A 52,500-nucleotide genomic window follows, 5' to 3' on the forward strand; every position below is an offset into this window, starting at 1 on the left:
GGGGCTTTTTTTATTGTTGAGGGAATAATTTCTGTATCTGTTTACTAACCTCAAAAGTTCTGTTACATGTCACCTGATGCGATATTCGCGTTGGGTGTTCTGTTGATGGCGTATTCTTTTACGAATGCTTTTTCAGTTTCGGGGTTGAGTTCCACACGTACCCATCCGAGGTATGATTTTCCATCTTTCACAAGTTTCACGCCGAGGTACTGGGCACGGTCACCAGACCAGGTTCCATTCCAGTTGAGGGACTCACCGTTATAAACCGATTCGATGATCTCACCGTGTGCCTCGCTCCAGCGAACATTACCGCGTGGCATATCCATGGAGATGTTTTCACCTTTTTCAGTGATGGCGGCACTTCCGGCAATATCCATTACCTGGTGATCCTGCAATGCCTGGATGATGTATTTGGTGTGTACACTTCCTTCAAGACCTACCGATACGGTTTGGAAAACGAAATCGTTTTTACCGTCACGATCGATATCGAGGTAGTAAGGACTTGCGTAACCGAAGCTGGCTTCAGTAGCAGGAACGAAATGAGCGATGGTAGAGGCTTCGGGTTCCACAGACGCGGGGCGTTCAGTGTTGACGATCAAAGCAAATGTTATCAGGGTTGAAAATAAGAGTTTCATGATTGTTGTATTTTGAGTTTTTGACCTTCTTTGTTGTTGTTGTAATTATTTTGAGTTTTTGACCTTTGTTGACCTGTCTGTTAAATGGCAAGGGTGGTGCCAATAAGTTAACATGCACTAAATCAGGCGATTAGCATTTTTCGGCCATCGGAAACTGTACGAAAATGAACAAAACAGGTGTACACTTTCGTAAAATGGACAAGGTTTTGAATGTGGGATGGGTGTATTTTCAGGCTATGAGTTTAATTCTCAGGCATCCGCAGGCTGATGGTGTCGAATCACTGAAACAAGCTCCCGGGCAACTTCAGCAATTTTCTCAAGGTTATTTTGCACTGGTTCAGAAAGATTCATCGTCATGGGTTGTATTCCCTCAATAGAAACCGTAAGCAGATAAACCTTTGGAACTTTTCCCAGAAGATAAAGGCTTCCGATCAGGTCTTTCAGCCCAACGTCATGTGCACTGAGAGAGGGAGGATAGTCAGAGGCAAAATAGGGTTCCAGAATACTGATCGCTCCGGCTGGCTGTCCGTCGATAGTTGCATCGATTATTATAACGGTAGGATAGGACTGAATGATTTCCAGCAGGTGGAACCCGCCCGTACCGCCATCAAGGACATCGATATCGGGCGGAAGATCCAATTTCTCCATATACTGAACAGCCTGAACACCTACGCCTTCATCACCCAGCAGGAGATTACCTATTCCTAAAACCAAAATTTTGTCTTTAACTTCCATGTTTACCTGTTAAAATCTGTACATTCTTTTTCATCGATACATTCGTTTTCAACAAATTTCCAGCCTCCAAACATGGAGGAAACTTCACCGCGGCCTTCCACATAGTCATGATAGAATACCAGGTAAATATGAACCATGGTGAAAACGATAAAGCCCCACATGAAGATATGATGCCAGACTCTAACCAGGGCATCTGTGCCGAATAGGGGAACCACCCAGGTGAATAATCCTGCAATGAAGGAGTCACTCATAGCCGCATACAGTCCGAACCCGGTAGTGATTTGTGCAGCCATCAAAATGAAAAGCATCAGATAAGAAACTCCCGCGAGTGAATTGTGCCCTAATGAAACAACATGCTTATTCTTTACCAGTAATACGTCAATCTTGATGACATCCCACATTTCCTGGATAAATGCTTTGCTCGTAGGCAAAAAATTTCGCCAGTTTTCAAACCTGTTCCCCTTAAACATCCAGTAAATCCGAATAATGAAATTGAACAGAAAGATATAGGCTGTTACAAAATGGATATAACGTACTGTTCCGAACCAGTATCCATCGTACGCTTCATGAGCCGCTAAAATGGCGGGCGGATTACCAATTATGTATCCCGTAATAGCAAGGATAACAATTGACAATGCGTTTATCCAATGAAAGAGCCGGGTTACTATGGTAAAGATGTAGACCCTCCTCATGGGGTGCAGAACGGAAGTAAGTCGGTAGGTAGTCATATCTAGAATGTATTAAGCTGATGAACATGCTTACCATTTTCATCGTAGAGGTGAACAGCGCAAGCCATACAGGGGTCGAAACTGTGGATGGTCCGCAAAATTTCGACTGGCTGATCAGGATCATGAACCGGAGTTCCCAGGAGCGCAGATTCATAAGCTGATCTCTGTCCGCTGGGATCGCGTGGCGAAGAATTCCAGGTGGAAGGAACAATAAGCTGGTAATTTGCCACTTTTTTGTCCTTGATGACGATCCAATGCGCCAGTGCACCGCGCGGTGCTTCTGTAGTACCAACGCCCTGAGCTGTTTCCGGCCAGGAGTTAGGTTCCCAGGAATCATTTGTAGCCATACGCTCGTCACCATTTTTAATATTCATCAAAAGCTGATCGTAGAACTCCAAAGCCCAGTTCGCCACGAGCTGCGTTTCTATCGCACGGGCAGCCGTGCGACCGAGGGTTGAGAACAGTGCTTCTGCAGGTACTCCCAGTTTATTGAGTACTCCATTCACAGCTTCGGTATATTCCTCCCTTCCAAGCGCATAACCAACCAGCATTCTTGACAGCGGACCTACTTCCATCGGATTCCCTTTCCATCGCGGTGTTTTCACCCAGCTGTATTTATCTTCAACATTCAGGTGCTCATAAGGCGGCTGGGGTCCTGTGAAATTCATTTTTGTTTCGCCATCCCAGGGAAATTTGCCTTTATCGTCACCATCACTGTAGGAGTACCAGGAGTGTTTCACAAATTCCTGAATTTGGGAAGGATCTTTCGGGTCGACTTCATGCACTTTACTGAGATCCCTGTTGAGAATAGCACCTCTCGGGAATTTGAAACTGCCAGGATCATTGTATCCGTTTGTGGGAAGGTCTCCGTAAGCCAGGTAATTAGGTAAACCGCCGCCCAATTCAGCCCAGTCAAAATAGTACGGGGCAACTGCCAGTACATCGGGTACATACACCTGGTTCACGAAATCCTTTGCCTGGTGAAGCAGCTGGCCAACCATCGCCAGACGTTCGGCATTGATTGCGTTAGCCTCATTCACGTTGATGGCGCATGCCATACCTCCAACCAGGTAATTCGGGTGCGGGTTCTTTCCGCCGAAAATAGTATGAACCTTCACAATTTCCTTTTGCCATTCCAGTGCATCCAGGTAATGGGCAACACCGATCAGGTTGATTTCGGGAGGTAATTTGTAAGCGGGATGACCCCAATAGCCGTTGGCAAAAATTCCAAGCTGACCGCTCGCAATGAAGGTGTTAAGTCTTTTCTGAAGATCTGCAAAATATTTCGGAGAGCTTTTTGGATAATTGGAAATGCTTTGTGCAATTTCTGAAGCCTTTATCGGATCAGCTTTGGTTGCGCTTACCACATCCACCCAATCCAGCGCATGCAAGTGATAAAAATGGACTACGTGGTCATGCATGTACTGGGTGCAGAACATCAGATTCCTTACCAGTTCAGCATTTGGCGGAATTACAATGCCCAGGGCATCTTCTACCGAGCGTACCGAGGCAAGTGAATGTACGGTGGTGCAAACCCCGCATACCCGGCCAACGAATGCCCAGACATCCCGGGGATCGCGGTTTTTCACGATTTCCTCGATCAGACGGACCATTGTTCCGGAACTGTAGGCATCTACTACTTTTCCGTCTTCAATTTCAACTTCTACCCGCAGGTGACCTTCGATTCGGGTGATGGGATCTATAACAATGCGATTGCTCATGATGATCAAATTTATGATGATGATTTTTTGTCAAGCCCCTCTTTGCCTTCATCTATATGCTGTGTGATCAGTTTTCGCTTCCGGATATTAGTTGCAATAGCATGTGCCGTTAGTCCGGCGGCGGTAATTCCCGCTGCAGTCAGACCGATCTTATCCGCATCCGATTCAATTCCGAAACCGGGAAATGCTGCCAGGTGCTGATAGAACGGACCGTTGTCCCAGAAATCCGCTTCACTGCATCCGATGCATCCGTGACCCGATTGGATGGGGAAGCTGGTGCCACCGTTCCATCGTGTTATGCCGCATGCATTGTAGGTTACAGGACCCCTGCAGCCTACCTTGTACAGACAATATCCCTGCTTGGCATTGGGATCATCAAAACTTTCCACAAAAAGACCTGCATCGTAATTCGGGCGGCGATAGCAGCTGTCATGAACCCGGCGTGAGTAAAATGCTTTTGGCCGGCCGATCCGGTCAAGCTCAGGTAACCGGTCGAAGGTCATCAGGTGAACAATCACTCCTGCCATCACTTCGCCAATTGGCGGACAACCAGGAACCTTGATGATCGTCTTGTTCTTTAAGATTTTATGAATCGGTGTCGCACGGGTAGGATTTGGTTTGGCGGCCTGAATACAACCGTTGGAAGCACAGCTGCCCCAGGCTACAATGGCTTTGGCGCCCTCTGCAACTTCCTGAATTATCTGTTCTGCAGACTTACCTCCAATACAACAACATGCAGCCATTTCTCCAACCGGAACCGAACCTTCCACCAGCAGAATATATTCCCCAAAATGATTTTCAAGCGTATCATGCAACGATTTCTCGGCCATATGTCCTGAAGCAGCCTGTAGCGTTTCGGTATAATTAAGCGAGAGCTTGTCCAGCAACAGGTCTGCAACCAATGGATGGGTTGAGCGGAGGAAGGACTCACTGCAACATGTGCACTCCTGAAAATGCATCCAAATGACGGCCGGGCGGCTTTTAGTTTCCATCGCCTGTGCGATTTGTGCTATACCACTTGTTTCCAGACCCATGAAGGCGGCAATAGTGGTACAGAATTTCATGAAATCACGCCGGGAGTAACCTTTTTCAACAGCCTCCTCATATAGGGTTCGTGACTCGTGCTTCTTTACTTCAATATTTAACATGGCACAGTAAGTTTAAGACGTCACTGGATGGGACTTTACCCTATGAAGATGAATAATTTATACAGTTTTTGTAATGACTACCTTCATCACACGGGTTGATAATTGTCATACTTTTCAACCCGTCAGATGCCTATCATTATGATGGTAAATTGTCAAAACAACAATAACCTCTTTGAAGTGAAATTCGGATTACCAAAAATTTAAAATCCCTACAGAATGAAAAAATTAACCCTTACCGGAGCACTTGGCTTTTACCCCATGCTCAGCATGGCTCATTCGGGCCACGGCAGCTGGAGCGGTACTGCCTTGCACTACCTGACATCATTCTGGCATATATTGCCCTTGTTGCTGTCGCTCATGCTCGTTGTTTTCATTGTGCGGAAGATCCGCACGGCAAATAAAAAGGCCTGACATTATGCATGAGCTCTCTATAGCCATGAGTATAGTGGAAATCGCCCGTGAGGAAGTAACCAAGGCGGGCGCAAACCATGTTACTCAAATTGAACTGGATATCGGCAAATTATCCGGTGTGGAGTTGAGCTCACTTGAATTTGTCTGGGATGTGGCTGTACAATCAACTGTCCTCGATGGTGCTGAGCGAAAGATCAATGAAATCCCCGGAATCGGAAAATGCCTGGAGTGTTCGAGGGAATTTGAAATGGAGCAAATTTTCGATGCCTGTCCGGAATGCCATCAATACTTCAATGATATCATCCAGGGAAAGGAACTAAAAGTAAAATCATTAACCTTAAACTAACCTGTTATGTGTGCTACCTGCGGATGCGATACCGATGACGCTGTAAAATATCTGATGCCAGGTGAAGTCGCCAGTGCGCACCATCACCATGACCATCATCACGATCATCACCATCATGACCACGATCATCACCATTCCCATGATCATACCGTGATCGATCTTGAGCGTGATATACTTACAAAAAATAACCTGATGGCTGAACGAAACAGGGGTTACCTGGAGGCAAAAAATATCCTTACGATCAATCTGGTAAGTTCGCCGGGTTCCGGCAAGACAACGTTGCTCGAAAAGACTATCAAGTTGCTGAAAGATGAAATTCCCATCATGGTGATTGAGGGGGATCAGCAAACAACAAATGATGCCGACCGCATCAATGCTACCGGTGCTAAAGTGATGCAGGTGAATACCGGAAAGGGTTGCCATCTGGACGCGGATATGGTTCAGCATGCCATGAAACATTTACAGCCAAAGGAGAATAGCATCCTGTTCATCGAAAATGTAGGCAACCTGGTTTGTCCGTCGATGTTCGACCTGGGTGAAACCAAACGGGTTGTGATTATGAGTACAACGGAAGGAGAGGATAAGCCCATCAAATATCCCACGATGTTCGAGACCTCCGATATTTGCGTCATCAATAAGACCGATTTACTTCCGTATCTCGATTTTGACCTTGAAAAGGCAAAGGAATATGCGCTTCGTGTAAACCATCACCTCACATTCTTCGAGGTTTCTGCAACGAAGGAATCCGGACTGGATGCCTGGGTTGCCTGGCTTAAACATGAGCTCGCACATGTAACCATTACACCCCATACGCATTGAAAACCGTTCACCTGCATATTGAAGGTATAGTTCAGGGGGTGGGTTTCCGCCCCCATGTGTATCGGCTTGCGCAGGAATTCTCTCTGAATGGCTGGGTGAATAATGCCCCGGACGGAGTACATATTGAAATTCAGGGTAAACCGGCAAGTGTTCAGGATTTCCTGAATGCCCTTCGTGAGAATCCCCCCAAACTGTCCCGAATCATAAACCGGACTGAAACACTTGTTGCCCGGCCAAAATTTGATGGATTTCAAATTATTGAAAGTAAGGACAATTCAGAAAAATCCGTCCTGCTTACACCCGATTATGCCATTTGTACATCTTGTGAGAAGGAACTTTTCGACCCGGAAAACAGGAGGTTCAGATATCCCTTTATTACCTGTACGAACTGCGGGCCACGGTTCAGCATCATTGATGGCCTTCCCTATGATCGCATCAGAACAACAATGCAGCCTTTTAATATGTGTTCTGAATGCAAAAATGAATATGACGACATTTATGACCGCCGTTATTATTCTCAGACGAATTCATGCCCTGTATGCGGAATCACACTCAGTATTGCTGAAAACGGACAACAGCCCTGCGAAGTGCCGGATATTTTTCAGCGGATTTATTCAGCGCTACATGAAGGAAAAATAATTGCCGTAAAAGGCATCGGAGGCTTCCTGCTTTTGTGCGATGCCTCCAATAAAGAATCCATACAATTACTCAGGCAACGTAAAGGGCGGCCATCGAAACCGTTGGCCCTGATGTATCCTGATGAAGAGATGTTGCTCTCTGATGTAGAAACAACACCGCAGCAACTCGAAGCCTACATGTCTGTCGAAGCTCCCATTGTGCTTTTTAACTGTAAGGGTAGCATGGAGTCGGATTTACAGGTCAATGAGATTGCGCCCGGACTGACATCGCTTGGAATTATGCGGCCTTATGCGCCGCTTCTGGCCCTTATCGCAAGGGATTTCGGGAGTCCCTTGGTTGCAACAAGTGCAAATATCAGTGGAGCACCGATCATTTACAACAATGAACAGGCATTATCGTCCCTCTCCTGGATTGCAGACCTTATCATTACTCATGATCGTGACATTACGCTTCCTGAAGATGATTCAGTAATCAAATTCACACCTGAACATGGGAAACGTATCATCCTTAGGAGATCCCGCGGCTTTGCCCCGAATTACCTGGCCAGGAAAAGTGTAAGCACCGATCCGGTTCTCTCCATGGGCGCATCGCTTAAAAGTACCTTTGCACTGCAGCATGGTGAAAATACTTATGTAAGCCAGTATCTTGGAGATCAGGATAGTTTTGATGCCCATGAAAGCTTTAAACACACGCTCGGAAAGTTAGCCGGTGTACTTGATTTTACCCCCCGCGAAATACTGGCAGATATGCACCCCCAGTATTTATCAACCATCCTGGCAGAAAAGCTGGCAAAATCGCACACGATTCCTGTCTGGAAAATTCAGCATCATGAAGCCCACTTTGCCGCTGTGCTGGGAGAAAATGGCCTCATCGAAAGTGGTGAGCCTGTTCTTGGGGTTATTTGGGATGGTACAGGATATGGTACGGATGGACAGGTTTGGGGAGGGGAATTTTTCAATTATGAAAACCACAGGTTTAGCCGCATCGGTCATTTGGCATATTTTGCGCACATTCTGGGTGATAAAATGTCAAGGGAACCACGTTTGTCTGCCCTGTCATTACTGCACGGCACAATTGCCGAACAGGCGATAAAGGATTGTTTCAACCAGCAGGAATGGGAATACTACCATAAGGTTTTACGAAAGGGCGACAATCTGCAAACCAGCAGTGCAGGTCGGCTATTCGATGCTGCCGCCTGTCTGGCCGGCCTTGGTTATAGTACCACCTATGAGGGAGAAGCGGCAGTGAAGCTTGAGGCATTAGCGAAAACGGCTTCAGACAAAAAAAATCTCCGCCCCATAGATTTTGAGCAATGTATGTCGCCCGTGTATCATTTATTGCGTTTTCATCAATTCCTTACCAACAAAATGCCGACAGCCGATGCTGCCTGGCAGTTTCATGCCGGGCTTGTTCAGGCAATTCACTTTAAGGCCCGGTCGCATAATTACCGCAAGGTAGCGTTTAGCGGTGGCGTATTTCAGAATGATGTGATGGTTGATCTGCTGGTTTCTTTGATGCAGGAAAAATTTGAACTGTACTTTCATGAGGAATTAAGTCCGAACGATGAGAATATTTCATTCGGCCAGTTAATACACCACGGAATTTCGTCCAGTGCGGTTGCGGCTGAAGAGTATGCTGATAATTTCTACGAAAATTGATTTGATATGTGTTTGGCCATACCCGGAAAAATAATTGAACTGGATGAAAATGCAGACCCTGCATTTCGTACTGGAAAAGTCTCCTTTGAAGGGATTATTCGCGTTGTGAATTTATCGATGGTTCCATCTGCAGGACTGAACGATTATGTTTTAGTGCATGTGGGTGTGGCATTGGAAATCATCGATGAGCAGGAGGCGATCAGGGTATTCAGTTATCTGAAAGAAGTGGGGGAGGTTGATGAGGAACTCGGTATTACGACCAAAAAGGAAGGGCCATGAAATTTCTGAGTGAATATCGGGATGCCGACGTGGTAAAACGTCTCCTGACGGAGATACATCACACGGTAACGAAACCCTGGACAATCATGGAGATTTGTGGCGGACAGACGCATAGTCTGGTTCGCAACGGGATTCTTGATATGCTGCCCCGGGAGATTACCATGGTTCATGGTCCCGGATGCCCTGTCTGTGTCACTCCTATTGATATGATTGATAAAGCGATTGGTTTAGCGCTTGATTCGAAGGCCATCATTTGCTCTTTTGGGGATATGGTACGCGTACCGGGATCCGGTAAAAACCTGCTTCAGGCAAAGGCTGCCGGTGGTGATATCCGAATGGTTTATTCCCCCCTGGAAGCGCTCGCCATTGCAAAATCCAACCCAGAAAGAGAAGTGGTTTTCTTTGCAGTTGGATTTGAAACCACCGCTCCGGCAAACGCCCTTTCAGTAATTCTGGCAAAGAAAGAATCTGTTAAAAACTTTTCCCTCCTGGTTTCCCATGTGCTTGTACCCCCTGCCATGGAAGCCATCCTTTCAGATCCAGAAAGCAGGATCCAGGGCTTTCTCGCAGCAGGGCATGTATGTACTGTAATGGGTTACCGTGAATACTATCCTCTTGCAGCAAAGTATAAAATTCCAATCGTAGTGACCGGTTTTGAGCCGGTGGATTTACTTCAGGGAATTTGGATGACCGTGAAGCAGCTGGAAGAAGGCAGATATGATCTGGAGAATCAGTATTCGAGGATTGTCAGGGAAGAAGGAAACCTCAATGCCATTGCCGCAATTGAGGAGGTCTTTGTTGTTTCTGATCGCGATTGGCGCGGAATTGGAACAATTCCGATGAGCGGGTACGAGCTCAATGATGAATATGCAGAATTTGATGCATCCCGGAAATTTGAAATAAACCCTGAGAAGGTCGAGGAACCGGTGGAATGCATGGCAGGCAACGTGTTAAAAGGTCTTATGAAACCTCATGAATGTCCGCAATTTGGCAAAGCCTGTACACCGATGCATCCGATGGGCGCACCGATGGTTTCTTCAGAAGGTGCCTGTGCGGCATATTATCATTATTCACGCCAAAACGAACTTGTATCATGATCAATGGATTTACACTCTCCTGCCCGATGCCTCCCCTTGATTTTGATGTAATTACCCTTGGTCATGGCAGTGGAGGGGCACTCACCAATCAACTGCTGGATTCAGGTGTATTTACGCTTCTTGACAATGAATTTTTGCACAGCCGGCATGACGGTGCAATCCTCGATCTGAGCGGTAAGACGGCGTTTACAACAGACAGTTTTGTTATTTCACCCATCTTTTTTCCCGGAGGCAATATTGGCGACCTCGCGGTAAATGGAACGATTAACGACCTGGCGATGTGCGGCGCAAAACCCCGTTATATTTCACTGGGCTTTATACTGGAAGAAGGGTTGCCGGTGGAGGAACTGTGGGAGATCATATACACCATTAAAAAAGCCACTGAAAATGCAGGCGTGCAGGTTGTTACCGGTGATACGAAGGTTGTGGAAAAAGGCAAGGGCGACAGGATCTTCGTAAATACTACAGGAATCGGGACCGTTCATCCGGGAGCTGAGATTGATGCAGGACGTGTGACAGAGGGAGATGCGGTCATCGTGAGTGGCACCATCGCAAATCATGGAATTGCGATCATGTCGCAGCGGGAAGGACTTTCCTTTGAAACTGAAGTACAGAGTGACACACGATCCCTGGCGTCGATCATCATGAAATTACTTGATGAATTCGGGCCGGAAATACATTTGCTTCGCGACCCAACCCGCGGCGGGGTTGCCACCGTTCTCAATGAAATTGCCAGACAAGCAAAAGTTGGGATCGAAATAAACGAAAATAATATTCCTATTGTCCCTCAGGTACATGGCGCATGCGAGATGCTGGGTCTCGAACCATTATATGTTGCGAATGAAGGCATTTTCGTAGGCTTTGTTGATGCTGCGCATGCCACCGATGTGGTTGAATTGCTGCATGGTCTGCCGGGAAGTGAAGATGCATGTATCATCGGAAGAGTCGTGGATCAACACGCTGGCCAGGTAGTCATGCAAAGTGCTATTGGTGGCCGGCGGATTATTCAGATGCTGCCGGGTGAACAGCTGCCTAGAATTTGCTAGAAGCTATTGTACAGGTCTCTATTGGATGAAAGTCACCGGGGAAATATGCCGGTCTTAATTAAAGAATTCATTGAATTCCCACGTAACGTAGTACAATCCGCCAATCTGGGCATTTCCAAATCCGGTAGTGTAGTATTGGTTCGTAACATTGGATGCGCCCAACTTCAAAATGGACTTAACTTTCGGCATGCGATACGCCACCATTACATCGAGGGTATTGTAAGCAGGGATTTCTCCGTTGCCGAAAGTTGACTCCCAATAAAAGCTGTTCTGCCATCTCCAGTTAATGTTGGCCGATAAATTCCGTACGATTTCATCCTTGCCAACTCCCAGGTTTAAGCGATAGTCGGGCGTATTGAACTGGGTTTGAAATCCGGGAGGCACTTCATCATTTGTAATTGAGTTATACGCAATGTTGCCATTGATGCGGAATTTCTTCGGTAGTCGTAGATTTCCTCCGATCGCCCATCCGAAAGTTGTGATCCTGGAATCTGAGCTAACAGTGGTCTGATATTTTTTCTCCTCAGGTGTAAAGGGATTGATGGCCAGTAACTGTGCAGCATGAAATCCCGAGTAGATATTTTGGAAAATATAGGCATCCACGAGAAGAACATCCTGGAAGAATAATCCACGGTATCCCAACTCCTGGGCGGTCATTTTTTCTGGTCTGAAAACAGGTAGCTCAAGCGGTCCGTCATCAACATATGGTCGATCGGTAATCGGGTTGCTGCCGGTGAGTGGATATACCGGATTTGATCGGATGCCATATTTATCATGTACCTCAGGCAATCCTCCGATCACATGAAATGCACCTACATTCAGGTCAACGAACATATCGGTCACACTCGGATAACGGAATGCGCGCTGAATGGAAGCGCGAATGCTGTGTTTTTGCTCCTCATCCAGTGCATATACCATGGAAAACCTTGGCGTAAGAATACCGTCAAATTTCTGATGTTTGTCGTACCTGGCTGAGAAGGTAAGCTTGAGTCGATCCTTGAAGGCCGACTTTCCAATTTGCGCGAAGGTTCCCCACCACCACGTATTGACCGGGGCGCCCGGTTCATCAAAAAACGTGGTTCCTTCGGTATTGATCCGGTAATGCCTGAACTGACCACCAACGATCAGTTCGAACGCCTTGATGTGATTCTTAAAATTATATAGTGCTTCTGCATTGGACATGCTCGTTTTATCAATCACCAGCGTTCCGTCTGGAATCACCTGATTGGTTACTTTTTCAAATGCCTGGTTGAATTCATTTGATCCGGGCAGAGGAAAGGCGGGCCTTGAGGGATTCAAAACAGTACCCTCCGGTGACCGGTTATCAGCAGCACCCCGCGCAAAAGAGTAAGCGGCATCCAACGGGAATCCGAGTACAATAAATGCCTGGGCGAACCCGCCGATATAATCTGTATACCACTGCTCACTTGGCTTCCATTCTTCATTCATGAGCAACCCAGTCGTTCCTGCGTCGTAGGTATCCCCCGCGTTCTCGCCTGTTGTCCATAAACGAATGTACCCTTCCGGACTCTTCAATTCCATCCGTGCCATATAGGTGGAGAAATTACTGAGTGAAAAGCGGTTTTGCGCCGTATAAACCGCTGTTCCATTGCCGTATCCGCCGGCAACGATAAGCTCATATTTTTCAGAGAACCGATAATTCAGTGAACCCTGAATACGTAAATTTCTTGTATTGTAGTCGACCAGGTCCTTTTCTTTCCATCCGGTTCTGCTGATCACCTGGTTGGGAAACAGCGCTGAAACACTGTCTACATACATATCAAATTCCGGAGTTCCCGGTTCCAGGCCTGCAACACTTTCTGCCAGTCCGGCAGCCACATCCGGTGCCACGTCTGAAAGGTTTACAGGCACGATGATATCGTCTCCGTACACATTCACACCGTCATATCCTTCGTTATTCTGGCGGGTGGATCGGGGGTCATCGAGATTGTTTTTATCACGATAGTCTGCCGCATGCCAGTCGGTGGCCTCCAGATAGCTCATGACCACCTTAAATGCTAACTTATTATTTATCTTTTTAGCATATCGCAGATTAAAGTCGGTCATGGGAGTCGGGCTGTCCCTGTAATCTGCACCGAGATGCATCACACCCACCTGCATAGAAGCACTTAATCCCTGGTAGTCGAAAGGATTTTTGCTGGTCATCAACAGTGACCCGTTCATTCCACCCGGTCCGTAGAGTGCGCTTGATGCGCCCACCAATAGTTCTACACTTTCAATATCAAGCTGTGATAGTCCAAATATATTTCCCGCAGAGAAGCCCAATCCTGCAGGGGTATTGTCAACACCGTCTACAAACTGATTGAAACGATAATTGGTATTACCATTAAATCCGCGTGTATTGGGTGTTTTAAAGGTGAGACTCTGAACGTTCATATCTACCCCTTTGAGGTTATATAAACCATCATAGAAATTAGCGGCAGTAGTTCTCTTAAGATCACTAATGCCCAGTTTTTCGATACTCACCGGTGTCTGCAGATAACTTTCCTCAATCAGCGATGCCGAAACAACCACCTCCTGGCCTAAAATGTAGGTTTCCTCAAGTGTGATGTCAAGGTCGCTGGTCTGTGCTGTGATTTCCATTTCAAGGGTGGAATAGCCCATCATGGAAATTCGGATTACAAAGGGGGGTAGTTTAGAGGATTCAAGCTTGAATTTTCCGTCTTTGTCACTGATGGTGCCGATGTAGGTGTCTTTAATGGCAATATTTACGCCTGCCATGGGCTGCCCTGTTGCTTTGTCCTTTATTGTTCCGGAAAGGACATAATCCTGACTGAAAGCTGAAAAAATGATGACAACAATGAAGGTGAGTGTCAGAAAAAATGATTTCATGATTGGAAAATAGTAATTTCTTATGTTCATCTGAAGAAAATCATTGCGAATTTATTAAAATCAGGTTCAAAAAAATAAAAGCGTTATATTGGTGCCCATTAACCAACAATTTTAACATGAAGACAATTTTCAGACTTTTAAGTATGATGGCGGTAGTATCCTTATTTTTAGTTTCCGCCTGTGGGGATGATGACAGTGAACCTGAAGTTGACCCGCTAATTGGTATTTATTCCTTGAATTCGGTGATTCTTAACGAAGATGTCACCTATTACGACATGGAATTAATGGCGGATGAAAATATCACCACCCTTGTCGCAGAACAGCTCTATGTTGCATCTCCGTGCGACAACGGTCCGAATACTGTGATCGACCTTCGCGAGAATTTTGAGATCTTTTATGCATGTAAAAATGAATCAACTCCCTCAGAACGGTTTGGTACATGGAGCATCACTGAAAACCGGAACAGGCTTACACTGAACCTCATCATTCAGGATCAGGCATTTCCACTTATCCTTGATCAGCTGGTTGTTTCTGAAACAGGGGTTTCAGGAGTTGTAACCAATTACCCGCTGGTAGAAATTTATCCGGATAATTCTTTTGTGATTAAAACGGTGAGCATCGATATCGTTTTTAATCGTACAACACTCTAATCGACTATCTCCATATTTGGAGGTAAGCCATAATTCCATCTCTCGAGGTAGACCTGCCACCTGTTGGTGACAAGATCATACTCTCTTCGGGAGATGGAATATTTGTTTTTACGGTATCCTTTCTGACTGGCCAGATAGGACTCAAAGCTGGAGCGATCCTGTTCGAACATCGTCATACCTAACTGTTCATAGATATTTTTGAGTGATTCTAACGGGTTTTTTTCAAACTCCTCAAATTTGACATCTACGACCTGCCCGTTTAATGCGTGATCCCGGTCGTATAATTCCATGAGCTTTAAATAGGTTTCCAGGATCATTTCTTCGATGTCTTCTTCGCTGAATTCATGAAACCAAAGCGTGGGCATGAGTTCCAGAAAGAACTTTTTAGTCGAGAGGAATACTACATAGGGGTTTCGGTAAATGTGAATGAACCGGCCATCGGGATAAAGCTCGCGGAGCACTCCGAGTCGTCCTGTATTTACGGGATTTTTAATCACCAGGTATGGGCGCTCCCGCATGATGTATCCCGCACGTCTTAAAAGTTCAGCATAGGAATTTTTCCATTTGTCTGCTCCATGACTGAATCGCACATAGCGGTCGAAGTATTCTGTAGTATCATCAGGAAAGTAAAAAAAGTGATAATAGGAAGCTTCAGTGAGATTGCACAGGGCAAATTCTTCTTCCTGGGGATAATCAACATTTAACTTTACATTATCACTTGGCCTTTTATCAGGCATGATGAAACCCATGAATGGTTTCAAAATTTTTGATGATCCCAGGTATTGTGTGAATACAGTTTGATATGTGGTAACGAAGGCCGCATTGGGCGACTGACAAAGGAGGTTGTGCAACAAGGTTGTTCCGCTTCGCCAGTGTCCCAGGATAAATACCGGCTTCTCAATGCGATGCGAACGTTTTTTACGCAGATACCAACGCTCATACCAGCGCAGCGGAGTAAAAATTAAGATAATTAGGATTGTAAGTATATATTTAAGCCAGTATCTTCCTGCGATCTTTCTCTTTCGTGAAATACGGATGTAGTTTATAAGGTTCGTGCCTATCAGCGGAGAAAGAGGAGGGAGTTTAAAACTTTTTTTTGACATTTTATTTGCTTCTATGCCAGCCAAATTAAACAAAGCGCAAAGCTTTTCAATAGTAATTCTTGCCTATATCATCTCATTTGCCGTTTCTGCCATCATATTGCTGAATTCGGGTATTGAAAACCCTATCATCAATATGGCCGTGGCCGATTTTGCGGCGACAGTGATCATCTTTTTGTTCTCGTTGCTGTTACGCAATTCAAGTATGTATGATCCTTACTGGAGTGTTTATCCCATGTTTATTGCCTTCTGGTGGTTCTTTGAATTTGGAGCGGAAGGCGATCTTATCCGAAATATGATTGTTCTTACCATTGTAAATGCCTGGGGAATTCGACTGACATGGAACTGGGCGCGAAGCTGGCCGGGCATGGTTCATGAAGACTGGCGATATACCAAGCTTTCCGAAGACACCGGCATTTTTTACTGGCTGGTAAGTTTCCTGGGGATTCATCTTTTTCCGACCGTTCTTGTGTTTGCTGGGTGTATTCCGCTTTATTATATCTTTCAGGATCCTTCGGGATTAGGAGTAATCGATTTTATTGCCACGATCGTCGGGATTGGTGCGATTGTAATTGAGGCAGCAGCCGATAACCAACTTCGCAGATTCCGGTTGTCCCGGGAACCCGGCTCAACCAAAATCATGGATTCCGGATTATGGGGATGGTCCCGTCATCCGAATTACTTCGGGGAGATCTCCTTCTGGGTAAGTATATTTTTGTTTAGCCTTCCACTATTTCTTTCTGGCATGTACTGGCTGATATCGGGAATGGTAATGATGATCATTCTGTTTGTTTTTATCAGTATTCCGATGATGGAGAAAAGAGAGATGAGAAAGGAAGGTTATGAGGCTTACCGGAAGCGTGTATCCGCTCTCGTACCATTGCCACCAAGAAAATAATGCCCCGTAATATTGTTATCACCGGGGCAACCTCCGGATTGGGGAAATATGTGGCTGAAACTCTCCTTGGCGGTGATGATCATGTTATTCTGATTGGAAGAAACCGTGAACTGCTTGCAGGCATTGCCCGGAATCATGAAAATTCCAGTTTCTATGTAGCTGATTTTTCAAGTCAGTCTGACGTAAAATCCGTAGCCGTGCAGATTGCCAGGGATTTCCCCCGAATAGACATTGTTTTATGCAATGCAGGAATTCTTGGTAGAGAAAAGCCACATATAACCGCCGATGGGGTGGAGGAGACATTCATGATCAATTACCTTTCCCACTACATCCTTCTGTGTGAATTGTTTTCAGTAAAGACTGTCCCCCGGGTGATTATTACAGGTTCACAGGCAGCGCGCTGGTATACGATTAATTTCGATGATCTGATGTGCCTGGATTCCTATAAACCTTTACATGCATACGGTAACAGTAAAGCCTGCCTGCAGATGCTTGGCTGCTGGATCTTTACGTTAGTGCCTGAAACATCTGTATACATCATTGATCCGGGAACATTTCGTTCGGGAATTGCACGAAGCCGTGCAGGCTGGTTTCAGGCAATCTATAACTTTGCGAAGTGGGGAATGCGTAGTCCGGCAACCGCGGCAAAGGATATTATGGCAATCCTTGATGGCAGGGAATTTCCCGGTGGAAAAATTATTCGACGAGGAAAGGTGAAAGATTTAAGCTTTTCAACCGAAGAATTTGGTAAATTGATTGAAAAGAGCACCGCATTGTCAGGATGTGATATCAGCAGGATCATTTGACAGTACAACGGATTATGAAACAGGCGTTGGCAGTATTACTTATATTTTTCTCAGTGCAGGTCATAGCCCAGCAAGAGCTGCAACTTACCCTTGATGATTGCCTGGAAAAGGCCCTTTCCGATAACAGGCAACTGGAATTAAAAGGACTGGAAATGGAGTTTCAACGGCAGCAAATCGCTGGTCAAAAGCGTTTTTTTGTCCCTGAAATAAATGCCTACGCACGCTATTATCAATACCTTGACGACCGGCCTGTTTTTATCTTTCCGCAAAACATCAACCCTGAATTAAGCGGCCCTGTACAATTGGGCGGGGCACAGAATTTTTACAGTGGAATTACACTCAACCAGCATCTGTTCAATGTCAGGATGTTAAACGGCAACAAACTGTCGAATTACATGGATGAGCTTGCTGAAAAGCGACAGCAGATGAGCGAGGACGAGATCCGGTTCGAGGTGATTCGTACATTCTACCAGATAGAAATGGTAGGGGACGGGCTCTCACTGCTGGATTTCAACCGGGAGAGACTGGAAAAAATGGAACGTGTTACGAAGACAGCGGTTGATAATGAAGCCGTATTGCCGATCACCCTTGAGGAGCTGGCTCTTCATAAAGAAGAGTTGGAGATCAGCCGTCAGGAAATCGAAAACAGGAAACGTCAACTGGAGGATTATATGAAATTCCTTTGTGGCATTGAGACTGAAACCAGAATTTCGCTGGTTGCAGGCGGAACAGAAACGGAACCTGCACTGATGGATGTGAACGATTCAGTATCCAATAATGAACTGGAATTACTGCAGTTGCAGATGAGGATGAATGAGGAAAAGATTCTCCAGGAAACAGCGGGCTCGTACCCTTCGCTGGATTTTTTTATGGCCTTTGAATGGCTGCAGCAGGAAGGAATGGGCGATTTGTTTTCATCAGGGTCAACCTGGTTTAACCAACATATGATTGGTTTGCAACTAAGTATTCCCTTATTGAATCCGAATAATCGTAAATCAAAAATTCAGGAGAACAGGATCAACCAGGAAATGTTGTCCGTTCAACAGGATCTTCTCGAGGAGAAGATACGCATGGAGCGTGCCGCGGCCCGGAGGGATGTACAGCTTTCGCGGGAGCGACTTGATCTTTCAGAGCGCAGGGTGGATGTTTACAAAAGGCAGTTTCAACAGGAGACTATCCGGTATGAACAGGAGTTCTCAACGCTGAAAGAAGCCCTGGAAGCAGAGGACAACCTGCGTACTGCCCAAATGGAAATGTCCAGGCGTAAAATGGATTATTTTCTTTCGATACTTGAGTTGTATCGGACCTATGGTAATTTAGAATCTTTTAACAAGGTGAAATGAAGCGAATCCTCCCCATACTGATCGCCGTTATACTCATAGCCTTTGTCATTTATCAGCTGAAATCAAATAAGGAAAAGCTGGAGGCGCAGACAAATTTATCACTCCAGAAGGTGGAAGAAATTCCCGTTCGCGTATTTACGGTTGCCCCATGGTCAAATACATTTCAGGAAACATTTTCAGGACAGCTTGTTGCCGAAAGCGAGCTGATGGTCACATCATCAGCACAGGGCAGGATTACCAATGTATATGTCGCCAAAGGCCAGAAGATTAAACAGGGAGATGTAATTGCCCAGGTGGAGGATGCACTGCTCAGGGAGCAGCTACAGGTTGCGCAAAGCGCCTATGAGAAGTTGAAAAAGGACCGTGAACGTTTCCGGATCATGGCCGAAAACGAGGCCATTACAGGTCAACAGCTCGAGACACTCGAATTGAATCTTAAAGCAGCCGAGGCAAAGTATCTGGCTGCTCAGCAGCAACTGTCTGACAATCGTGTGAAAAGTCCGATTGCAGGTATTATTAATCAGTTATTTATTAAAAAAGGGGGTATGCTGGGTCCTGGAGTTCCTGTTTGTGAAATTGTGAATACAGATAACCTTCTATTGCGACTGAAATTGTCGCAGAACGAATTGGAACAAATCTCCTCATCTGACCGCGTTGACGTCCGGATTGATGGGATTCAGGAGGTAACAACCGGCACCATTTCATTTCAGAGTGTAAAACCTGATTTTGCCAATCTATTTGAAGTGGATATAGTCTTGAACAGTCAGAAAGGTGACATCCGGCCAGGTATGATGGCAACGGCTATTTCAGAAAGTGCTGCGCCACCTGATGTGATTTTCATCCCCCAGGAAGCATTACTTGGGTATGGTGAGAGAGAATTTTACGTGTTTATAGCCGATGAGGGTATTGCGGCAAAAAGGATTGTATCAAGAGGTGAGAGTAGGAATGGCTGGATCCGGATCATCGATGGGCTTTCCGTTGGAGACAGGGTTATAACTGAGGGACAAAACATGATTGATGCAGGGCAAAAAATAGCAGTTCAGGAATAATGGATATTACCCGCCTTTCCATACAGCGACCCGTCGTAATAATTGTATTCTACATCCTGATTACTTTACTGGGGATTTATATGTATTCCAGGCTGAATTATGAGCTTGTACCGCGTTTTACCCCTGAAGTGATTACAGTAGCGACGGTTTATCCCGGTGCCGGCCCGGAATCCGTCGAGGATAAAATCAGCAAACCCATTGAAGATGCACTGTCATCCGTCGAAAATGTAGATCTCATCGTTGCCACATCAAGGGATAACTTTTCACTGGTGCGGCTCGAGCTTCTTGCCGGCACGAATGTAGATATCGCTGTGCAGGATGTTCAACGCAAGATTGCGGCAATCGCAGGGAATTTGCCCGATGATGCCCGCAGTCCGTCCATCTCAAGATTTGATTTTGATGATCTTCCTGTAATGCGGATCGGTCTTTCTTCCGGCCTATCGCCGGTGGAGTTATCGGCTCTTGCAGAGGACAAGATAGTTCCGGCCCTTTCACGACTGGAAGGCGTTGCGGAAGTAAGACTACTTGGGGGCAGGGAAAAGGAAATACGTGTAGATGTTGATAACGATAAACTGAATCTGTACGGCATCTCCATCTTACAGGTTATTCAGGCTATTCAGGTTGCAAACACCGAAATACCCGTCGGAGCATTGTCTTCTGCGGGCCGTGTGAGAACACTGAAGTTTTCAGGCCAGTTCAGCTCGGTTCAGGAGCTTCGGGAAATTCCAATCGTACACCCAAGGACACGGGTGAACATACCACTTCAGGAGGTAGCGGATATTTATGAAAGCATTACCGCGCAGAAAGTAATCAGCAGGGTTAATACTGCCAATTCTCTTGGCCTTGATATTAAAAAAAGAGGAGGGGCCAATGCTGTAAAAATGAGCCGCCGGGTGCAGGAGGAATTGCAACGGCTAACAGATGAATACCGGGATCAAAAGGTAATATTCAATATTTCCCAGGACACTTCAGAATTCACCCTGGAAGCCGCTAATGCAGTAATGAAAGACCTCGGTTTCGCCATCTTTCTCGTTTCGCTTGTAATGCTGCTGTTCCTTCACAGCCTGAGAAATTCTGTTATTGTCCTGTTATCCATCCCTACGTCCATCCTTACCACGTATATTTTTATGTACCTGCTGGGATTCTCCCTTAACCTGCTTTCGCTGCTGGGCCTGTCACTTGCGATTGGCATTTTGGTGGATGACAGCATTGTGGTTCTGGAGAATATTTATCGTCATCTCGAAATGGGTAAGGACCGCGTTAAAGCTGCCTATGAAGGGCGCATGGAAATTGGATTTACGGCGATCTCCATTACGCTGATCGACGTGGTTGTGTTTCTTCCCATTATCTTTTCTTCCGGACTTGTCGCGGATCTGCTTCGTCAGTTCTCTGTGGTAATCCTGATCTCTACGCTTACCAGTCTCCTTGTGTCTTTCACCCTGGCCCCATTGCTGGTGTCGCGGTTCGGAAAACTGGAAGTGCTTCGACCCGGGTCGATTACCGGAAGACTGGTTCGCGCTTTCGAACGTATGATCGACGCATTTGGAGTTTTCATGGCCAACTTACTCCAAAAGGCAATGAACCACCGTGTAATTACGCTTGCCATCGCCGCTGCCATGCTTGCCGGATCAGTATTTCTGATTCTGGGTGGATTTATTGGCATTGAATTCATTAAGAGCGGTGACAGGGGTGAATTTTTACTTGAACTTGAATTACCATCCGGAACCTCTATTGAGAAAACAGATAAGATCACCCGGTTGGTCGAATCACACCTGGCAGATGTGCCCGAGATCACGGGAATTTTCACGACAGTGGGGATTACCAGCAGCGGCCGCATCGAGGTGAGCACGGAAAACCTTGCCGAACTCAGTATAAAGCTGATCGATAAAAGACAACGTGACCGCTCTGCTTCTGAAATTGCCCGGCAAATAAAACTTGACCTTGAATCTGTAATTCCCGGTGTACGCATCAGGCCCATTGACATCAATATTCTGGGTTTGCGTGACGATGATGCTGTTCAGGTATCAGTGACTTCAGGAGATACTGAAAAACTGTATGCCCTGGCAAAACAGGTTGAAGGCGTCCTAGGGGAAATCGTTGGGGTGGTTGAAGTAACATCCTCGGCCGTGGGAAGGGACCTTGAAACGCGTTTCGTGCCCGATCGGGATCTGATGGAAACCCTAAGTATCAACCCGGTCTATGCTGGGGCAACGCTTCGAACGGCTGTTAATGGAAATCTTGATAATAATCTGGTGTCGGAAGACAGTGATATACCCATTCATATTCAGCTGCAGCGAAGTGATAAAACAGATCCTGAGAAATTGTTGGATATGTCGGTGATCAATGAAAAGGGACAGGTAGTGAAATTGAAGCAATTTGTCTCATTACAGGATATTCCCTCACCAGGTGTACTGGAACGAACCAACAGGACACCGTCCGTTACCATTAAATCTCAGGTAATCGGAAGGACCGGAGGGCAGGTGAACCAGGAATTCAGGAATAAGCTGGAGAATATGTCTGGTACCGGGAATGTTTATTTCATTTTTGGCGGACAAACAAAAAGGACACAGGAAGGGCTGGCGACGATGCTGGTGGCCTTTGCAGCATCTATCCTCCTTGTATATTTCGTACTCGTTGTGCTGTATAATTCCTTTGTTTACCCGCTGGTTGTACTTTTTTCAATTCCCATGGCATTGATCGGTGCACTGCTGGCACTGGCCCTTACCATGGAAGCACTCAGTATTTTTTCGATTCTCGGATTGGTGATGCTCGTTGGATTAGTCGGGAAAAATGCTATTCTGGTGGTTGACTTTACGATCAGGCTTCAACAGGAAGGAATGGAAGTAAAGCAGGCTCTGCTGGAGGCCACAAAACTTAGGTTCAGACCCGTACTCATGACAAACCTGTCCATGATCATCGGTTTGATTCCTATCGCGCTGGCAACCGGTGCCGGTTCAGAATGGAAGAACGGACTTGCCTGGGTCATCATTGGCGGGCTCAGTTCATCGATGCTTCTCACATTGATCATTGTTCCTGTCATCTACACCCTCTTCGCACATCAGATCAAAAATGTAAAAGTATCGGAGGCTTCTTAGTTACCAAATGAAAGGTATTAGTGCCTTTCTGTTTGCCGGATAGTTTTCAAATTTTTGCCGGTACCAACGGTGATGGGCAACAGCCCGCGGGGCGAGGTTGGCAAAAGTGAAGACAGCAAAGGCCAGTCCGGGCATCGACCATGTAAGGATTGCCCAACCAGTCCATTCCAGGATCTCACCAAGGTAATGCGGGCAGGAAACATATTTGAAAACATGTCCATATGGTATTATATAATCCCCGTTTCCTTCCTTCTTAAGGGCTGCAAGCCTTTTGTCGGATGCTTTGTTAAGAAGATATCCCCCCAGGAATATGGCTACACCAACAATAAACCTGGGATCAAGGAGCCAGTCTGTTGAATAATTTACTTTTCCGAAAAGGTAATATCCATTGATGAACCCGTTCATCAAATTGAAAAACACCGCAAAGATGACCAGTAGTACAGGGTACGGCTTTTGGCCGCTTCCAAATTGAAAGGGATAGAAAAAGGTGCGATGGAAATAATGAACCTGCCAGATGATCAGGAATACCCAGGCAGTCGGACTGCTCCATGCCTCGAAATAAAGGAATAATACCAGGATGGTCCCGAAGGCCGGAAATTCCTGCAGAAACCACGCCCATTTTGCGGGGAGTGACGGACCCCAGCCAGATCTCAGAAACCTTCCATACGGTGCCTTGATGAAGAACAGGAGGCCAAAAACCAGGATGGCAAAGCCAAATTCCGCCGGCAATAATATTTGATACAGATTATTCAATTTGTTTTTTTAAAGCGAGTACTGTGTTGTACGGGTTCGAAGCCATGAAAGAATTCACGACCCATGACGGGACAGATCCGCCGGGGTCTGACAGGAATTGATTTTGAATGATTGTCTGACCTTCTGCACGGGTAAACTCCCAATATCCCTTGAAATAGGTTATTCTGGTATGCCTGGACTGGGCCGGATAGTGATCCGGTAAATTCTCATAGGTGATACGGAGTACATTTTCCGACAGATATTCAAAAGTCATTCTGGCAACAAGATCACGGTCCTGTACGGGAAAGGGAGAGTCTATTTGTAAGTAATAGATGTATGCATTGTCGGCCGGTTGTTCCAGTAATTGCGAACCGGAAACATCAGGCATCCAGGAAGGATAATCTGAAATTTCCCGAAAGAGCTGCTCAATGGCTTCCAAGGGCGCTGAAGTCTGGGAGGAAGCCCTGAATTGACGAATTGGAAAGCCTTCCACTTCGCGGGTATAAACTTGGATTTCATTTTTGTCTTTGTCGAGCCGCCATTCATTTTCCTGAAAAGAAAGAAGTGTTGGAACGATCAGGATGATTACGAGTCTTATCATCAATCCGGAATTGTGGTTCACGTTGAAAAGATATCATTTTTTTCAGGCATTTGATAATATGTATACCCAATCAGGCAGCCCAACGGCATGAGATTTTGTATTTTAGATTTAAATAATTTAGATATGGCTATCAGACCCTACATCCTCGCAGAAACAAATTGGAAAGCACTTAAGAATGAGTCCTTCGACCTGGCTGTATTGCCCTGGGGCGCGACTGAAGCACATAATTATCACATGCCCTATGGCACAGATATTATAGAGGCCGACCACATTGCAGCAGAATCCGCACGGATTGCCTGGGAGAACGGGGCAAAGGTGATTGTGCTTCCAACGATACCATTTGGCGTAAATACCGGGCAGTCGGATATATACCTGGATATCAATATGAATCCCAGCACGCAGATGGCCATTTTGGATGATATAATTTCGGTGCTGGACCGGCAGGGAATTCATAAGTTCATGATTTTGAACAGCCACGGCGGGAATGATTTTAAAACCATGTTACGGGAGCTTGGTCTTAAATTTCCCGACATGTTTCTCTGTGCGACAAACTGGTTCCGCATTCCCGGTAAGTACGATTATTTTGACAACGAAGGTGATCATGCGGATGAAATGGAAACAAGCCTTATCCTTCATTTTCGTCCTGACCTCGTCTTGCCCCGGAATGAATGGGGAGACGGGGCTGAGCGGAAGAGTAAGATAAAGGCATTTCAGGAAGGCTGGGCATGGCGTGAACGGCCGTGGAGCAAGATCACTGCAGATACAGGTGTGGGCGACCCTTCCCTTGCAAGCAAGGAAAAGGGTGCCCGTTATTTTGAATATGTCACCTTAAAAATGGCCTCTTTTATGGAGGAAGTCTGTCGGATCAACCCCGAAGAGCTTTACGAATAACCTCATGCGGAGGCAGTTTTGACTGGAAAGGAGCGGATAGGTGCGTCAAGCCAGCTGTAGGAAAGAATCATTCCCCAGGCAAAAGTTGAAACCACTGTCTCCAACAGATGAACCATTCTAACCGTTTCTGGCATAATAGAATTCTGGAGGAGTAATTGACTGTGTCCGAGAATGCTGAATAAAAGGCCGAGGAGTATTGCATTTTGCCAGCGCGTACCTTTAATCACACTAAAGGCATACCATGCAACCGCTGCCCAAACGATGCCGCGAAAGATTTGAAAAGAATACAGTCCTTCGGCCAGGTTCATTTTCATCATTTCCCAGAATGAAAGCATCTCGGTGCTTCCGGAATAATATAAACGTATGTCCGGTGACTGCCATGCAATGTAATAACCGGCAAGAAAATAAAGTGATGGCCAGACTATTACGGTGAGAAGGGCAATTCGAATTAGTTGCGGAGCAGATCCAATATTTGAATATTCCGGAACACCTGATTTTTTACCACCCATCCAAACAGCAATAATGGCAAAGAGTATACTTGATATAATTCCACCTGTTAATAAGGCATATACCGTTTCCCTGGACATTTGAAGTGCGCCAATGAACCAAAGTGATTCTACCTGGGTGATGAAATATTGTAGAATAAAGGACAATAACGCAGTACGCAGGATCAATGGCCATCCGGAAGTGTTTGATTTCATGACATAGTAGAAAAGAATGGTACCATTGAGAAAGGCGACAAGAAGCAGCATGATGTCAAATCCACCTTCGCTGGATTGTGACATGGTTTCATTCGGGAATAATGCCATCCCGATCATTGTTCCAATGATCAGGATAACCAGGTAAACCGGTGTGATGGCGAGGATTTTAAGTGAAGTTTTCATATTGGTTAATTTAGATGTATATGCAACTATATAGATTTTTAAGAGATGAGATTTTTATGGATATTCTGAAGTAACTGAACCGTTTTGGAAAGGGAACTCTCATCAAGCCCTTCCAAAGCGCGGATATAAAGTTGGCCAGCAAGAGCAACCGCCTTTTCCTGCAGTTTCTTGCCTTTGTTGGTTGTATAGATGAGTTTGTTTCGCAGGTCGGTTTTATCGGCGACTTTTACCAGCAGATCATTCTTTTCCATGATTTGCACCATTCTGGCAATGGTTGTCTTATCCCGGTTTAACGCTGCTGCCAGGGATTGCTGGTTCATGCCGTCGTTGTACCACAGTGTGGATAGGAGTGAGAACTGTTCCACAGTCAGTGGTATCTGATTTGCCGCGAAAGCCGCAGTAAGCTGATTGTGAATGGTTTTCGTGATATGCCCTGCAAGATACAGAACGTTGTTTCCTAATGAGCCGGGATCTTTCATAATATAGATGTATATACAACTATTAACGCAACTAAAAAATAAAAGTTGCATATTTTCATATTATTTTCACCTCCTACCATGTCTTACAATTCAACCGCAGCATATCATTACGATGCATTCAGGCCAGACGTTCATCCATTAATACTTGAGGATTTGCTGGAGGCTGGTATTCAGTACGAATGCGGACTGGACATTGGCTGTGGAACCGGGAGATCTACCACAGCCCTGGCACGGTATTGCAAATCCGTAAAGGGGATTGACCCATCCAGGCAAATGCTTGAACGTGCTGTTCCTTCCCAAAAAACAAGTTTTGAATGGTTTGACGGACACAAGCTGCCATTTCCTGCTGATACCTTTGACATCGTAACATTCGCCGGGTCGCTTTTCTATACCGACAGGCATGAAATGCTGCAGGAAACACTTAAGGTTACCAGGTTGAATTCGGTCATAGTTGTTTATGATTTCGATGTTGATCTTGAAATGGTTACGAATACACTTGGTCTTAGAACGCAAATAAAAAGGGACTATGATCACGCGGTTTCGTTTAAGGGGATGGGCGATGGTCGTATTTCATTACTATCAGAAGGGAATAAAGTAATTAAACTTAGCTTCAGCCCGAATGAACTGGCACACCTGCTATTGGTCGACGATGATCTTGGCTCGTTGCTGCACGACGTTATTGATTCACAAGAAATTTATAATGACCTATTGGCAGATTTAATGACGAAATTTCAGGGACAGGATATTGTGCTTCCTGTGTATTCATTTGCTGCCAAGTTTATAACTGTTTAATCTCTGTGGCTTCGACTGTGTTCAGTTTTACAATTCTCTTATATTTAGCTGAAATATTTATCTGGTAGTATGGCAAGCATTGCCGAACGTATAAAGAATGGCGACAGAGCAGCTTTTGAAGGCCTGTTCCATGAATATTATACAGGGCTCTGCCATTATGCCTTCAAGTATATCCGCGATGCCGAGGATGCGGAAGAAATCGTTCAGGATACCTTTGTTCGTTTCTGGGAACGAAGGGCTCAGATTTCAGTAGATCATTCGCTGAAAAGTTATCTCTTTACGTCGGTAAGAAATGCATCCCTGAATTTCCTTAAACATGCTTCAGTAATTCGTGATCACGTGGGTCATGTCCTGCGAAGCGAATCGGAGGAGGATCATTCAGATACGTTAGTTACTGTGGAATTACAGGAAAGAATTGCCATGGCGGTTGAAGCAATGCCTGCCGAACGGAGGCGAATATTCAGGATGTCAAGGGATGAGGGACTCCGGTACAAAGAGATCGCTGATCAGTTGAATATATCTGTTAAAACCGTAGAAAATCAGATGGGCAAAGCGCTCAGGTTTTTGCGCGAAGAGCTTGCCGAATATCTCGTGATTGGCTGGGTAGTATATATTTTATTTCAGTTGAGTGAATGGTTCTGATAGGGGTAAATAACGTTTCAGTTGTCACAGGTTATATAGCATGAATGATAATCAACATATTGATTTTGAAGGGCTGGCCAGGTTCATCAACGGGGAGGTTTCCGGAGAAGAGCAGCAGCGCTGGATTTCATGGATTCAGGAATCTGACGACAATAAAAAAACCTATGAACAGGCACTTAAATTGCTGGAGCCGGATCCGGTTGTTTCAGAGGGACAGCCTTCCATTCCTTTTGACAGCCGGGCTGCATGGACAAAGGTGAGCAGGCGCATTTTGGAAGATGAAAAAGTCATCCGGCCGTTTCCATGGATGAGGTATGCCGCTGTCATTTCAATACTGGCGATGCTGCTCAGCTACTGGGTATTCAATCAATATTTTGCTGACATCACCTATTCGCAGTCAGCCGGGATAGCTACCTATATTCTCCCGGACAGCTCCAGGGTTATCCTGAACGGGAAAGCACGAATAACATTCGATCGGGATTTTAATGGTACGAACCGCCACATTGCACTGGATGGGCAGGGTTATTTCGACGTTAGCCGGGATTCGACGCTCCAGTTTCAGGTAGAAACTCCGCGGGGCCTTGTAGAAGTGTTGGGTACCGCTTTTCTTGTTCATGAAACAACCGACAGTATGGTTGTAGTTGTAGACAGGGGGTTGGTTGAGGTGAGTCTCAAGGATAATTCCGGTTATGCACGGCTTGAAAAAAATCAGGCGGCAGTGATCCGATTTACTGAAGCTTCACTTCGGGAATATGAACTGGATAACACAAATAGTTTATACTGGGCTAATAAGCGATTATCGTACCGCCAGGTAAACCTTTCTGTTGTACTCAATGATTTGTCGGAAATATTTGACATTCCGATTTCATATAACCCTGCTGAGATTAGCAATTGCAGGATTACAGCAGTATTTCTTAATCAGTCTCTTGAGGAAATACTGGAGAACATTTCGCTATCACTTCCCGTAGAATATACCATTTACAATGACCGGGTAGAAATAAATTCAAATGGGTGTCCGACGTTTTAGTCTGCTTTTTGTTTTAATCGCTTTGAGCGGAACCCTGTTCGGACAGTCGGGTATACTCCGGAGCCAGGTAAATTTTCAAGCCGAAAATGAACGGTTTGAAGACGTAATACTTGCGCTGGCCGAAGAAAATAATTTTTCCTTCTCCTATAATCCCTCAATGTTACCGGTTGATAGTCTTATTTCCCTTCGGGTTGAGAACTCTCCGCTAAAAACAGTGCTGGTGACCTTGCTTGGCAAGGAACTTGAAATGAAACAGCGCGGAAATCACCTGGTGATCCTTCGCACCCGGTATACCTTGGACCAACGATCAGCACAATCGGGAAAAAATACCCGTATTGAAGGTTACATCCGAGACGCCAGTTCAGGATTGTCTGTTTCCGGCGCAACCGTTTATGATGTTGCCTCGCTCAATTCGGCCATTACCGATGACCAGGGATATTATCTCCTTGAGATACCTGTGGAAACACCTGTAATCGGTATCACAGTTTCACGGGCAGACCTTCGTGATACCACCATCGTAATATCCAATGAATCAAGAAACCTGAATATTCCGGTGGCAGTGCCCAAGGGAATTGGAGCCGGTTTAAGCGGCGGTCCGGATCGGCTGGATACACTAAAGATCGTAAAAATGGTAGCTGCTGAAGAGGGGGTCTTTACAAGCCAGGGTCTTGGACTTTCCTTGTACAGGACAGCACAAATATCCGTCGTCCCCTTTGTTGGAACCAATTTAAAGATGAGCGGAGTAATCACTAACAAGTATTCGCTCAATGTTCTGGCAGGCTATAATGGCGCCACCAAGGGAATAGAACTGGGCGGCCTTGTAAACGTGACCAGATATTATGTAAAAGGGGTACAAATTGCAGGATTGTCGAATGCCGTTGGCCATGAAACATCGGGGGTACAGCTGGCCGGACTATTTAATACGAACCTTGGTATTGTGAAAGGAGTCCAGATTGCAGGTGTTAATAATCTTGTTCTGGATTCTTTAAAAGGCGTTCAGATATCAGGTGTCAGTAATGTCATTCAGGGTCGGACAGACGGTGTTCAACTAGCAGGCGTCATTAATTTTGCCTTGAAAGATGTGGATGGAGTACAGCTGGCGGGAGTTACAAATATAGCCGTACGTGATGTTAATAAGCTTCAGATTGCGGGTGTTATGAACCTTGGGAAGGATATTTCCGGTGCCCAGATCGCTGGTGTACTGAATGGAAGTTATGGCAACGTCCGGGGTTTTCAAATTGCCGGCATTATGAATACTTCCAGAAATGTAAGCTCACTTCAACTCGCAAGTATTCTGAATGTTGCGGCAGATACAGTGTTCGGGGCACAATTGGCGGCTGTGATGAATTTCGGCCGGCACAACCGGGGTTTCCAGCTTGGTCTGATCAATATTGGTGATACAGTCTCAGGCGCTTCCATCGGATTGATCAATTTGTTTTTGCGGGGGTATAATAAAATTGAATTGCACTACAGTGACGTACTGCCATACTCAGCAAGGCTATTGTTGGGCACGCAGCGGTTCTACAATATATTCGGTATCGGAACACAGGGATTTGAAACCAATAATGTCTGGGGTTACACCTATGGTTTTGGGTCAGCATTCCGGATCGGGAGAAAGAGGAACTTTATTAATCTCAATCTTACCATCACAGACGTGCAAAATGATGCCACATGGTTTGAACATGTAATACCGCTTACGCGCCTTGAATTGCTTGCCGGCTTTTCCCCGGGCAAGGGATGGTTGCTTTTTGCAGGTCCGGTTTGGAGTAATTTATTGTATAAACAGAGCGACCTTGAAGATTATCCTTTTATTCTGGACATCCCACCCTATTCCATGTATGAGGGATCATTTGGGTCCCGCCAGGCAATTGGATGGATCGGATTTACTGCCGGACTTCGGTTTCTATGATTTTTTCCCCGATGGAGTAGGGGTAATTTGAATGTACGTTGTCTTTTGAGAAACAGAAACTCAAAAAAGACAACAACATGAAAACCATTAGATTCTGGGCAGGTTTGCTCGCAATACTTCTCCTGTTGATTCACCAAAGTGTTTCATCCCAGTCATTAACCCAGACTGTGAAGGGTACCATCATTGATGCAGATAGCAGGGCACCCATCGTGGGAGCTAATGTTTATATTCCGGGAACAGATCCTGTTTTAGGGTCTGCAACAGACCTGGATGGAAATTTCAAAATTGAAAACGTGCCGGTGGGCAGGATTGACCTCTTAATTACCAGCATTGGATATGAAGAACGTTACCTATCCAATATTGTCGTTGGTTCGGCAAAGGAAGTGGTGGTGAATGCCGACATTCGTGAATCCCTTATTCGCCTTACCGAGGTGATCGTGACCGATAAAAAACATCAATCAGAGCTTTCGGACGAAATGGTTTTGGTGAGCGGTTTGTCGGTATCCGTTGAAGAGACCAAACGATTTGCAGGGACCATAAATGATCCCGCAAGGCTTGTGACAAGCTTTGCCGGAATCCAGGGTGACCCTGCAGGAAGTAATCATATTGTGGTCCGCGGAAATTCTCCCAATACTGTTATGTGGAGGATGGAAGGAATCGAGATTCCAAACCCTAATCATTTTACAGAAGAGGGAGAAAGCGGCGGGGCCATCAATATTCTTAACAGTAATATGCTGGCCAACTCAGATTTTTATACAGGGGCATTTACGGCAGATTATGGTAATGTTCTCGGAAGCGTTTTTGATATGAAGATGCGGACGGGGAACAACGAAAAGCGCGAATATTCAGTTGGCGTGGGTATTCTTGGAACCGATATTACCCTGGAGGGCCCCTTTAAAAATGGGGGCCGCTCATCTTATCTTGCGAATTACAGGTATTCAACACTTGCGATTCTGGATGACCTGGGCATTGTGGATTTCGGGGGAGTTCCAAAATATCAGGACCTCTCATTCAAGGTGAATATGCCTACAGAAAATGCCGGGTTATTCACTGTTTTTGGGATTGGTGGAAAGAGCAGAATTGATGACGAATATTTCGATGAAAATTCGTCAGAACTGGAAGGTGCTGAATCATTCAGGTCGGCCATGGGTACGGTGAATTTAAATCATGCATATTTTATAAACAGCAATACCTCATTTGACTCCTATGTTGGATTATCCTATAACGGGAGTGATTATTCCTACGACGAATTAAACGAAGTGAGCCAGTCGATGGAACGCGATTACTATGATAATCTTGAAAAATATTCCTGGAGGTTAGGAACTGTTTTTAACACTAAAATCAACGCCCGTCATGTACTCAGGGCCGGAGTGAATCACCAGCAGTTTCATTTTAACTTCTTTCAGGAATACCTTGATGACGATGATAATATGACAACTGGCCTTTCCGATGAAGGCAATGCCGGAATTTTCCGCGTTTTTGGCAGCTGGAAATTTCGGGTTACGGATGACCTTACGATCACTTCCGGGTTGAATTACCAGGCATTTACACTGAATAATGAACAATTGATAGAACCCCGTATTTCATTTAAGTACCGGTTGAATGAACAGCAGTCCATCTTTGGAGGTTTTGGAATGCATAGCCAGATGTCACCGTTGCCGGTATATTATTCTGTGGTTGAAGGCATGGACGGCCGGCCGAATAAGTCGCTTGATTTTATGAAGGCGCGTCATTTTGTGATTGGATATGACTGGGTACTTGGTAAAAATTTATATTTCAAAGCAGAGACATTCTACCAGGAACTGTATGACATACCTGTTGAAAATGATATTACAAGCAGTTATTCACTGATCAATTCGGTAAATGGATTTACTGATAAGGAACTTGTAAACGAAGGAACCGGGATTAATTATGGCCTGGAACTAACCCTGGAACGGTATTTTCAGAACCATTATTATTTTCTGGTTACAGGTTCCTTATATGAGTCGAACTATAAGGCACTGGATGGTATTAAGCGTGACACCCGTTTTAATGGAGGACATGCCGTCAACTTTTTATTTGGTAAGGAGTTTTATCTTCGGGGGAATCAAAACCGGATTTTCAATATAAGTACACGGGTCACCACTACCGGCGGCTTCAGGTTCACACCATTATTGCTCGATGAGAGCATTGAAAAGGGAGAAGGTATCTATGATAATGCGAACCGTTATGGAGTGCCCGGGGATCAGTTTTTTAAATGGGATATTTCAATGTCATATCAATGGAACCGGACCAAAACAAGGCAGGAAATCAAGTTGGAAGTCCAGAACCTGACCAATAACCAGGCGAAAACCAGTGAATACTATAATTCCGATGCGCAAGCGCTGGAAATGGAATATCAGTTGCCACTTTTTCCGGTAATTACCTATACCGTAGAATTTTAAAATCAGTATTTTGTGGAATGCGATATTTCATCCTGTTTTTGGTTCTGAGTACGGCGTGTACTTCGGCAGATATTCAGACTAAAGAAGGTTTCTTTACCTCGAATGGGTCGGAAATTTACTATAGGATCACCGGAGAAGGAGAGCCCCTCATCGTGGTTCATGGCGGACCGGTTCTTGATCATTCATATTTGTTGCCATGGATGGACGAACTGGCCCGTGATTATACAGTGATATATTATGATCAGCGTGCATGCGGGAGGTCCTCCGTTGAGGTGGATACCTCCCGCATGACCATGGAATACTTTGTCGACGATATAGATAACCTTCGCAAATATCTCAACCTTGAGCAAGTGCACCTGCTTGGGCACAGCTGGGGCGGTTTGCTTGCCATGCAATATGCCATTGCCTACCCCGATCATTTGAAATCAATGGTTTTATCGAGTCCCGTTCCACCTAATAATATGGAATGGCAGAAAGAACAAATGGTGCTTTCGGAAATGATTCAACCTGAAGACAGCCTGCGCAGGTCAGTGATAATGCAATCCGGGGAACTGCAAACGAACCCTCAAGATGCAATTACCAGGCTGATGAAATTGTCTTTTAAACCCCAGTTTTATGACACCACAGCCCTTTCTGAATTACAGCTGAACATTCCGGCTGATTTCATGAAGAGGAGCCAGGCTTTTTCATACCTGGCTCCTGATCTGGCTTCGTTTAACCTTTACCCACAATTGGCGAAGCTGCAACTTCCAGTTCTTATCATTTTTGGAAGTGCCGAGCCCGGGGCTGAGATTTCAGGGGAGCGAATGGAATCTGTGATTCCGGGAAGCAGGTTATCTATTGTTCCTGAATCAGGGCACTTTCCCTTTGTTGAGAACGGAGAAGTTTATTTTAAAACGATCAGAAAGTATTTAGAGGGTCATCATTCATACTGAAGAGAATCTGCAGGTTGAGACCGGGCCACTTTATTGATCTGAAAAATGACAGTTGCTATGGCGAAAATACCAATCACCAATACCCCGATTGCCGCCATTAACCAGGGGAAATCGATGCGGAAGGAATAATTTTCAAGCCAGGATTCCATGGAAAGGAAAACCAGTGGGACACTTATCATGGCTGCGATCACCACCAGGATCAGGAATTCACGAACGAAAAGTGATATAACTTCAAAAGTGGATGCACCAAGTACTTTTCTTATCCCCACTTCTTTTGTCCGTTGCGAAGACAGATATGACGCAAGTCCGAACAAGCCCAGTAGTGCAATGAAAATCGCCAGAACAGAAAACACCAGGAAGATATTTCCAAACCTCCGGTCCTCATTGTACAGCGATGCAAACCGTGCGTCCAGAAAAGAATAATCAAGTGGCATAGTTGGATAAAATTCATCCCATGTCTTTTCAAGATGCAATAATCCATCATCTATCTGATCCACCGATAACTTCAATACGAAGAAATCCGGCCACCTGGAAGGAAGGAGAATTGTCGGTTCAACTGCAGACTTTAATGAGGTTCGGTTGAAATCCTTCACAACCCCGATGATCCGGTATTTTTCTTCATCTGTGCCAAATCTTATTTGCTTGTCGATCGCATCCTCCACCGTGAGGCCGCCGTAATTTGACAGAAATGACTCGTTTACCAATAGCGTCATTGAATCTGAAGCCTGGTTATTATTGAAATTCCTTCCTGCCAGGATTTCCATGTCTACTGTAGGGATAAATCCGTCATCAACGATCAGGAGATAGGTGGTGCCCTTAAAAGGCTCCGGGAATCCATCCAGCGTGAGCCGTGATGTAGTCGAATTGATATCGGCCGCATCTCCCCCCGGGACATTCGACGTTTTTCCGATTCGCTCAACGGCATTGTGCTTTAGTAATTCTTCCTTAAAAAGATCAGACTTATACGCAGTCTCCTCGCTGAAAACTTCCGGAGGCTGGAAGGAGATCACCTGATCGGTATTAATTCCAATATCCTTGCTCATCATGTAATTCAGTTGTTTCTGAATAATCAGCGTGCCGGTAATAAGCAGAATCGAGGCAGTAAACTGAACGATGACAAGGCCCTTTCTAAGTAGAATACCCTTTTGTGAATTCCTGAATTTACCTTTCAGTACTTCTGATGGGTTGTACCTGGAAAGTACGACTGCCGGGTAGAATCCGGATAAAAATGTGCCGATAAGGAAGAAGATCAATCCATTTTTTAAAAGCAGATGCATATCCCAAAGCTCTTTCATGATAGGCTTTCCGGCAAGGTTGTTAAATATGGGACTAATCCCACCCACGAGGGCAAAGGCCAGTATGGCAGCAATAAAATTGATGATCAGCGCTTCTACGAGGAACTGACTAATCAGTTGACTTCGGAAAGCTCCAACAACCTTCCGCAGGCCGACTTCTTTGGCGCGTACGATGGCCCTGGCCGTCGAAAGATTTATGTAATTCACCCAGGCGATGAATAGAATGAAGAATGAAATGTACTTCAAAAAGCCAATCGCCGTCTCATTACCGGTAGCTTCCGGTTCAAATGTGAAATCAGATTCCAGGTGAATATCCGTGACAAGCCCGAGTTCCCAACGGGCCCGCTGTTCCTCGAAAATCTTGAAACGTACCTCGTCGAGCTTTGCCTGGAGATTGTCGACTACTGCTCCCGGATCCAATAGTACATAAACGTAATAGTTGTCGTAATTCCAGTTGTCGTAATCGCTTCTTTCAGTAAGGCTGGGGTCTGAAAGGATCATGTCAAATTTGTAATGGGTATTCTTCGGAATATCCTGTACAACTCCTGTCACGACGAATTCCCTTTCAGTTGTCAGTGTAATTTTAAGAGTTTTGCCCAGGGTATTCTCAATACTTCCAAAATAGTCTTCCGCTTTCGATTTCGTCAACACCACCTGGTTTGGCTCACTCAGAAAAGTCCGCGGGTTTCCTGCCAGTATAGCATAGGGGAACAATTCGAAGAAATTCGAATCACCTGAAATAACACTGTTTTCCTGAAGGAGCCGGTCATCGATCCGGATAACCATTCCTTGATCAAATTTTAATGTCGCCGTATAGTTTGTGATCTCCGGCAGTGCCTCTTGCAACTCCCGTCCGGTGGCGTAGGATGCCATTGCATCCTTTGATTCAGATACACCATTAATCAATGCCGTCGAGGTGACCCTGTACAGGTTATCAGCTGTGGCGAGGTGCTGATCATAAGTACTTTCAAAACGTACATACTCACTGATGAGCAGAAAAACAGCCAGACCCAGGGCCAGTCCGCTAACGTTGATTACGGTTGAGAGCTTGTGCCTCAATAAATTCCGTGTTCCGATCTTGAAATAATTGCTAAACATGTCTGTGTTGTTATTTGGGAAAATCTTAAACCTTCTGACCAAAGAAGGCCGCAGGAGCAGGAGTGCCTGTCCGAAATATTTGAGTTCTGCACGAAGTTTGGATTTTGAAAGGTTTCTGCCGTATAACTCATCCATATCCCCGGTGATATCATCCGCCCAGTCAGGGTGGAGAAGCCACATCAGAAATCGCTCCGTTAACTTTTTGATCATCAGATCATTTTCATTTCAAAAGCAACTTTCGGAATAGAATTCCAAAGTTCCAGACGAACATCCTTCGACTCTTCAAGTGCCTGCTTTCCAAGTGCTGTAATTGTGAAGAAACGTTTGGGTTTTCCGCCCCGTTGATTATCCGGGTCGCCGGTACGGCTTTCCAGGAATCCTTTTTTTTCCATTCTATGGAGTGCCGACTGCAATGCTCCAACGCTTACTTTACGCTTCAAACGTTGTTCAATTTCGTCTTTAATAGCCACGCCATAAGCTTCATTGTACAATACACCTACCGTGAGAAGTACAATTTCTTCAAATTCGCCAAGTGATAATTTCATAATCAATTTCCTAATTGTAGTATTGCAAATATGTGAAATTTAAATCAATTTCCTAATTGTAGTATTGATAAAAGTTTTGAAGGCTTTTATTCTGTGTGATAATTAGCTTAATTGATGTATGCTAAGGATACTTATTTCGTGCCTGATCATCTTTATTGGATTCTGTTTACCTGCACACAGTCAGCAGAGGCTATCCTTAATGACTTATAACATTAAGTATGACGATAAGAATGACGCCGGCAATAACTGGGAAATCCGAAAGCCTTGGGTGATTGGATTGATTGATTTTCATGCCCCCGATATTTTTGGTGTGCAGGAAGCCCTGCATCACCAGGTTGAGGATATCAAGCGTGGCCTTCCGGGTTTTACTTATGTTGGTGTTGGCCGTGATGACGGAGAAAGGGCTGGAGAATACAGTCCGGTCTTTTACGATTCAACCCGGTTTACACTTTTAACTTCGGGAACATTCTGGCTTTCTGAGACACCTGCCCAGGTGAGCAAGGGATGGGACGCAGCCTTACCAAGGGTTTGTACCTTTGCTGAATTACGGGATTCTGATGGAAAAAAAATTGTAGTCTACAATGCTCATTTCGATCATATCGGGGTTGAGGCACGCCGAAAGAGTGTTGGCGTGATCGGTGATCACATCAATCATTTTTTTTCTCAGGAAACCATTATTTTCATGGGGGATCTCAACTTTACCGATGATGATCCGGCATATGAAACAGTCATGTCATTGGATTTTGAAGATTCGCGGAATAAGGTGAAACCCTATGGCCCCAAAGCTACATTCAATGGTTTTTCCTGGGATGACATTCCTGAAAACCGTATCGATTATATTTTTCTGCGAGGAAGTGCAGAGGTAAAATCCTATGCTGTTTTAACCGACAGCAGGTATAACCGATATCCTTCAGATCATTTCCCGGTGTTGGTTCGGTGCATTTTAGACTAAACGTTATGAAGTATTTGCTCCTGCTTTGTTCCATGATGTTGCTGAACGGTACATGGGCACCTGCGCAGATTTCCCGGGAGACCGTAAATTATTTTCAGGATCTGAAAATGGATATTTATCAGCGTGATGACCTGGACGAACAGCCTGTATTGCTCTTTGTTCATGGTGGAGGATTTACCGGAGGGAACAGGGATTCAGGGGATATTGAATCTCTCGCGATGCGTCTGGCAGATGAAATGACTGTGGTTTCCATTTCCTATCGTCTCACAATGGTGGGGAAGGGCTTTGGTTGTGATGTAAAAGCAGGGGATAAGCTTCAGGCTTTTGCCAGTGCATCCCTTGATGCCGCCAGGGCGACACTATATCTTATCAACAATGCAGCTGATCTGCGGATCAATCCGGAAAAGATAATTCTTGCCGGCAGTAGCGCAGGCGCAGAAACAGTCCTTCACCTCGCTTATTGGAAAGATGCCAGTACATTTGACGGAAGAAGCGTTTTGCCGCCGGGATTTAGATATGCCGGTGTTATCAGCCTGGCCGGTGCCCTCATCGATGATCAGCTTATAACCTCTGAAAACAGCATGCCCACAATGCTTGTTCATGGCACTTGTGATAACCTGGTGCCCTACGATTATGCCCCGCATCACTACTGTGACAAGGGCTTGCCGGGCTATCTCATGCTTCACGGCGGAGCCAGTATAGCACGGCGGCTGGACTATCTTGCCAGGCCATATTATCTCATAACCATTTGCGGAGGTGATCATGACTGGGCCACCATTTCTATCCGGGAGATGCATGATGAGATGCTGGACTTCATCCGGCAGGATGTGCTTGGAGGGAGAAAACGTTCCCTTCATGAATGGGTTTCGGGATCACATAATTGCAATTACCCGGAGGCAGGGATATGTAAATGATCAATCCCTCACATCAAAAACCATCATCAATATTGTATTGAGAAATAAAAAAGGCCGCAGGTATGTACCCGCGACCATTAAAGTTTTTCGTCAAGCTTGAAAGTGGTTGCCGCTAGCTACCTATCAATCTTTACATTGTCAAATATTATGGGCAGATTGGCTCTTTCCGTTCTTGGCCCGTCAAATTGTAATGGTGTCATAGCTTCCCATGCCTGAACCCGTCCTGCAATGCTGCTTGGTAACACCTCACCGGTGATGTTTTCAATGGCTTTCTTTAACAACGGGTCGCGGATATCCCCTACCGGGTACCAGCGATAGTCAAACTCGTCTATGAAATTTTCACCAACCGGAACAAACCCCTGATCATAATCAGACAGCCCCTGGCTGTTGAACGTTTTCAAAACAATTGGAAGCATTCCATAATCGTTATCGGGATTATCTTCATCTTCTATGGGAATAGAACCCACGTTCTTACCTATGGTCTGGAATCCGATGAGCTCAATATCAATATAGGGATCCAGTCCGTTGATCACCAGCTCGCTTGCAGATGCCGTTTCCCTGCCCACGAGGAAATATACTTTTGGGCCGTTCAGTTGGGATCCAATGTTCCCGGCCTTTTCAATGAATTTTCCCCGAAGGATATCATCTCCATTGGGCAATCCTTCAATATAATTCTGATATAAATCATTCCATACGTTTTCGTAGAAAACAGATGAACTGGTAACATTAGGGGCAATAAGACTTGCCAGGTTTGTAGCTGATGAAATTGCTCCACCGAGATTATAGCGGAGATCCACGACAATATCAGTAACGCCCTGATCCTTGAATGAACCGAAAATGGCATCCATTTCCTGATCGTAAAGATCGGTGTCCTCAGGTCCGGGTGAGAAGAACGTATAAAAGAAATAAGCGATTTTCTTATCCCCCATGGTGTACACTGTATCGAGCAAATTCGGATTTTCGGGAACGACCTCAACGTTCAGACTGATGTCACCTGCCGGCTCGTATTGCCCGGAAACCTCATTGAAGCGCTCATAAGTAATGGTATGATTTTCCTTTACCTGGCTGAGTACCTGTTGGTAATTGCTGGTGGTAATGACTTGTCCGTTAACTGCTGTGATGATATCACTTCTCTGCAATCCTGCATCATCGGCCGGGCTGCCCCTCTTCACATATTTTATTAACGCCACAACTTCCGTAGGACCGCTTTGTACAGGCTGGTAATCATATCCTGCTTCTATGTTTATTCCTTCCAGGCCATTTAACAGATCCTGAAAATCGGGATAGATTCGTGAGAAACGATCGGCGCTGACGACCAGTTCATCATAGAAATAATCAGAAGGATCAAGCTTGTCATTTGTTGCACTTTCCGCAGGAAGCTGGTCTGTCCAGTAATATACTTCATCCATGGTGTCATAAATCCATGCATTTATAGCGCCATACGGATTGTTTGGATCTATGGGTGAAGGGTTATCATCATCCTTGCACGCTGAAACTGCGGTGGTGAGTATCACAATAATCATTGTCCACCTTACTATCAATCTGTTCTTCATATAGTTCCTGGTTTTGAACGTCGTCTAATCTTCAATAATACGGAATTACGTGATTGTAGAAACAATAATTTATTCGGAATAATTCGAATATCGATAAAATGCATTCCTGGTCTTTTGACTATAGGATCTAAACGAGGATCGTGCCCTCGTTCGTATTTCCATAGGTTTTATTATTTCCTTCGGAAAACCGATATCCACTGAACCAGGCTAAAAAGGCATCAGCCTGGTGCCAGTTTTTGAACTCCGATGGCAAATTTTCATGGATCGTTCTGAATTCTTCCTGGAATCTTATCAGATCCTTCTTATAGAACTCTTTTAACGACAGAATGTTGATCAACTGGGCCGGGTAGGTCTCCATTACGGAGATTCCCGAATATTCCCATATAGTCTTCAGGCGGATTGCCCGGGCAGTAAGTCCGCCCATAAAAAGTGGTGACATGGCCCCTGTTTCCCTGTCGCATACGCGGTAATGAAAATCATCGTCAGGTGAAAATTTATTCTTGCCATAGACTTCTGGCAACGTGAGAGGTGCGTCTATAAAAATTTTGGAGGGTGACACGGATTCAATCACGTTTATCAAAAATTGATCTGCGTCTTTCTTTTTTTCTACCTGCTCAAGATGCCATGACCCATCGAGGTAAAAACAGGCAACTGTGGTGCCGGCCTGCCTGGCACCATAATCAATACCGATATGCATGCACTAACTTCTTTTTGACTCCAGACTTTGCACGTAGGCCTGATTGTAATAGCGCACGAGTCCCGACCAATCGAAATGTTCTGAAAGATCTTCTGCTTTGTTGCGCTGTACCATACGATTTCTTCGGGTCAGTTTCAGGAATTTAAACATCATCATTGCCAGGTCCTTGGCTGCAACACGTGGTTTACGGCGATATCTTTTGAGAACATACACACCGGAATCTTCGTGTTTTTCAACGTTTGCGCTGATGTAATCGCCAAATCCGGAAAAATCAGATGTGATTGTCGGAACGCCGCGGGCGATGCTTTCCAGTGGAGTGTAGCCCCACGGCTCATAATAACTTGGGAAAATACCCAGGTGGCACCCTCTTACGAATTCACCATAGTCGATGCCGAACAAGGGTGAGGTGCTGTCTATAAAATCCGGATGGTATACCACCTTTACTTTATCCTTCGGACTGTTCACAAGTTCTGTCCGCCTGATATATTGCAGAATTTCATCATTAATATCGTCAACCAGGTTGTGAGTAACGACAATTGGCCATTTATCAGATTTCCATGATTGCAGGATCCTCCGGTATTTCAGCCGAAGGAAGTCATCCACGAATTTATTGAGATCTGGCAGGCGGTATTCATTTTTAGAACCGGCTGCATCATAGAAAAGTCTTTCTCCCAGCTGCTGCTGGATTGTATCACATGTTTTACGGATTTCTTCCATCACACCACGCGACTGCAGAACTTCCGGATTAATACTCCATGTGGGACGTTTGGTGATAAAAAACATCACGACAGTTACATCCATACCTGACTCCTTAAGCATGCTGTTCAGGATCTGCAGTGCTTCAAGTGTAATGTCGAACCCCTTGTTCTTGAATTCATAACGCCCCGAGGTAAAGAAATAGAGCGTTTTATCCAGGTCGAACGGATGGCTGTTGAAGAAATGACCCATTACGAACTGATGAATGATGTCTTTGTACTTGCCGTGAAGATTCTGAACCTCATGGTATGCCACGAATCGCTTGATATTCAGTCCGTTAGGTGTAATCACGTCTGGAATTCTGGTGAAGAAATACTGGCATTCACGGGCGGTAACTTCGCTAACCGTCGTGAGCACGTCACAAGCCTGTGCCACGAAACGTTCTATCTCTGCAATACCAAGAATATTAAAATGGGTTGCGGCACTTTTCCAGTCATAATCAGGCAGATTATTATAAAAGTCCTCATCATTCATTGCCAGGTAACGGCCCAGTGCTGTCGCGTGAGTCGTAAATACGGTTTTAATCGGCAATTTTTCCTTTCGGAAAGTAAGGATGGGCAGGGCAGCCATCCATTCATGAAATTGGGTAATCAGCTGCTGGTTTTCCTTCTGAAGTTCCTCACTCAGGATTTTGACGAATTTTGTAGACAAATCCGCAAATGCCACTACCTGATTTTGTAATTCCTCCTGCCCGTTTATATGAATGCCATAGTCGGCCAGTAACTGCTGTCGTATTCCTGCCACATCATTCATGGCAGATTTTATATCTAACAGAACTGTATAGGGGCGGCCGGTGACAAGCCAGGTGCCGTAACGTACCTCATAACCTAAATCGCGCATACGGCTAACTGCCTGACCCAACGGGCCATTCAGATCTGTGATCGGATCAAACTCGGCTGATATGTTTGGATTCATCAGCGGCCCAAGCAGACAATAGTTGTCCTGCCACTGGCGCGTCATAACCGGTACTTTTGATCTTATTACGGTATAAATACCTCCAACCTGATTACATACCTCCCATGCACTCTCGATAAGGAAAGCCCCGGATAATTTCTGAACTTGTTCTTCTGGTGTTAACTCCACACGGCTGCTCGTTTTATTCCCGTTTAAGATAATTAAAAATAGGAAAAAACAAGCTGTCTCTATTGAAACTCAGGTTTCAATTTTTCTTTGAACTCTTTCATGAATTTTTCAACTTTCGGTTTTGATACCGACTGGACGTATGGATTTTCGGGGTGAATCTCATAGTAATTCTGGTGATAGTCTTCTGCCTCATAGAAGCTCTTAAAGCGCGTAATTTCGGTAACGATGGGGTTCCTGTATTTTCCGCTTTTGTTCAGCTTTTCTTTCATCGTTGTGGCCAGGGACTTCTCGGAATCAGTTCTGTAAAAAATGGCGCTGCGGTATTGCTTTCCAACATCCGGTCCCTGACGGTTCAAGGTTGTCGGATCGTGGGAAGCAAAGAAAATCTCCAATAATTCCACGTAAGATATCTGATCGCTGTCGTACACCACCCGGACAGCTTCGGCATAGTTGGTTAGCCCGGCGCCCACCTGCTCATACGTTGGATTTTTTTTATCCCCGCCTGAATACCCTGAAACCACATCATAAACTCCCTGAACTCGTTCAAATACAGCTTCGGTACACCAGAAACACCCACTGGCGAAATAAACAGTGTCAAGGCGCTCCTGCTGTGCTGCTGTTAATACCGGTGTGGGATTTGCATACTCCTGGCGCGTTTCCTTTGCCTGGCATGACCATGCAAGAAATATCAACAGAAGAATCGAGTATAAATGATTTGCGGATTTCATAATCTATGTCTTTGCACTATTAACTGATCTGATTGAAATTTTGTTTCGCAGTCGTTAAAACAACCTGAAATTTCCCCCTTTTCGAAATATGCCGGTATTGTAAGGTGGCATTGACATTCCGGCCATATACTTCTCTTTTGATAGCCGGAACATTCTCGAGATTATATCAGCAAAATTACCCTGACCCTTAATTCGTACGCCCCATTCACTGTCATTCACCTTTCCGCCATGCATATCACTGATCTGGTTTATCACTTTGTGTATGCGGTCAGGATAATGATCCGCCAGCCATTTTTTGAAAATGTCGCCTATAGGTCCGTTCAGACGGACCACAGTATAACCTGCACTCCGGGCACCTGCATTTGCTGCCGCCCTTATGATTGCGGGGATCTCATGATGATTGATGCCTGGAATAAGCGGGGCATTCATAATGCCAACGGGTACACCCGCTTTCGTAAGCTCCGATATAGCTTCAAATTTACGGTTGCTGGTAGCGGTTCGTGGCTCCATAACGCGCCGGAGATCTTCATTCAGCGTTGTGATAGAGAAATAGACGTGAACAAGATTATCTGCGGCAAGGTCCTTAAGAATATCCAGATCCCTGAGAACTGTTGTGTTCTTGGTGATAATACCCACAGGATGCCGGTATTTGGCAAAAACTTCCAGCATCTTTCTCGTTAACTTAAGCTTCTGTTCCACAGGCTGATAGCAATCGGTATTTCCTGACAACACGATCGGTTGAGGAATCCAGCTCTTTTGGAGTAGAAACTTTTCCAACAATAAGGGGGCATCCTTCTTTACAATTATCTTCCGTTCGAAATCAAGACCCGCATTCCAGCCCCAGTATTCATGGGTATTTCGGGCGTAGCAGTAAACGCAGCCATGTTCACAGCCCTGGTATGGATTCGCTGAATACATCATTCCGACATCAGGGCTGGTTACTTTATTCACAATATTCGCAGCGCTGTCAAAGAATAGTTCCGTTTCGGGTTTGTCGGATTCCATGGGCTCGTCAAGGCCTTCCGGATGGTCATAAGCGATGTGTTGCCGTAAATATCTGTTTTTCGTATTCAGAGAAGTTCCTCTTCCTTTGATCGGCCCGGTTGATTCCATAATGACAAATATAATAGTAAATACTAAAATAATTAGTAAAAAGATCAGGAATTAACCTATGTGGTCATTGTTTGTTTTATGAAATGGGTACTGTAAATTTACCGCTCATTCAAAGGGGAGTTAGCTCAGTTGGTTCAGAGCACCGCCTTGACAGGGCGGGGGTCGCTGGTTCGAGTCCAGTACTCCCCACATTTTAGCTTTTCTCAGCACCTTACAGATGCACAGAACACTCTCCGTATTTATCCTGTTGGCCATGATGATATCTGGAACCGCACATGCTCAGAAAATTGATATTCAGGGTCACCGCGGAGCGCGCGGTATGTATCCCGAAAACAGTATTCCCGCATTTATATACGCCATTGATCAGGGGGTCACAACTTTGGAGATGGATGTGGTAGTTTCGGCTGATGGGAAGGTTGTGGTATCCCATGAGCCATGGATGAATCATAATATTTGTCTGGCCGCAGACGGAAGTGAACTCACCGGTGATGATAAGTCATACAATTTGTTCAAAATGACATATGAGGAGATCAGCAGATTTGATTGCGGATCAAAGGAAAATAAATCATTCCCGGAACAAAAGAAGGTATTTACGCAGAAGCCGCTACTGTCTGATGTTATCGCTACGGTGGAGCGCTATATGAAAGGAAATACGGGATATGAATTTGATTACAACATTGAGATCAAAAGCAGCGAAAGCGGTGATGGAGTATTTCACCCTTCACCCGAAGAGTTTTCAGACCTGGTATATTCATTGATTGATCAATACCTGCCATGGGAACGCGTTGTGATACAGTCGTTCGATTTTCGGGTACTTCAATACTGGAATAAAAATTATCCGGAAGTCCGGTTGGCGGCTCTTGTTGAAAATGTTCGTTCAGTAGAAACAAATCTTGGTGCCCTGGGCTTTATTCCAGCCATTTACAGTCCGAATTACATGCTGCTGAACAAAAAAGTCGTTGACGAGCTGCATGAACGAAATATAAAAGTGATTCCATGGACAGTTAATGATCCCGACAAGATGCAGGAGCTTGTTAAGATGGGCGTAGATGGATTGATAACGGATTATCCGAATCGCGCAAAAGAAATTGGTTTAACTCTAACATTTGATAAAAAGAAATAGCAATAATGAAATATGATATATATGGCATTGGGAATGCCCTGGTAGATATTGTTACGGAGGTTTCTGATGATTTCCTTGAAGTCCATGAGGTGGAAAAGGGGCTCATGACGCTTGTGGATGCAGACCGTCAGTTACAGCTTGTTGAGGCGATCGATATTCACAATTCAAATATGCAATGCGGGGGTTCCGCGGCAAATACAGTAATCGCCGCCAGTCAGTTTGGCTCGCAGACTTTTTATTCCTGCCTGGTGGCATCCGATGAGATGGGCCACTTTTACATCAGGGATCTGAAAGATAACGGCGTAAGTACCAACCTGCACGAGCACAACCTGCCCGAAGGCGTAACCGGAAAATGCCTGGTAATGACCACACCGGATGCAAGCCGTACGATGAACACCTTCCTGGGCATCACTTCTTCTTTTTCAAAGGTTCAGGTCGATGAAGACGCATTGAAACAATCAAAATACACCTACCTGGAAGGATATCTTGTAACTTCTGAAAATGGGCTTGAAGCAATGATTCATGCACGTGATCTGGCGAGGGCTGCCGGTGTGAAAACGGCACTCACATTTTCTGATCCCAGTATGGTGAAATATTTTAATGCACAGATGCACCAGGTGGCAGCAGGGGGAATTGATCTTCTGTTTTGCAATGAGGAGGAAGCCATGCTCTTTACCGAAACTTCAAGCCTGGAAGACGCCCGCGAGAAGTTAAAGGATGTGGCGAAAAAGTTCGCAATCACACAGGGTGCCAATGGTGCTATGTTGTGGGATGGGGACACATTCATTGATATTGAACCTTATGCGGTAAAGGCACTTGATACCAATGGCGCCGGTGATATGTTTGCCGGAGCATTTCTTTATGGTATCACAAAAGGACACAGCTTTATTGAATCAGGAAAAATGGCAAGCCTTGCCTCATCACAGGTAGTATCTCAGTACGGGCCACGACTGAAAAGAGATCAGGCCAGGAAGATTTTAAACCATCTGTTCGAATAAAAATTTATTCCTGAGGCTTCGAAATTATTGAAGTGCAAACTGGATTTTCTGTACGGGCAAATCCCTGTGTTTTTCGCGTGCCAGTACTTTTTCAAGATTTGGAAACATGTGATAATCGAAATAGGGGTAATGAAGCCAGGTTGCCAGGCTGAACAGCTGGTTGGATTCATCAAGTGGCCTGATCAGGTTGTAAGCGTCTTCATCCCGTCCAAGAAAACGCAGCGCAATCCACTGGCTTCCTATATTTGGGGATATCATACCGGAGGAATAAATCTGTTCCGCAAGTTCACGGTTCCCTTCAGCACACGCCTGTCTTAATTTCGCCATTGCTACAGCGCGCTCACCAATTGTTTCTTTCGAAAGTCGTTCCAGCAAGTCGGCTGCTTCTTCTGTTTGACCAGCCCAAAGAAAGACCCGGTGCGACTGGTAAATCAACTCATTCGAATACGGGAATTTTTCAAGTGCGGTCCGTGCAAATTTTGCTCCGCCCTCATACTCACCAGCCCAAAAATAATTAGCCACAACAGCCGTATAATTTTCCTCATTCTTGAGCATGATCTCTTCGAGGCGATTATTAAAATCCAGGCTCATTTCCCGTTCGTGAAGATGGGAAGATGTTAATATTGCAAGTTTCAGGGCATCCTCATCATTGGGGCGATCATTCAGGAAATCATTAAGTATTGACAATGTTTTCCTGAATTCAAGGTTTACGAAAGCCTTATTGGCTTCATAGGACTTACGGGTAACCGGGTCACTGAATTTGATGGCATTGGAAATTCTGTCGTTGAATAAACCGAGTTTCTCATCATAGTTCAAATCCAGAAATCCATAATTCAGAACAACGGGTGTGAGTTCCGACTGGTATAACAATGCACTTTCATAATATGCTTCAGCAAATTGGGGATCTAATTTAATTGCTTCCTCAAAATAATTGTTGGCTTCGGGAAGTCTGCTGTTGATCCGGGCCGCTTTACCTTTTAAATATACCTGGTAAGCTTCTACAGATTGTGTTCCGGCCTCGATCATTTGCTCCAGCTCCTCGGGATCCATTACCGTTTCCAGGGCACTGGCAATTTTGAAAGCAATATCTTCCTGTACCTGGATGATATCGTCCCTTGACTGATCATAGGTTTCTGACCACAGGTGAAATCCGTCAGAAGCGCGAATCAGCTGGGCAGTAATGCGGATTTTTTCAGATGATTGCCGGACGGAGCCTTCCAGAATGTGCGCTACACCGAGTGTATCGGCGATGGAACGCGCATCAATATTCCGATCCTTGAACTGGAAGGAGGAGGTTCGTGAAGCCACCTGAAGGTCCGGCGTCTTCGCCAGCGCATTCAGGATTTCTTCGGTAAGTCCGTCAGCGAAATATTCCTGTTCGCCGCCGGCGTTAAAATCATCAAAGGGCAGGACTGCTATGGACTTGTCCAGAACAGATGCCTTCAAAACCTGTGTTTCGGTATCATTAATGGTGGATTTGGCAAAGAAAACACGTTCTGCCAACAGAAACAGGATTAAAACCGATAATGCTCCAATGATCAACCGGTTAATTCTCTTTCCCGTGGAAGGTGCAATGGATGTCGTTTTGTCAATTTCCTTCGTTTTTTTCAGACCTTCAGGGGTGAGTTCGAAGGCCCAGGCAACGATCAGGGCGATGGGAAAACCAACGGCCACGAAAATAATAAAGAATGCCGGTACCCATTCGGGTAATCCAAGCGGGCCGGTAATGGCAACGACGACCTGAATGATCAGCCATCCTACAATCGCGTACGCGGTCGCCACCTTGAAGACATTACGCCTGCGTAATTCGGAAATGAGCTTATTTAGATTCATCCTTCGATATTCAACCAGTTATGAAGGTTTGTGAGCTGGCTGCCGCTGATATTTGGGGATCGCCTGACCTGATAAGTTGGAAAAAAAGTGTGTTTGGCGGCATGGATTTGGATATTCTTTTTAACTCCTTTCCTCAATATAGTTATTCTTAATTCATCTTCCGAAAATCCGGAGATAAGATCAGCAGTAACTTTTTGTCCGTCTATATCAAGTACTTCATCATCCGGTCTGAGTGATTCGGATGCCGGGCTTCCCGGAATAGTCTTTAACACCTTCCATTGTGCTCCGGATTCTGAAATACGCAATCCATATGCCCGTTCAAAGAAATTCTCATTATCGACGTCATTAATTTCAAGTCCAAATTCGTTGAGCATTGCGTCCAGTTCACTTCGCGTGTCCTCTGTTCCGTAAACGTATTTATCAAAGAACTCATCCAGCGAAGTGTTGCAAAGCTGCTCGGCAATCGACTGAATGTTTTCCGAGGAATATCCTTTCTGGTACCGTGCAAAGTCATAGTAGAGAATATTCATGAGGGAAACGATTGACTGCTCATGGTTGGTAGCCAGTCGAATCTTCAGGTCCAGTAGCAATGCAATAATGGCGCCTTCCACATAAATGGAACTTTTGCGATGCGGTGCACTTGCCTGGTACCCGTCAACCCAAAGATCGATACTGGAATCAGTTACAGATGTGTGGAGGCGGCCTATATTTTCAAAATGTCTTTTGTATAACTTGCCCAGCTCATTGAGGTACCATGCTTCATTTTTCACGCCCGAAGCGACCAGAAAAAGATCTCCCAGATAGGTGGTGAACCCTTCCGCGACATAGCCTGTATTGAATACGGGCACCTCATTGAATTTATAAGGGAGCAGCTCCTTTGGTCGTATTTTAAGGATATTCCATGCATGGAATAATTCGTGCGAGCTGATACCCAGCAGTTCGTCATATAATTCGCCGGATAGTGTAGCCCTCGGTCCCAGGCAAATTACCGTACTTGCGGCATGCTCGACCCCGTGATAGAGTTTATAGGGTTGTGTAATCAGCAGGAAGTGATAAGCAGATTCCGGGAATTCCTTCATGCAGTCGATCTGAAAAGAGCTGAATTTTTGGAAATCATTGATCAGACGTTGTTCATCAAGTTGATTCTCGCCGTAAATCCAGATATGGAACGGGATATCTCCAGCCGTATAGGTAAGATGCTGAAGGCCCGGGGAGGATAGAAGCGGAGCATCGGCGAGCATATAATAATTTTCTGCGCTGAATACCCCATGTGCCGGGGAGGAAAGCGAACACCCCTGCTGATATCCTTCAGGAATGTTGATGTGAACTTCACAGGCTGCCGTTATCCGCTCTGGCATATAAACCAGGCAATTAATAAAATTTATGTAAATAAGGTCTTCATCGATATAAGTGCTGCCGGCATCCAGTTTTCCAGCATAAAATTCATAGGAAACCCGGATGTTTTCCGGCTGGGTTGTTAATAATTCCCATGTGCTGGCATTTCTTTTACTTACGGGCAGTTCCTCCCCCTGATCATTATGGATACGCATATCGCGCACGTATTTCGCATAATGGGCTGCTTCATAACGGCCGGGCCTCCAAATGGGAAGCTGCAAGATGCTTCCGCTTTTTACCTCATTAGCCTCGAAAGTGACCCGAATATACTGTGTGTTTATTTGAGAGCAGTCTAGCGTATATTTCATCGTGAAAAGTTACTACATTTGATCCATATTTTGGTGGCTACCGCCAGGGATGCAAAAATATTTTTAGGAGAAGTATGTTTCCATTGTTGGAGATAATTAAAATGCTCTTTATCTTTGCACCCCATTTAAGAGAATAGTACGCTGTGCGAGCAGCCTGAAAATAGGATAGCAATGAAAAGAACATTTCAACCATCGCAACGTAAAAGAAAGAACAAGCACGGTTTCAGATCGCGCATGGAATCTGCTAACGGACGTGCCGTATTGGCGAGACGTCGTGCTAAGGGAAGAAAGAAGCTGACGGTTTCTGACGAGAAGACCCATAAGTAATACCTTGCGCGGTTGATGTGAAGTCCATCAACATGCAAAAAGAAAAAATTCAGGGCTTCGGCAAAGACGAACGTCTTTACAGGAAAAAAGAAATTAAGGAACTCTTTGATAAGGGTTCCTCTTTTTATTTGCATCCACTCAAGGTAATTTTCATGCCAAATCCGGCATCGGATTGTCACCAGGTATTGTTTACGGTCTCAAAGCGTAATTTCAAGCGTGCCCCTGACCGTAACCTGGTAAAGCGCCGAATGCGTGAATCATACAGAAAGCATAAGACAGGGCTAAAGGATCTGCCTCCAATGATGATTGCGTATATTTATGCGCGCAATGAAATGCTGGACTATTCAAAGGTAGAATCAGCCATCATTCAAAGTTTCACACGAATCAGAAATTTCGGATAATATGCCCATTCTCCTATCCATCGAAACGAGCACGCGCGTTTGTTCAGTGGCACTGCAGAATGACGAGACGATTTTGGGCTCTGCCACCCTGCACATTGAGAGGTCCCATGCAGGGTTGCTTGCGGTGCTTGCCGAACGGCTGCTGAAGTCATGCGGGGTACTGCAGACGGAATTGAACGGTGTGATCGTTGCGGAGGGGCCGGGTTCCTATACCGGCCTGAGGATCGGCACCAGTTTCGCAAAGGGCCTTTGTTATGCGCTGAACGTTCCGCTGATTACCGTTGGATCACTTGAGGCACTGGCGTATGGGGTAGCTCCATTTATTGCGGAGCCTGCATTCCTGATACCAATGATGGATGCGCGGCGGATGGAAGTTTATCTTCAGGTACTCAATGAAAAAGCTGAGCCATTCGGAAATGCGAAACCGTTTTTACTGGAATCGGAAGATCTGCTCGAATACCTGGATGACAGGAAGTGTTATTTTTTCGGGAACGGAAGTGAAAAGGCGAAGTCGGTAATAACGCATTCGAATGCACGTTTCATTGACGGTATTGAAGCGGATGCCCGGTACATGTGCCACCCGGGTTTTAGAAAATTTATAGCCGGTGAATTTGCTGATCTTGCATATTTTGAGCCGGAATACCTGAAAGAATTTCAGGCAACAAAACCAAAAAAGCTGATTTAGTGTTTGCAGAGAAAACAGGATTATGGCAGAAACAGGTGAAATTGTAAACAGGGTTGAAAAAAGCGGACTGGTAACCATCAATCTGGAGGAATATTATCATCCGGGTGAGCGGGTGATCTGGGATATGGCCGACTGGCTTTTCCAGGGATTGATTCTGCGTGAAAAGGATTTCAGGACCGGACTGAAAGAAGTTGACTGGTCTGAATATGATGGTAAGAATGTGGCTATCACCTGTTCTGCGGATGCGATTATTCCGACATGGGCGTACATGCTGGTAGCAACCGGGCTGGAGGGCCATGCTCATTTGGTGGTTGTGGGTACGTTG

General features: G+C 45.2%; 48 protein-coding genes and 1 tRNA gene (1 of these 49 only partly in view). 29 read left to right on the plus strand and 20 right to left on the minus strand.

The genetic code is table 11. The features are described 5' to 3' along the window. Window positions 1–62: 62 nt before the first annotated feature. The 5 genes from LDX50_RS30245 to LDX50_RS30265 all read right to left on the minus strand — a co-directional run bounded on the left by LDX50_RS30245 (window position 63) and on the right by LDX50_RS30265 (window position 4,967). Window positions 63–635, minus strand: a complete 573-nt coding sequence (locus tag LDX50_RS30245; protein ID WP_225698740.1) for a hypothetical protein — start codon at window positions 633–635, stop codon at window positions 63–65. 249 nt (window positions 636–884) lie between these two features. Next, a complete protein-coding gene (locus LDX50_RS30250) occupies window positions 885–1,370 on the minus strand; it encodes a hydrogenase maturation protease (RefSeq protein WP_225700051.1) in 486 nt (161 codons plus the stop codon). A 2-nt stretch (window positions 1,371–1,372) separates the two neighbouring features. Then, the gene (cybH, locus tag LDX50_RS30255) at window positions 1,373–2,098 is read right to left on the minus strand and encodes a Ni/Fe-hydrogenase, b-type cytochrome subunit (protein ID WP_225700052.1); all 726 of its coding nucleotides are present in this window, start codon (window positions 2,096–2,098) and stop codon (window positions 1,373–1,375) included. Between the two features lie 2 nt (window positions 2,099–2,100). Further along, window positions 2,101–3,819, minus strand: coding sequence for a nickel-dependent hydrogenase large subunit (locus tag LDX50_RS30260; protein WP_225700053.1), 1,719 nt, complete (start codon window positions 3,817–3,819; stop codon window positions 2,101–2,103). An 11-nt stretch (window positions 3,820–3,830) separates the two neighbouring features. Continuing rightward, window positions 3,831–4,967, minus strand: coding sequence for a hydrogenase small subunit (locus tag LDX50_RS30265; protein ID WP_225700054.1), 1,137 nt, complete (start codon window positions 4,965–4,967; stop codon window positions 3,831–3,833). 216 nt (window positions 4,968–5,183) lie between these two features. On the opposite strand from LDX50_RS30265, the gene LDX50_RS30270 reads away from it, so the two are divergent. From LDX50_RS30270 to hypE, 7 genes are read left to right on the plus strand one after another with little or no spacing between them, the layout of a single operon-like run. Next, window positions 5,184–5,378 carry a hypothetical protein gene (locus LDX50_RS30270; RefSeq protein WP_225700055.1) on the plus strand — a complete coding sequence of 65 codons (195 nt, stop codon included), beginning with the start codon at window positions 5,184–5,186 and terminating at the stop codon, window positions 5,376–5,378. Window positions 5,379–5,382: 4 nt separating this feature from the next. Further along, window positions 5,383–5,724, plus strand: coding sequence for a hydrogenase maturation nickel metallochaperone HypA (gene hypA / locus LDX50_RS30275; RefSeq protein ID WP_225700056.1), 342 nt, complete (start codon window positions 5,383–5,385; stop codon window positions 5,722–5,724). Window positions 5,725–5,730: 6 nt separating this feature from the next. After that, window positions 5,731–6,543 carry a hydrogenase nickel incorporation protein HypB gene (gene hypB / locus LDX50_RS30280; RefSeq protein WP_225700057.1) on the plus strand — a complete coding sequence of 271 codons (813 nt, stop codon included), beginning with the start codon at window positions 5,731–5,733 and terminating at the stop codon, window positions 6,541–6,543. Beyond that, window positions 6,540–8,840, plus strand: coding sequence for a carbamoyltransferase HypF (hypF, locus tag LDX50_RS30285; RefSeq protein ID WP_225700058.1), 2,301 nt, complete (start codon window positions 6,540–6,542; stop codon window positions 8,838–8,840). Before hypB ends, hypF begins: the two co-directional genes overlap by 4 nt. A 6-nt stretch (window positions 8,841–8,846) precedes the next feature. After that, on the plus strand, window positions 8,847–9,119 hold the full coding sequence (locus LDX50_RS30290) for a HypC/HybG/HupF family hydrogenase formation chaperone (protein WP_225700059.1): 273 nt from the start codon (window positions 8,847–8,849) through the stop codon (window positions 9,117–9,119). Next, window positions 9,116–10,216 carry a hydrogenase formation protein HypD gene (hypD, locus tag LDX50_RS30295; RefSeq protein WP_225700060.1) on the plus strand — a complete coding sequence of 367 codons (1,101 nt, stop codon included), beginning with the start codon at window positions 9,116–9,118 and terminating at the stop codon, window positions 10,214–10,216. Before LDX50_RS30290 ends, hypD begins: the two co-directional genes overlap by 4 nt. Next, window positions 10,213–11,262: a hydrogenase expression/formation protein HypE gene (hypE, locus tag LDX50_RS30300; protein ID WP_225700061.1), complete on the plus strand. Its 1,050-nt coding sequence runs from the start codon at window positions 10,213–10,215 to the stop codon at window positions 11,260–11,262. The genes hypD and hypE overlap by 4 nt, the downstream gene beginning before the upstream one ends. Before the next feature lie 54 nt (window positions 11,263–11,316). Here the strand turns inward: hypE and LDX50_RS30305 are convergent, their stop codons facing one another. Next, window positions 11,317–14,115 (minus strand): TonB-dependent receptor, encoded by a 2,799-nt coding sequence (locus tag LDX50_RS30305; RefSeq protein ID WP_225700062.1) that lies wholly within the window; start codon window positions 14,113–14,115, stop codon window positions 11,317–11,319. Window positions 14,116–14,231: 116 nt separating this feature from the next. Between LDX50_RS30305 and LDX50_RS30310 the strand changes: the two genes are divergently transcribed. Continuing rightward, the gene (locus LDX50_RS30310) at window positions 14,232–14,765 is read left to right on the plus strand and encodes a hypothetical protein (RefSeq protein ID WP_225700063.1); all 534 of its coding nucleotides are present in this window, start codon (window positions 14,232–14,234) and stop codon (window positions 14,763–14,765) included. Here LDX50_RS30310 and LDX50_RS30315 read toward each other — a convergent pair. Beyond that, entirely contained in the window at window positions 14,762–15,868 is a 1,107-nt protein-coding gene (locus tag LDX50_RS30315) for a sulfotransferase family protein (RefSeq protein ID WP_225700064.1), read from the minus strand. The genes LDX50_RS30310 and LDX50_RS30315 overlap by 4 nt on opposite strands. A gap of 13 nt (window positions 15,869–15,881) precedes the next feature. Between LDX50_RS30315 and LDX50_RS30320 the strand changes: the two genes are divergently transcribed. Genes LDX50_RS30320 through LDX50_RS30340 form a run of 5 tightly spaced genes read left to right on the plus strand, consistent with a single transcriptional unit; the run spans window position 15,882 to window position 23,056 of the window. Next, window positions 15,882–16,763, plus strand: a complete 882-nt coding sequence (locus tag LDX50_RS30320; RefSeq protein WP_225700065.1) for a DUF1295 domain-containing protein — start codon at window positions 15,882–15,884, stop codon at window positions 16,761–16,763. Further along, window positions 16,763–17,569, plus strand: a complete 807-nt coding sequence (locus LDX50_RS30325) for an SDR family NAD(P)-dependent oxidoreductase (RefSeq protein WP_225700066.1) — start codon at window positions 16,763–16,765, stop codon at window positions 17,567–17,569. Before LDX50_RS30320 ends, LDX50_RS30325 begins: the two co-directional genes overlap by 1 nt. Before the next feature lie 14 nt (window positions 17,570–17,583). Then, the gene (locus LDX50_RS30330) at window positions 17,584–18,912 is read left to right on the plus strand and encodes a TolC family protein (protein WP_225700067.1); all 1,329 of its coding nucleotides are present in this window, start codon (window positions 17,584–17,586) and stop codon (window positions 18,910–18,912) included. Next, window positions 18,909–19,961, plus strand: a complete 1,053-nt coding sequence (locus LDX50_RS30335; RefSeq protein WP_225700068.1) for an efflux RND transporter periplasmic adaptor subunit — start codon at window positions 18,909–18,911, stop codon at window positions 19,959–19,961. The genes LDX50_RS30330 and LDX50_RS30335 overlap by 4 nt, the downstream gene beginning before the upstream one ends. Beyond that, complete coding sequence (locus LDX50_RS30340; protein WP_225700069.1) at window positions 19,961–23,056, plus strand: efflux RND transporter permease subunit; 3,096 nt, start codon at window positions 19,961–19,963, stop codon at window positions 23,054–23,056. Before LDX50_RS30335 ends, LDX50_RS30340 begins: the two co-directional genes overlap by 1 nt. Here LDX50_RS30340 and LDX50_RS30345 read toward each other — a convergent pair whose 3' ends face one another. Then, on the minus strand, window positions 23,057–23,809 hold the full coding sequence (locus tag LDX50_RS30345) for a phosphatidylethanolamine N-methyltransferase family domain-containing protein (protein ID WP_225700070.1): 753 nt from the start codon (window positions 23,807–23,809) through the stop codon (window positions 23,057–23,059). Next, entirely contained in the window at window positions 23,802–24,389 is a 588-nt protein-coding gene (locus tag LDX50_RS30350; RefSeq protein WP_225700071.1) for an START domain-containing protein, read from the minus strand. Before LDX50_RS30350 ends, LDX50_RS30345 begins: the two co-directional genes overlap by 8 nt. A 129-nt stretch (window positions 24,390–24,518) precedes the next feature. Here LDX50_RS30350 and LDX50_RS30355 point away from each other — a divergent pair, with 129 nt between their 5' ends. Then, a complete protein-coding gene (locus tag LDX50_RS30355) occupies window positions 24,519–25,280 on the plus strand; it encodes a creatininase family protein (RefSeq protein ID WP_225700095.1) in 762 nt (253 codons plus the stop codon). Window positions 25,281–25,282: 2 nt separating this feature from the next. On the opposite strand, the gene LDX50_RS30360 is transcribed toward LDX50_RS30355, so the two are convergent. Both LDX50_RS30360 and LDX50_RS30365 read right to left on the minus strand, forming a co-directional pair. Beyond that, on the minus strand, window positions 25,283–26,164 hold the full coding sequence (locus LDX50_RS30360; RefSeq protein WP_225700072.1) for a hypothetical protein: 882 nt from the start codon (window positions 26,162–26,164) through the stop codon (window positions 25,283–25,285). A 38-nt stretch (window positions 26,165–26,202) separates the two neighbouring features. Beyond that, entirely contained in the window at window positions 26,203–26,643 is a 441-nt protein-coding gene (locus LDX50_RS30365) for a MarR family winged helix-turn-helix transcriptional regulator (protein ID WP_225700073.1), read from the minus strand. A gap of 78 nt (window positions 26,644–26,721) precedes the next feature. Here LDX50_RS30365 and LDX50_RS30370 point away from each other — a divergent pair, with 78 nt between their 5' ends. The 6 genes from LDX50_RS30370 (at window position 26,722) to LDX50_RS30395 (ending at window position 34,371) form a co-directional block, all read left to right on the plus strand. After that, window positions 26,722–27,435 carry a class I SAM-dependent methyltransferase gene (locus tag LDX50_RS30370; RefSeq protein ID WP_225700074.1) on the plus strand — a complete coding sequence of 238 codons (714 nt, stop codon included), beginning with the start codon at window positions 26,722–26,724 and terminating at the stop codon, window positions 27,433–27,435. Window positions 27,436–27,504: 69 nt separating this feature from the next. Beyond that, complete coding sequence (locus LDX50_RS30375; RefSeq protein WP_225700075.1) at window positions 27,505–28,077, plus strand: RNA polymerase sigma-70 factor; 573 nt, start codon at window positions 27,505–27,507, stop codon at window positions 28,075–28,077. Between the two features lie 40 nt (window positions 28,078–28,117). After that, a complete protein-coding gene (locus tag LDX50_RS30380; RefSeq protein ID WP_225700076.1) occupies window positions 28,118–29,104 on the plus strand; it encodes a FecR family protein in 987 nt (328 codons plus the stop codon). Beyond that, window positions 29,085–31,013: a carboxypeptidase-like regulatory domain-containing protein gene (locus tag LDX50_RS30385; RefSeq protein ID WP_225700077.1), complete on the plus strand. Its 1,929-nt coding sequence runs from the start codon at window positions 29,085–29,087 to the stop codon at window positions 31,011–31,013. The genes LDX50_RS30380 and LDX50_RS30385 overlap by 20 nt, the downstream gene beginning before the upstream one ends. 77 nt (window positions 31,014–31,090) lie before the next feature. Continuing rightward, on the plus strand, window positions 31,091–33,436 hold the full coding sequence (locus LDX50_RS30390; protein ID WP_225700078.1) for a TonB-dependent receptor: 2,346 nt from the start codon (window positions 31,091–31,093) through the stop codon (window positions 33,434–33,436). Between the two features lie 17 nt (window positions 33,437–33,453). Then, on the plus strand, window positions 33,454–34,371 hold the full coding sequence (locus LDX50_RS30395) for a proline iminopeptidase-family hydrolase (protein WP_225700079.1): 918 nt from the start codon (window positions 33,454–33,456) through the stop codon (window positions 34,369–34,371). Here the strand turns inward: LDX50_RS30395 and LDX50_RS30400 are convergent. Together LDX50_RS30400 and LDX50_RS30405 are read right to left on the minus strand one after the other, a co-directional pair. After that, window positions 34,359–36,974 (minus strand): ABC transporter permease, encoded by a 2,616-nt coding sequence (locus tag LDX50_RS30400; RefSeq protein WP_225700080.1) that lies wholly within the window; start codon window positions 36,972–36,974, stop codon window positions 34,359–34,361. The two genes, LDX50_RS30395 and LDX50_RS30400, sit on opposite strands and share 13 nt — an antisense overlap. Continuing rightward, a complete protein-coding gene (locus LDX50_RS30405) occupies window positions 36,974–37,309 on the minus strand; it encodes a PadR family transcriptional regulator (protein WP_225700081.1) in 336 nt (111 codons plus the stop codon). The genes LDX50_RS30400 and LDX50_RS30405 overlap by 1 nt, the downstream gene beginning before the upstream one ends. Before the next feature lie 199 nt (window positions 37,310–37,508). Here LDX50_RS30405 and LDX50_RS30410 point away from each other — a divergent pair, with 199 nt between their 5' ends. Together LDX50_RS30410 and LDX50_RS30415 are read left to right on the plus strand one after the other, a co-directional pair. After that, window positions 37,509–38,261, plus strand: coding sequence for an endonuclease/exonuclease/phosphatase family protein (locus tag LDX50_RS30410; protein WP_225700082.1), 753 nt, complete (start codon window positions 37,509–37,511; stop codon window positions 38,259–38,261). 5 nt (window positions 38,262–38,266) lie between these two features. After that, window positions 38,267–39,175, plus strand: a complete 909-nt coding sequence (locus LDX50_RS30415) for an alpha/beta hydrolase (protein WP_225700083.1) — start codon at window positions 38,267–38,269, stop codon at window positions 39,173–39,175. Between the two features lie 116 nt (window positions 39,176–39,291). Here the strand turns inward: LDX50_RS30415 and LDX50_RS30420 are convergent, their stop codons facing one another. From LDX50_RS30420 to LDX50_RS30440, 5 genes are all read right to left on the minus strand, one after another. Beyond that, window positions 39,292–40,728, minus strand: coding sequence for a S41 family peptidase (locus LDX50_RS30420; RefSeq protein ID WP_225700084.1), 1,437 nt, complete (start codon window positions 40,726–40,728; stop codon window positions 39,292–39,294). Window positions 40,729–40,855: 127 nt separating this feature from the next. Then, a complete protein-coding gene (locus tag LDX50_RS30425) occupies window positions 40,856–41,425 on the minus strand; it encodes a DUF429 domain-containing protein (RefSeq protein WP_225700085.1) in 570 nt (189 codons plus the stop codon). 3 nt (window positions 41,426–41,428) lie between these two features. Beyond that, window positions 41,429–43,264 (minus strand): glycosyltransferase, encoded by a 1,836-nt coding sequence (locus LDX50_RS30430; RefSeq protein WP_225700086.1) that lies wholly within the window; start codon window positions 43,262–43,264, stop codon window positions 41,429–41,431. 59 nt (window positions 43,265–43,323) lie between these two features. Continuing rightward, complete coding sequence (msrA, locus tag LDX50_RS30435) at window positions 43,324–43,992, minus strand: peptide-methionine (S)-S-oxide reductase MsrA (RefSeq protein ID WP_225700087.1); 669 nt, start codon at window positions 43,990–43,992, stop codon at window positions 43,324–43,326. Between the two features lie 54 nt (window positions 43,993–44,046). Continuing rightward, window positions 44,047–45,105, minus strand: coding sequence for a PA0069 family radical SAM protein (locus LDX50_RS30440; RefSeq protein WP_225700088.1), 1,059 nt, complete (start codon window positions 45,103–45,105; stop codon window positions 44,047–44,049). Window positions 45,106–45,219: 114 nt separating this feature from the next. On the opposite strand from LDX50_RS30440, the gene LDX50_RS30445 reads away from it, so the two are divergent. From LDX50_RS30445 to LDX50_RS30455, 3 genes are all read left to right on the plus strand, one after another. After that, window positions 45,220–45,294: transfer RNA gene (locus tag LDX50_RS30445), tRNA-Val, on the plus strand. Between the two features lie 28 nt (window positions 45,295–45,322). After that, on the plus strand, window positions 45,323–46,228 hold the full coding sequence (locus LDX50_RS30450) for a glycerophosphodiester phosphodiesterase family protein (RefSeq protein WP_225700089.1): 906 nt from the start codon (window positions 45,323–45,325) through the stop codon (window positions 46,226–46,228). A 5-nt stretch (window positions 46,229–46,233) separates the two neighbouring features. Next, the gene (locus LDX50_RS30455) at window positions 46,234–47,226 is read left to right on the plus strand and encodes an adenosine kinase (RefSeq protein ID WP_255647456.1); all 993 of its coding nucleotides are present in this window, start codon (window positions 46,234–46,236) and stop codon (window positions 47,224–47,226) included. 24 nt (window positions 47,227–47,250) lie between these two features. On the opposite strand, the gene LDX50_RS30460 is transcribed toward LDX50_RS30455, so the two are convergent. Together LDX50_RS30460 and LDX50_RS30465 are read right to left on the minus strand one after the other, a co-directional pair. Continuing rightward, the gene (locus LDX50_RS30460) at window positions 47,251–49,059 is read right to left on the minus strand and encodes a hypothetical protein (protein WP_225700090.1); all 1,809 of its coding nucleotides are present in this window, start codon (window positions 49,057–49,059) and stop codon (window positions 47,251–47,253) included. Next, the gene (locus LDX50_RS30465; RefSeq protein ID WP_225700091.1) at window positions 49,056–50,762 is read right to left on the minus strand and encodes a M61 family metallopeptidase; all 1,707 of its coding nucleotides are present in this window, start codon (window positions 50,760–50,762) and stop codon (window positions 49,056–49,058) included. The genes LDX50_RS30460 and LDX50_RS30465 overlap by 4 nt, the downstream gene beginning before the upstream one ends. Before the next feature lie 171 nt (window positions 50,763–50,933). Between LDX50_RS30465 and rpmH the strand changes: the two genes are divergently transcribed. The 4 genes in view from rpmH to LDX50_RS30485 are tightly spaced (at most 32 nt apart) and all read left to right on the plus strand, a layout consistent with a single transcriptional unit that may run on beyond the window. Beyond that, window positions 50,934–51,089 carry a 50S ribosomal protein L34 gene (rpmH, locus tag LDX50_RS30470; RefSeq protein WP_155170611.1) on the plus strand — a complete coding sequence of 52 codons (156 nt, stop codon included), beginning with the start codon at window positions 50,934–50,936 and terminating at the stop codon, window positions 51,087–51,089. A 32-nt stretch (window positions 51,090–51,121) separates the two neighbouring features. After that, window positions 51,122–51,490, plus strand: coding sequence for a ribonuclease P protein component (rnpA, locus tag LDX50_RS30475; RefSeq protein ID WP_225700092.1), 369 nt, complete (start codon window positions 51,122–51,124; stop codon window positions 51,488–51,490). A gap of 1 nt (window position 51,491) precedes the next feature. Further along, window positions 51,492–52,175, plus strand: a complete 684-nt coding sequence (gene tsaB, locus LDX50_RS30480) for a tRNA (adenosine(37)-N6)-threonylcarbamoyltransferase complex dimerization subunit type 1 TsaB (RefSeq protein ID WP_225700093.1) — start codon at window positions 51,492–51,494, stop codon at window positions 52,173–52,175. Window positions 52,176–52,197: 22 nt separating this feature from the next. After that, on the plus strand, window positions 52,198–52,500 hold the 5' portion of the coding sequence (locus LDX50_RS30485; protein ID WP_225700094.1) for a DUF2480 family protein. Its footprint extends 216 nt past the window's final position; 303 of the gene's 519 nt are visible here — the first part of the coding sequence; its start codon is at window positions 52,198–52,200; its stop codon lies off the right edge, out of view.

The sequence above is a fragment of the Fulvivirga sedimenti genome (assembly GCF_020328055.1).

Bases quoted from the DNA above. Each gene is read 5' to 3' on its own strand.
- LDX50_RS30245 (WP_225698740.1), bottom strand. From the start codon at position 635: ATGAAACTCTTATTTTCAACCCTGATAACATTTGCTTTGATCGTCAAC.
- LDX50_RS30250 (WP_225700051.1), bottom strand. From the start codon at position 1,370: ATGGAAGTTAAAGACAAAATTTTGGTTTTAGGAATAGGTAATCTCCTG.
- cybH (WP_225700052.1), bottom strand. From the start codon at position 2,098: ATGACTACCTACCGACTTACTTCCGTTCTGCACCCCATGAGGAGGGTC.
- LDX50_RS30260 (WP_225700053.1), bottom strand. From the start codon at position 3,819: ATGAGCAATCGCATTGTTATAGATCCCATCACCCGAATCGAAGGTCAC.
- LDX50_RS30265 (WP_225700054.1), bottom strand. From the start codon at position 4,967: ATGTTAAATATTGAAGTAAAGAAGCACGAGTCACGAACCCTATATGAG.
- LDX50_RS30270 (WP_225700055.1), top strand. From the start codon at position 5,184: ATGAAAAAATTAACCCTTACCGGAGCACTTGGCTTTTACCCCATGCTC.
- hypA (WP_225700056.1), top strand. From the start codon at position 5,383: ATGCATGAGCTCTCTATAGCCATGAGTATAGTGGAAATCGCCCGTGAG.
- hypB (WP_225700057.1), top strand. From the start codon at position 5,731: ATGTGTGCTACCTGCGGATGCGATACCGATGACGCTGTAAAATATCTG.
- LDX50_RS30290 (WP_225700059.1), top strand. From the start codon at position 8,847: ATGTGTTTGGCCATACCCGGAAAAATAATTGAACTGGATGAAAATGCA.
- hypD (WP_225700060.1), top strand. From the start codon at position 9,116: ATGAAATTTCTGAGTGAATATCGGGATGCCGACGTGGTAAAACGTCTC.
- hypE (WP_225700061.1), top strand. From the start codon at position 10,213: ATGATCAATGGATTTACACTCTCCTGCCCGATGCCTCCCCTTGATTTT.
- LDX50_RS30305 (WP_225700062.1), bottom strand. From the start codon at position 14,115: ATGAAATCATTTTTTCTGACACTCACCTTCATTGTTGTCATCATTTTT.
- LDX50_RS30310 (WP_225700063.1), top strand. From the start codon at position 14,232: ATGAAGACAATTTTCAGACTTTTAAGTATGATGGCGGTAGTATCCTTA.
- LDX50_RS30315 (WP_225700064.1), bottom strand. From the start codon at position 15,868: ATGTCAAAAAAAAGTTTTAAACTCCCTCCTCTTTCTCCGCTGATAGGC.
- LDX50_RS30320 (WP_225700065.1), top strand. From the start codon at position 15,882: ATGCCAGCCAAATTAAACAAAGCGCAAAGCTTTTCAATAGTAATTCTT.
- LDX50_RS30325 (WP_225700066.1), top strand. From the start codon at position 16,763: ATGCCCCGTAATATTGTTATCACCGGGGCAACCTCCGGATTGGGGAAA.
- LDX50_RS30330 (WP_225700067.1), top strand. From the start codon at position 17,584: ATGAAACAGGCGTTGGCAGTATTACTTATATTTTTCTCAGTGCAGGTC.
- LDX50_RS30335 (WP_225700068.1), top strand. From the start codon at position 18,909: ATGAAGCGAATCCTCCCCATACTGATCGCCGTTATACTCATAGCCTTT.
- LDX50_RS30340 (WP_225700069.1), top strand. From the start codon at position 19,961: ATGGATATTACCCGCCTTTCCATACAGCGACCCGTCGTAATAATTGTA.
- LDX50_RS30350 (WP_225700071.1), bottom strand. From the start codon at position 24,389: ATGATAAGACTCGTAATCATCCTGATCGTTCCAACACTTCTTTCTTTT.
- LDX50_RS30360 (WP_225700072.1), bottom strand. From the start codon at position 26,164: ATGAAAACTTCACTTAAAATCCTCGCCATCACACCGGTTTACCTGGTT.
- LDX50_RS30365 (WP_225700073.1), bottom strand. From the start codon at position 26,643: ATGAAAGATCCCGGCTCATTAGGAAACAACGTTCTGTATCTTGCAGGG.
- LDX50_RS30370 (WP_225700074.1), top strand. From the start codon at position 26,722: ATGTCTTACAATTCAACCGCAGCATATCATTACGATGCATTCAGGCCA.
- LDX50_RS30375 (WP_225700075.1), top strand. From the start codon at position 27,505: ATGGCAAGCATTGCCGAACGTATAAAGAATGGCGACAGAGCAGCTTTT.
- LDX50_RS30380 (WP_225700076.1), top strand. From the start codon at position 28,118: ATGAATGATAATCAACATATTGATTTTGAAGGGCTGGCCAGGTTCATC.
- LDX50_RS30385 (WP_225700077.1), top strand. From the start codon at position 29,085: ATGGGTGTCCGACGTTTTAGTCTGCTTTTTGTTTTAATCGCTTTGAGC.
- LDX50_RS30390 (WP_225700078.1), top strand. From the start codon at position 31,091: ATGAAAACCATTAGATTCTGGGCAGGTTTGCTCGCAATACTTCTCCTG.
- LDX50_RS30395 (WP_225700079.1), top strand. From the start codon at position 33,454: ATGCGATATTTCATCCTGTTTTTGGTTCTGAGTACGGCGTGTACTTCG.
- LDX50_RS30400 (WP_225700080.1), bottom strand. From the start codon at position 36,974: ATGATCAAAAAGTTAACGGAGCGATTTCTGATGTGGCTTCTCCACCCT.
- LDX50_RS30405 (WP_225700081.1), bottom strand. From the start codon at position 37,309: ATGAAATTATCACTTGGCGAATTTGAAGAAATTGTACTTCTCACGGTA.
- LDX50_RS30410 (WP_225700082.1), top strand. From the start codon at position 37,509: ATGACTTATAACATTAAGTATGACGATAAGAATGACGCCGGCAATAAC.
- LDX50_RS30415 (WP_225700083.1), top strand. From the start codon at position 38,267: ATGAAGTATTTGCTCCTGCTTTGTTCCATGATGTTGCTGAACGGTACA.
- LDX50_RS30420 (WP_225700084.1), bottom strand. From the start codon at position 40,728: ATGAAGAACAGATTGATAGTAAGGTGGACAATGATTATTGTGATACTC.
- LDX50_RS30425 (WP_225700085.1), bottom strand. From the start codon at position 41,425: ATGCATATCGGTATTGATTATGGTGCCAGGCAGGCCGGCACCACAGTT.
- msrA (WP_225700087.1), bottom strand. From the start codon at position 43,992: ATGAAATCCGCAAATCATTTATACTCGATTCTTCTGTTGATATTTCTT.
- LDX50_RS30440 (WP_225700088.1), bottom strand. From the start codon at position 45,105: ATGGAATCAACCGGGCCGATCAAAGGAAGAGGAACTTCTCTGAATACG.
- LDX50_RS30450 (WP_225700089.1), top strand. From the start codon at position 45,323: ATGCACAGAACACTCTCCGTATTTATCCTGTTGGCCATGATGATATCT.
- LDX50_RS30455 (WP_255647456.1), top strand. From the start codon at position 46,234: ATGAAATATGATATATATGGCATTGGGAATGCCCTGGTAGATATTGTT.
- LDX50_RS30460 (WP_225700090.1), bottom strand. From the start codon at position 49,059: ATGAATCTAAATAAGCTCATTTCCGAATTACGCAGGCGTAATGTCTTC.
- LDX50_RS30465 (WP_225700091.1), bottom strand. From the start codon at position 50,762: ATGAAATATACGCTAGACTGCTCTCAAATAAACACACAGTATATTCGG.
- rpmH (WP_155170611.1), top strand. From the start codon at position 50,934: ATGAAAAGAACATTTCAACCATCGCAACGTAAAAGAAAGAACAAGCAC.
- rnpA (WP_225700092.1), top strand. From the start codon at position 51,122: ATGCAAAAAGAAAAAATTCAGGGCTTCGGCAAAGACGAACGTCTTTAC.
- tsaB (WP_225700093.1), top strand. From the start codon at position 51,492: ATGCCCATTCTCCTATCCATCGAAACGAGCACGCGCGTTTGTTCAGTG.